Here is a 57,671-nt window from a genome sequence, read left to right as displayed (position 1 = left end):
TTATACTCTATTAAATATTTATAGAAATCATGGATTATTAAATATCTAGAGAGATTCTAGATTACTAGTTATCTACGGAGGGTTTAGACTATGGGACTAATTGCTAATTATAGCTGTTTAAGCGATGTAAATTTAAAAGAGCTTAAAGCCATGGGCTCAGAAGAAGAGGAAATTCTTGAAAGTGTTGAAGAGTGGAATGACGACGATGAGTTATTGCTTGATATCGACAAGATGTGGGATGTACTCCATTTTGTGCTAACTGGTGTGGGCACTGACCATAAAGACGATAAAAATCCTCTTAGCCAAGCGGTACTAGGCGTAATGGCTGTTGAGGATATATCAGACTATGTAGCATATACAGAACACAATCATTTAGCCAATATCGTGGCAGCTCTAGATCAATTTGATATTGAAAGTGCACTCGAATCTTTTGATATGACTGCTTGCAAAGAAGCAGAGCTTTACCCAAATATTTGGGACTATGATGAGGAGGAGGAAGAAATCAAAGATGAGATTCTCCACGATTTCGAGCAGATGAAGGTGTTCTATAAAAAAGTGCTTGAGGCGAAGGGGCATGTGCTTGTATCAATTTGCTAGGCCCCTTATAATCTGTTGGACATGGCTCTGGTTATAGATAAACTGATTATGGGACTGACGAAGATGAGGAATTGTAAATGGCAGTGTTAACAGAAAAGCAAATTAAATATGGCTTTGACTATTATTATAAGGATGAGAAACGAATAAAATCTGTAGTTGAGGTTTCTGAATATGATGGTGAAGACAGGCTGATGATTAATTGCACACAGCTAGATGAAGACTATTCTGCTAAAGATAAGAAACGCATTTTACAGGAGTGGTGTAGTTTTTTAGTTGAACATCCAGATATCTTTACAGAGCTCATGTTTTGTACAAGAATGCCACAGGAGTTATTTGATGCGGTCTGTGCCCAACGGAGACTCAAAAAATTACATATAAAATGGGGCGTTTATCCAGATATTTCAAAATTAGAGAACTTACAAGAGCTAGAATATCTACACATTGGGTCTGGAAGAAGTGTATCGAGCTTAGAGCCTATTTCAAGATTAGTAAATTTAGTAGCGCTGTCGATTGAAAACTTTCAACAAATTGATGATTATGCGCCATTAGCTAATCTAAAACATCTTGAAAGTCTCGCCTTAGAAGGTGATTTTGCATCGCCAAAAATTCTTAAGGTTCAATCATTAGGATTTTTACGGCATATGAAACAGTTGCGTTTTTTTAGCTTTTTAACGGCAAAGGTGATAGATAAAGACTACTCTCCCATTTTAGAACTTAATAATTTAGAACATCTTACGTTAAAATCTTGTAAAGAGGTTAAGCAGTTGTATCCTGAATTCGTTAAATTACCAAAATTAAAATATGGCACAGTTTTAGAACGACCAGAATTATATGAGAAATAAGGCTTGAGATATAAGTCATGAGCTATAACTTATAAGATATAAAAGGGAGTAATCATAATGGACAAAGCGCGTAAAAAGGAATTATTGAAAGGCTATAAAGCTAAAGAAAAACAGAATTTTAAAGATAGCTTACCTATGGACGAAGAGTTGTTTTGGAATCTCTTTGACTATGTAGATGAGAAATTAGAGACAAATGATGGTTGCGATCATAGTTTGACTTTCACTAGAGAATTCTTAGAAAAACAAAAGGTAGATGTGGAAAGCGTACTAGACTGGATTGTCAACGAAGGTGGTGGTTGTGACTGCGAGGTTCTCTATAATGTAGAAGAGAGATTTGAAGAGTAATATCTATGTAATTGGGAAGGTTTTCGTATACAGTTTGTTTTTGACTTAGCGCAAACTGTAAGCAGTCTAATGTAAATTTATTTGTGATTTTGGTAACCAAGTAATCTTTGGTAAAAAATCATAGTATACTAGAAATGTTAAATACTTCTGGCGATATTAGCAATTTTGTCTAAGAAACGCCGACGTTTTTCGTCCGAACTGTTTTCTGTGCCCGCCAACTGGGTATGTGTAACAGGTTTAATGCCACAGGATTTCAGAACCTGATTTTTTAATACCTTGCCATAGTCCTGAATAAACGGCGTCAAAAAGACGGGAGTGTTATGTGTGGTGATAATCCAGGCTGATTTCCCTTGTAAATGACCTATAAGGCCTCTTTTACCATAGGAATAGGCAAAGCCCGCTGTAAATACGCGATCGATAAAGCCTTTAAGTACAGCCGGCATACCGCCCCACCAAATAGGGTAGATAAAGATGATATGGTCCGCCCAAGTAATCAAATTACGATACTTTTCCATGTCCGGCACAGTGCTTAAATCTCGACGTTTGTGCATGTCATCGAATCGCAATACGGGATCGAATGGCTCCTCATATAGATCCAAAGTGTTCACATTGTGCTCTTTTGAAAGATTCTGTTGCACTACTTTCAGAATAGCGCTATTAAAACTCTGATGATTAGGATAGGTGTAAATGATTAAAATGTTCATGGCTAGTTCCTTTCTAATTAATTATCGTTGCTTGAGAGAATCTGTATAATAAAATGGTATCTATATTAAGTTAAAGTCTAGTGAAGAGCATCTATTTTGAAAGTAAATGATGATAGAATTTACTAAGGATGTATTGTTAATTCCTTCTATTTGCAGGTGTTACCATAAAAGTTTATAGTATAGGCATGTGATGGATATAGTCACATGTCTATTTTTTATAAGGAGGACGCTATGCAACACGTTCAAACCCGCAGTACTACGTCCGCGTTAGTACTCACAGCCGTATTGATTGCCCTCGCAACACTGTTTACCATGTACACGAAAATTCCAGTACCTGGCATTCGCGGCTATTTCAATGTTGGAGATGTCGTTATTATGACGTCAGCTCTATTATTAGGTCGAAAATACGGCGCCTATATTGGTGCTATCGGTCCAGCGTTAGCTGATTTATTCCTCGGCTACGCAGTCTTTGTACCAATCACCTTCGTGGTGAAAGGCATTGAAGGCTATCTTGTCGGTACTGTCTATAACAATAAGACAACTACCTCTGCCTTGGTGGCAACCATCGTAGGTGGCATTATCATCGTAGCGGGCTACTTTATTGCGGAATACTTCGTCTTCGATCCAGGTGTAGCCATTGCTAGTATTGTGACTAATACCATTCAAGCCGTTATGAGCGTTATTATTAGCATGATTCTCTATGCTATCTTGCGTAAACGATTGGGATAGGATTAGTGCTTCACAATTCATATACAAATTATGATATAATTTGTATATGAGGAGGTGCTTTTATGGGGTTATTACGTGAAAGTATCCGGCCATCGTCGGATTTAAGAAATAAATATAATGAAATCTCTACAGTTTTGAAAACAGGGGATGAAGCTTGTATTATGACGGTAAATGGTCGTGGTGATACGGTATGTATGGGATATGAAACCTATAATAAATTGAAAGCACAGATAGAATTATTAGAGGCTATTGCTTTGGCAGAGGAAGATGAACGAAAAGGTAGAATGGGTCCTATTGAGGATACTTTTGTCAGCATAGAACAGTTGTTATCTGAGGCGGAATAGTTATGGAAGACACTGCTTATCGTATCATTATTATGGCGCAGGCCGATCAGGCATTGCATCATATTGTTCTGCATGTAAAGCAATCTTTTTCCAATGAAACTGCCAAGTCTGTTTATCAAGAGATTAAGGATAGAATTTTTTTATTAGCGGATAATCCTTATATGGGCATGATTCCAAGACATACTGTTTTACGTAATAAAAACTATCGTATGTTGATTATTAATAAAAATATTATTCTATATCGTGTCTTTGATGATGAAAAAGAAGTGCGCATATATAATATATTTAGTCAACGGCAAGATTATTTACAACTTCTGCAAGGATTGTAGATGTTTAGTTGATTTGGTATAGATGAATAAAGGGAGACTCCGTTGTGAGTCTCCCTTTTGTAGTTATTTCCTTTGGAGCATTGATAGTGCTGATTTGTCGTAATAACGACAAATAGCCCTTCGTTACCAACTGGTAGCTGAAAACGAAAGGCCATTTCTACATGTTTTATAATGTTTTGGGATGAGCCTGACGGAACCACTCGTTGGCTATCTCTTTATTACATTATAAAGGGGTTGACATATATAGTCAATTCGAACTAGATAAGTAAATATGACATCATTGTAAATTAATTGGAACTTGGACTGAATGGACATATTTTATTTGTTTTGTTAATATAAAACTCAATAATAATTTTATGTTGTGTGTTATGATTGGTGAAGTTTTATGGTTAGAGTTTTATATTTATTTTTATTGCTAGTTGTTTTGAGTCCTATTAATGCTTTTGCTGATTATCAGAGGGATACGTTTGATATACAACGCTCTCTTAATGAGCAGATACATTCTCAGTTAAAGGTTCCGGCTGAAGTCCTTAGAACGAAGAATGATAAAGATTATAGTTTTACATTAATGATAAGAACGGATTCTCAAGGACGTATTACTTCTGTTGAGTTAGATTCAAATGAGAATATATCTAATGATGAGATATATTCAAAATTAGTACAGTCTGCAAAAGATACAGTTTGGAATATAGGGTATATTGATGTTAAAGAAGATCTTGTTATTTATGTTCCTTTTCATTTTATAATATCCTCTAAGGACGATGTAAATTGACAGCCTCTAGAATTCAGACTATACTATAAGTACAAAAGAGCCAGTTAACGTGTTCTAGGCGTTAGGCTCATCAAAGAATGTTGAATTTGATAAACCTAACGTGTCTAAGTATTGCAGTACTTAGTCTTAAACGTTAGGTTTATCTTATTTTGTAACTATTTATTAGTTACTTTTTAAGAATTAACACTACGAGGGTAGCGAATAAAATCATTAATGATAATGCTTCGTATACAGTTATAATGTCACCTCCCTCGAAAAGACGGAGATGAACCTAACTCACGTTAATGGCTCTTTCGTTATTAGTATATAGCGGATTTTGAATATTGAAAAATACGAATTAATTTCGTACAACTTTTACACAATTATAAGGATAGCAATACGTATTATATGGTATAATACTTTCATTATGTAGTGAGAAAAGGAGATCTAAATGGCAAATTTACCTAACTGCCCTAAGTGCGGCGATGAGTACACATACGAAGATGGTCATATGTTTATCTGCCCTATGTGTGGCAATGAATGGACAGCGGCTGACGCACAAGCTGCAGCTGAAGCAGGTATCATTCGCGATGCTAACGGCAACGAGCTAGCTGATGGCGATACAGTTGTTGTTGTAAAAGACCTCAAAGTAAAAGGCGCTGGCATCTTGAAACAAGGTACGCGCGTAAAAAATATTCGCCTCATCACTGGTGCTAGTGATGGCCACGATATCGATTGCAAAATCGATGGTTTCGGTGCGATGGCATTGAAATCCGAAATGGTTAAGAAAATCTAACTATAAAAAAATCCCTACTGATTATGCATCGGTAGGGATTTTTTCGTGGTATAATCAACGTATACTGCGTGTAGCGTGAGAGTATTTAGTCGAGAGGAAATTATGTTAAAACGTGTTGTGTTACTAGCCTTATTGGCTTTTACGATGGGAACTGTTAGTTCTTTAGCGGCTGATTTAAAGCCTACAGATAAGCGTACCTATGAATTACAGCAACAAATCTCTTATAATGTCATCATTCCTAGTGAGGCTTTCAAAACGAGTGCTGACGGTACCTTAATTGTTCCAGTGGAGATTAAGACCGATGATAAGGGGAATATTGTGGCCGTTGAAGCGGGGCCTAATAATTGGAAATTAGATCGAGAGGCTTACCCCATCTTTGAAGAGGCTGCCAAAGAGGCGGCTTGGAATACAAAGCATGTCGATACAGAGGAAGAGTTGGTGATAACCATTCCAGTTAGTATTGTTATGCTATCCGGTGATAAGCCTAAGAAAAAATAAAGGAGCACTTATGGAATCTACAAAAGATTTAGAGAAATATACTTACGACCTATTGGTGGAGCGTGGTGTTACGTTAGAGGATATTGCAGAGCTCGTTTTATACGTTCAAAAACCGTATATGCCGAATTTAAAGATTGAAGAGTGTCGTGAGCATGTGGCATCCGTGCTTTCAAAACGAGAGGTACACAATGCGATAATTACGGGCATTGAGCTCGACAAGTTAACGGAACAAAATAAACTGTCTCAGCCTTTGCAACGCATCGTGGCTAATGATGAAAGCCTCTATGGCATCGATGAAATCTTGGCCTTTTCCATCGTTAATCTGTATGGTTCTATTGGCTTTACGAATTATGGCTATTTAGATAAGGTGAAGCCGGGTATTATTAAGAAGCTAGATAGTGAAGAGGGCGGTCACTGTAATACATTCCTCGACGATCTTGTTGGTGCCGTGGCAGCCGCAGCAGCAAGTAAATTAGCCCATAATAAACCCGATCGAGTGCGCCATGCATTGGCCGAGGAAAAAGAATAAATGACTGCTATTGATGTTATCAAAAATTAAGAGTATAACTAGTAGTGTAGTGAATAATTAATGTGTTCTTTGTAGACTATATACAGGAGGAACTATGCAAAAGGTTCTAGTTGTTATCGATATGCAAAATGATTTTGTAGATGGTGCCCTTGGTTCGACGCAAGCGCAGATGATTGTAGATAATGTGCGCAAAAAAATTGAAATCTTTGACGGGCCTATTATTTTCACCCGCGACACGCATGGTATAGATTATCTTGAGCACCAAGAGGGAAAAATGTTACCCGTACCGCACTGCGTAAAAAACACAGAGGGCTGGCATATTGTGAAAGGTTTAATCGAAGCTGCAGAAGGGCGTCCTATCATGAGCCCTGTATCCTTTATCGATAAGCCAAATTTCGGATCCTTTGAACTATTATCTCGTTTGGAAGGCATGAATTCGGTGAACCCTATTGAGTCTATCACGCTCGTTGGTTTATGTACTGATATTTGCGTTGTTTCTAATGCGATTATACTGAAAGCAGGTTTGCCAGAAATCCCTGTTTACGTAGATTCTAGCTGCTGTGCTGGCGTTACGGAAGAATCCCATCAAGCAGCATTAACAACAATGAAAATGTGTCAGTGCATCATTGACTAATCGAGCTTGTTGTAGCTGTATTAGTTTGAAGGTCAATCGTGTATAACGAACCTTTAGTGTGGATGCATTCGAATCGTATATTGATTAACTTATGTAAAGGCTATGGGTTATCCTATAGCCTTTTTCTATGGGGACTTACATTGACGATTTTCTATATAGAGTGTACAATAAATAAAGAATGATAATTCATATCAATAATAAATAACCGATGCAGGTGCATCGAAACGCTTTCACTAGAACGATGCGTACTGATACATATCGTTCCATGCCCTAAATTTAAGGAGGACTACTATGAAACCTTTCGAACTCGCACCATTACCATACGCTTATGATTATCTTGAGCCTGTTATCGACACAGAAACAATGAAATTACATCATGACAAGCATCATCAAGCGTATGTTAATAATTTAAATGCTGCTATCGCGAAATACCCTGATCTAGCCTATGGCTGTGTAGACTGCATCCTTGGCGACATCGCTAATGTGCCAGAGGACATCCGCCAAGCAGTTATCAATAACGGTGGCGGTCATAAGAACCATACTATGTTCTGGGAAATTATGACAAAACCTGATACGTCTAAATTGCAAGGCCCTTTGAAAGAGGCTATCGACGCTGAACTTGGCGGTTATGATGCTTTCGTTGAAAGCTTCTCCACTGCGGCAGCTACACGCTTTGGTTCTGGCTGGGCTTGGCTTGTAGTAAATCAAGAAGGCAATCTTGAAGTTACATCCTCTGCGAATCAAGACAATCCTTTATTAGAAGGTAAAAAAGCCATTCTTTGCTTAGACGTTTGGGAACATGCATACTACTTGCACTACCAAAACCGTCGCCCAGACTATATTAAGGAATTCTTCCGGGTCATTAACTGGGATAAAGTTTCTGAAAACTACGAAAAAGCATTGAAACCTCATCATGATTAAGTGATATACTTGTTAGAAACAGAAACAGAAACAGAAACAGAAACAGAAACAGAAACAGAAACAGAAACGGTATCTAAATTAGGAATAGAAGCATAAAACTAATTTACTATATAACGGATAGTTGGTTAATCTCCTCTCAAGGGGCGATGTATCATCTATCCGTTATTTTTTATAGTCACTTAGTTGCTGGATGGAACAACCTCCATCATCTTGAGATATCCATATGTGATTTTTTAAATATCCTCATGCGTTTTCTTAAGATATCCCTATGTGTTTTATAGAAATTTTAGGAACTACTTTCAAAAGTATAGCCATGGATACAGATTTAATAATCGATATCGTTTATTATAGAGTCATAGGTTATGAATATAGACCTGTTACATGATATTAGAACAGCCTTATATACGTATCGTATAGGCTTATAATTAGTATATGAATAGAGTTTTTGACACGAGGGGATCAAAATGGAAAAGAAATTAGATTTATCCAAATCTGTATATGATTTGGTAACAGAATATCCTGAAGTAGTAGATATTATGAAAGAATTAGGGTTCAGCGAAATCACAAATAAGGTGATGTTGAACTCTGTTGGTAAAATCATGACTATCCCGAAAGGGGCTAAGATGAAAGGCGTATCCATGATCGATATCGTAGGCGCTTTCATGAAAGCTGGTTTTACTTTGACTGGTGACATGCCAAACTTATCTAGCGATGACACTCAAGGTGCGAGCATGCCTCCTAGCGGCGTAGCTGCTGTAAATTCTGCATCTACTGCACCTACTGCACCTACTGCAGCTGCTACAGCTGTAAAGGCTGAGTCTGTAGAAACATCTGCTAATGCTGTAGCATCTAAGACTCAGGAAAACTCCGAAAATAAAACTGACGATTCCGTTCACGATACAGTGCAAGATAGCGAGCGCGTAGAGCAATTAAAAAGCTTCTTGAAACGTTTAGGTACAGGTGAGGAGCTTGGTGCGGTTCGTGAAGATTTTGTTAGTCAATTTGCTCATGTAGAGGCTAGTGAAATCATGAAAGCTGAGCAAGGTCTCATGCGTGAAGGTACGCCATTGGCTGAGGTTCAACAATTATGTGACCTTCACTCTGCACTGTTCCATGGCTCCACTATCCATGAACAAATGGATGCGGAACACGCTAAGGTAGAGGCTGTACTAGAAGCACAAGAAAAAAGCCAAAGCGTAGTAACTTTAGTGGAAACGGTAGGTCATCCGCTTAACCGCTTAACAGAAGAAAACAAAGCTCTCGATGCTTTGATTGAAGCTACAAAGGTTAAAGTGGCTAGCAAAACGGCTACTGTAGATGATGTAAACGAAGTACGCCAAGTATCTATTCACTACGCTAAGAAGGGCGACCTTTTATATCCTCATTTGAAAGTAGCTTACGATATCTCTGGTCCATCCTTGGTTATGTGGACTGTTGATGGCGATATTCGCGATGGCTTTGGTCGTCTAGCTCGTGCTGAGTCTATTGATGATGCTTGGTACGAAGAGTTTGATGGTCTTCTTACACGTGCTCAAGAGATGATCTACAAAGAGCAAAATATCTTGTTCCCAATCTGTGCAGAGAACTTTAGTACTGAAGAATGGTACCAAATTTACAAAGATACTGAACAATATGAAGAAATCTTCGGCGTAGAACGCGTTGCTTGGACAGAGGCTGAGTCTGCACTAGCTGCTAAAGCAGCACCGACAAGTGGTGATAGCAATACTATCGCTTTAATCGGTGGTAGTTTAACGCTAGAACAATTAGACGCTATGCTTAATACAATGCCGATGGAAATCACTTTCGTTGACCATGTAGATATTAACCGTTATTTCAATGATGGTGAAAAGGTATTCAAACGCCCTACAACAGCTATCGGTAGAGATGTGTTCTCTTGCCATCCTCCAAAGGTAGAGCCAATTGTACGTGGTATCATCGAGTCCTTCCGCAATGGTGAACGTGATAACGTGGCAGTTTGGCTTGAAAAGGTAGGTCGTCCATTCTATGTAAACTACATGGCGGTACGCGATCAAAACAATAACTACCTTGGCACATTAGAACTAGTACAAGATATGCAATTTGCTAAGGAATACTTCGCAAGAATTAAATAAAATCCTATGTAATGCCAATCGTGCAATACGGCGAAATTAGAATACAAACATATGTAAACTGCAATATCGATATGTTGTATAAACTAATAGTATTAACTAATAACAGAAAGAGGCTGCTCTAACATTGAATGATGCTAGAGCAGCCTTTTTAGCATGCACTATAGTATACATCCTATGGATGTACATGTTGAATTATACTATTAGTCGTTCGGAGGTACGTGTTGAAGTATACTATTTGTGGCTATTTTAATGTTTTCTAGGCTCGTTGCTAAATTGAGCCGAACAAAGGTAGCGTAGCTTTTACCACCGAACCACTCGCCAAAGCTAGGGGCGATACCACATTGATTTTCGAATATATTATGCATGTTTTCAGCTTTCACATAGGCGCCAAAATCAATCCACGCTAAATAGGTGCCATCCATAGGGCTGATGCGGAGTTCAGGCAGCGAGTGCAGGAGTTGGCTGCACATATACTCATAGTTTTCTTTTACTACCGCAAGCAAATCAGCAAGCCATTTTTCAGCCTCTGGATGGGTGTAGGCCGCTGTAATAGCTGTTTCGGCAATGACGTCCGAATCAGTATGGTATACAAGCCCTTTGAAGGCATTGTATTGGATTCGTAGCTCCTCGTTAGGGATGATGACCTCTGCGTGGTGCAAACTAGCCATATTAAACGATTTTGACAGAGAAGACATGGCGATGATGTTATTTGCGTAGGCTCCGTTAGATATGGTTAAGGCAGAGGTAAAAGGAAGAGGGCCCGCAACGAGGTCTTGATGAATTTCATCGCTAATGATGAGTACCCCGTGACGCTTACAAATGCTAAATAGTTGATCCATCTCGCTTTCAGTCCACACATGACCTACGGGATTGTGAGGATTGCAGTGGATGAATAATTTGATTTCGTGCTTGATGATAGCCGCTTCAAAGGCCTCATAATCAACAGAATAGCGATTATCTTCGTCGCGACTCATAGGAACGGCGATGATTTGACGCTGTGCATCGCTGGCGCTCGTGTCGAATGCACCATATACGGGCGTGAGGACTGCGATGGCATCATTTGTTTTTGTGAAAGCTCCAATACACCACATAATGCCTGTAATGACATTTGGCGCGCTGGTGAGCCAGTCTTTTGAAAGTATACAGTTGTGGCGCCGCTTATACCAATCTATCACTGCTTCAAGATACTTGGGATTTGTCATTGTGTAGCCTAAAGGATTGGCTTTCACATAGTTACAAATAGCCTCTTGAACACATTGAGGAGGCATAAAGTCCATATCGGCCACCCATAGAGGCAATAAGTCAGTGCGATTAAATTTTAAATGCTGGCCGTCCCATTTGCGGGAGTACGACCCACGGCGATCGATATAATAAGTTGATGTAAATTCGGCTGGATTCATAATTGGCCTCATATAAAGAATATTTTTTTGAAATATTCAATTCATTAGAATATTGAATTCATAGGAATATTACTTGTGGAGCTGTTCTTTTAATAGCTGTTTTTCTTCTTCAAGCCAAGATAGGAACTATTTCACTATTTATGTATCTCTTATTAGTATACATGTTAACGGGATTATGTAAAAGTTGACACTAGTTTTGGTAAACATCATTAATGACTTCTTCGATCGTACCCTTAAAGGTAAATAGTAAACGATTAAAATGGGTACCTCTTTTTCTATGCAATCCTTGCATGAATAGGGCCTATATCCGTATACACAACCTATGAGATTTGCTTGACGGTTTCGACTTTCACAATTTAGAATATACTATAGAATAGTGTGTGTCTGACCAGTGACCACACGTCTATCGAATGGTTACAAAAGATAAATGTTAGCAGCATGTGGCGGCATACCTATGTGAGAGGGCTCATCGGAATGTTTAGGTGCATGCAACGCTGTATAAGTATAGTACTGGATCCTTGTTAGGAGGCATGTGCCATGAGTAACGAATTAAAACCACTACATTTTGATGCGGATTATACGATGGAGGAGGCGCTCGCTGAGGCGAAACGTTGTCTCAATTGTCCAAGACCATTGTGCCAAATGGGTTGTCCTATTGAAAACGAAATTCCTCGTTTCATCCAAGCCATCGCACACGGTAACTTTGGTTTAGCCAACGATATTTTGGCAGAACGGACCAACTTGCCATCCATTTGTGGTCGCGTATGTCCACGTGAAAATCAATGTGAAGGCAATTGTATTATGAACAAGGCGAAAAAACCGCCTATCAATATCGGTAAATTGGAACGCTTTGCTGCTGACTTTGAAAGCATCAATGAACTTCGCAAACCTAAGAAAATCCAACAAAATCTTGGTAATGTAGCTGTAGTAGGTTCTGGTCCTGCAGGTTTGTCCGTCGCAGGCGATATGGCTAAACTTGGTTATAATGTAACTGTATTTGAAGGCCAATCTGAACCAGGTGGCGTACTCTTATTCGGTATTCCAGAATTCCGTTTGTCTAAATCTGTTGTACGTCGTGAAATCGCTCGTCTTGAAGGTTTAGGGGTTAAATTCGTATGTAATATATTTATCGGTCAAGATAAAACATTGGATGATCTTTTTGCTGAAGGCTTTGATTCCATCTTTATCGGTACTGGTACTCATATTCCTCAAGAAGTACGTATGGAAAACGATGAAGTACACGGCGTATTCCAAGCGATGTACTTGTTGACGAATGTACAATTAGTAGAGAACGGCGATCTTGATGAGTCTCTAATTCCTGTGAAAAAAGGTGATCGTGTCATTATCATCGGTGGTGGTAACGTAGCGATGGATGCGGCTCGTACATGTGTACGTTTAGGCGCCGAATCCGTAACTGTAGCGTATCGTCGTAGTCAAGAACAAATGCCAGCATTGTTGTCTGAATACGAAGAAGCACGTGCTGAAGGTGTTCAATTCCAATGGTTCGCTTCTCCAGTAGCTGTAGAAGGCAAAGATAAAGTAGAAGGCTTCAAATACGAAGTCATGGCGCTTAACGACGATGGTGCAGGTATCCATGGCACAGGTAACTTCCAAGTTATGCCTGTAGATAAAATTATCATCGCTGCTGGTCATAAACCAAATGCTCGTCTCATCGGTGAAGGTAATAACCTACAAGTAGACGATAAAGGCTACATCATTACTGCAGAGGATCCATATGGTATGACTAACCGTAAAGGCGTATTCGCTGGCGGTGACGTAGTACATAAACCTGCTACTGTAGTACTCGCTATGCGTGAAGCTAAAAAAGCTGTTGACGGCATGGTTAAATACATGGAAATCAAAAAAGCGCAAGATAGCATTACTGAATAATCTTATAGAGATAATCTAAGGGGTCTATACTTAGTATAGGCCCTTTTTACTATAAGGATTTGAATATTTTTTTACTATAAGGTCTTAATCCTTATATTGTTTTAGCAGTGTTTTATTATTGTTTTCAGATTAAGGTAAAAGTGGAGCGGAAATGCATATATGTACCTATTATGATGTAGGCTAATATAGGATGATATTAGAATTCAAATTTGCCTTTCCTGTATAGATAATGTATAGAAGTCACGATAAATGCTTATAAACACTGAGTTTGTTGCGTGCAATACCTGTATTTTTAGCCTTAACTCTTCCTAGATATACTAAAATTCCACGAATTGATGAAATCGGACATAACTTAATAGACGTAGAAAAAAGCCTTAATAGAACTACTGTGGATGTTAGTTTTTATTAAGGCTTTTACGTTATCGCTTTTCAACTGCTACTAGTCAGCGCCAACAGTTAATCGTTATAGTTAGGTCATAAGCATGTGTTGAGTGTGAAAGTAGATAGAGGTTGGTATGAATCCTATCCTATGTTGTCGTGATATACAGGTTCGACAAGAAGTTCACAAGCTAGGAGTATTAATTTTACTTTGGCGCAGACAATTGGGCATGACACAGTATCAATTAGCAGATAAATCAGGTCTAGCTCAATCTTATATAAGTGATCTTGAAAGTGGTGCCATCGACCCTAGATGGTCTACGATTTATAGAGTCGTCAATGGACTAGGGCAGTTGAGTATTCAAGACTTTCTCAATGGTCCACAAGCTATTAGAAGCCTAAAGATTCATTGATGATAATGATTTCCATGGTTTGCATATTGCGCATCTTTTTATAAGATTAGAGTTCAATGAAAGCTATATATCTTCTTTGGTATAAGAACGAATAGAGGTGAGGTATTATAATTTATTAGATTAATTATAGGAATGAAATCCAAATTACATATCTATATGATAAAACTTTGGAATGAAATCCAACTTTATGGTAATATTATTGTAAAGTTGGAATGGAATCCAAGTTTTGCAGGTGGTCGATATGATGACTGACAATAACAGTAATTGGGTTCCATCTATGAGCACGTACATAGATGAGGAGGCCCTTATGAAGTTGATTCAGCGCCATGGGTATATAGAGTTTTTGCGACGGAATCGTGAACGGTCTATTATTAAAGTCGTTTCTGGCATACGTCGTTGCGGTAAATCGACATTGTTTCGTCTGTTTAAGGATGAACTACTAGCAGAGGGAGTAAAACCGGAACAGATTATATCTATAAATTTTGAGGAGTTAGAATACGAACCTTTACGAGAGTATCATGTGCTGTATCAATATATATTAAATCAAATGCAGCCTAATCAAATGAACTATATTTTTCTTGACGAGATTCAACATGTCGATCAATTTCATCGTGTTGTAGATAGCTTATTTGTAAAAGAGAACACGGATATTTACATTACAGGTTCAAATGCATATTTTATGTCTTCTGATATTGCTACACTATTGACTGGTCGATATGTAGAAATTCAGATGTTACCATTGTCCTTTGCTGAATTTTACTATAGTAAATATGAAGAACAGCAGTACTCCTTGATTCCTGCCTACGAGGCGTATCTTCGTGAAAGCTCGTTCCCTTATACACAACAATTGGGTGGCGAAGATTTTGATATTCAAGAATATCTTCGAGGGCTCTTTAATACCTTGTTATTACATGATGTAGTAGCTCGATTAAAAATTAATGATGTTACGATTTTACAAGATATTGTGCGATATATTATGGCGAATGTGGGGAGCTTGCTTTCACCAAATAAAATAGCTAAATCTCTTGTTAGTGCTGGCCGAAAGATTGATAATAAAACGGTAGAACGATATTTACAAGGATTACAAGATAGTTTGTTACTATACAAGGTGAACCGCTATGATGTACGAGGTAAAGAATTACTACGCATTAATGCAAAATATTATAGTGTTGATGCAACCTTGAGGAATTTGATTGTTGGTAGTACAGGCCGCGATACAGGTCATATATTAGAAAATATTGTTTTTCTAGAGCTCATACGTCGCGGATATACTGTATATGTAGGTCAGCTGGCTAAGGGTGAGATTGATTTTGTCGCAGAAAAAGCTGGCATTATTGAATATTATCAGGTTAGTGAAACTGTGCTCGATCCAAATACGTTAAATCGTGAACTCGCGCCTCTGGAGGCTATCAATGATCAATATCCTAAGTTTTTGCTTACCTTAGATGAACTAAATAAAAATGCAAATTATGACGGAATTCAAAAACGAAATGTTCTAGAATGGTTGTTAGAGACCCGTTAACTTGCTATAATAATAGTATTGATATGGCGTAATGCCAATGTTAAGGAGGCAAAAATCGTGGATTTAATTCAAAATTTGAAAAACCAAGTAAAACCATTAGGTAAAAAAGTCGTATTGCCAGAGTACCAAGACGAACGCGTTTTGGTAGCTACTGAAACTATTTTAAAAGAAGGTTTCTGTACACCTGTATTAGTAGGTAACCCAGCTGAAATCGCTGAAGCTGCTAAAGCTGCTGGCGTATCCATCGAAGGTGCTGAAATTATCGATCCAGCTAACTACCCTCGTTACAAAGAAATGGTTGATACATTCGTAGAATTGCGCGCTAAAAAAGGTATGACTCCTGAAAAAGCTGACGCAACTATGAAAGGCGACTGCTTGTTCTTCGGCGCTATGCTTGTTCGTCTTGGCGAAGTAGACGGCATGGTTGCTGGTTCCGCTTGCCCAACTGCAAACGTATTGCGTGCTGCATTACAAGTTGTAGGCACTAAACCAGGCCTTAAAACTGTATCTTCCACAATGGTTATGTTCACAAATAAAAAAGAATATGGTGATGATGGCGTACTCATCTTCTCCGACTGTGGCGTATTGCCTAACCCAACTAGCGAACAATTAGCTGATATCGCAGAATCCACTGTAGAAAAAGCTCGCAAAGTTGTTGGTATGGCTGATCCTCGCGTATCCATGTTGTCCTTCTCCACTAAAGGTTCCGCTTCCACTCCAGAAGTAGACAAAGTAGTAGAAGCTGTTAACATTTTGAAAGAACGTAATGTAGACTTCAAATTCGACGGCGAATTACAATTGGACGCTTCCATCGTTCCTTCCGTAGCAGAAAGAAAAGCTCCTGGCTCTGAGGTAGCTGGTAAAGCTAACATCTTGATCTTCCCTGATCTTCAATCTGCTAACATTGGTTACAAATTGGTTCAACGTTTCGCTGATGCTGAAGCTATTGGTCCATTGATTCAAGGTTTGGCGGCTCCTATCCATGACCTTTCCCGCGGTTGCTCCGCTCAAGACATTGTAGAGGTTGCTGCAATCACTGCTGTTGAAAGCATCTAATTTCCACAATAACTTCATTTGAACGATTCAATGAAATATAAAAAGCTGATTTTTCGGAATCAGCTTTTTTGCTTTATACAGATATTGTTTGATATCTATTGTAAATATATCTTTTGTAAATATATCTTTTGTAAATATATTGGTGAAAGCATGTAGTGTTTGTCAGATAATTTAGAATATAGATTGTCAGAAAAATATAGTAGTTGTTTAAAATTATATAGAAGGTGTATGATTAAGTTGATAGTATTTGATTAATATATTTAATCAATATATTTAATCAATGTATTGAGTGCATGCACTTGATCTGTACAAGTGTAATTGTGTTTAGAGTCGTGAAAAGGAGAGGGCTATGATTTCTGTATTCGACACAAATCCCGTTGTTTTTGAAAGTAATAATCGTACTTTAACAATTAGTTACAATGGTGTACTTTGCAAAGATGCAAATGGACAGGTTATAACTGACATTGATTTTGAAGATGTAAATGAACTATATCTTACAAGATATCTAAATTCAAACAGTAACTATACGATTATGTTTAGAGACCACAATTGGAAAAATATGGAAGGCCAAGATTTAGATACGGACCGTACAGAATCTAATGCTGGTCACAACATTCGTGAAACAAAAGCAATTATTGCCGCGTTTGCGCGTCATAAATTGACAGCGGACTTTCCTGCAAACTTGGATACTCTTCCATTACCATTGGATTATTCCATTATGGGGAAACGAGAAATTACCATTAAGAACGGCGTTATCTCTAATGGCAAGGTAGATATTCCTATTAATGAAATCCGCCGCGTAGTATGTGCATCTAATGGCACGATTAGTAAGCTTTTAGTATACAAGGAAGAAAAGCCTAGCTCATTCCTTAAAAAGATGTTTGATTCTCCTGATATGAAAATCACTTTGAATGCTATTACGTTGCCATTATTGGAAGCCATTGTAACGCGCAATACAGGACATGGCATTGACTTCAGTCGTGGTAATGGCTTTGATCAAAAAGATTCCAACTATATCATCATTCGCTATCTTGACTCTGGATTCTTCCTTGAGAAAGACGGCACAGCACCTACAGAATGGCAAAAAACAGCTGCTGAAACAACGGCAAAATTTAATTACGATGTGAAAACATTATTGGGATAGTATCGGTTAATAATATCTATTGTATTAATGTTTTTAGGAGACATATCATGACTGTATATGATTACTCTTTACTCAATAAAGCTGGTGAAGAGCAAAGCTTAAAAGACTTTGAAGGTAAAGTGCTTGTTATTGTTAATACTGCTAGTAAATGTGGTTTTACTCATCAATATGATGGGTTAGAGGCGCTTTATAAGAAATATAAAGACCAAGGTCTAGAAATTATTGCTGTTCCATCAAACCAATTTGGGGAAGAAGAACCTGGCTCTAATAACGAAATCCAATCCTTTTGCAAATTGAATTATGGTGTTACTTTTACTGTGATGGGGAAATCTGATGTGCGTGATGAAAGTGCCTTAGACCTATTCAAATATATGATTAAAGAACAACCATTTAAAGGGTTCCCACCTAGTGATAAGACAGAAATGCTTACAGACTATCTCAATGGCATTGATCCTAACTATTTAAAAGACGATGAGGTAAAGTGGAATTTTACTAAGTTTGTTATAGATCGTAAAGGTAATGTAGTAGGGCGCTTCGAGCCTGTTGTGAAACCGATGGAAATGGAAGCTTTTATTAAAACATTATTATAATTTTTATAGATGGCTAAATGTTGAGGGGATACGTAATATTTATTTTATAATACCCCCTTGTTTCTTAAAATCGCTCGTTTAGTCGAGTCCTTAGTAGGGTAAAGAATAAGAACCGCTAGTTAGTAAACTAGCGGTTCTTTTGCGTATATAGTAATGTAGGATGTTTATGTGAATAGAAATAGTGAATTTTCTAGAAAATCGGTTCGCATCTATGTAGGTCTTGGGTTTATATAGGATTCAGAGGATCATCTTGAAAGATAAATCCTGTCATCGATAGGGAGCCTGAGTTGTAGGTTTGGTTAAATACTGTTGGATGTAAGCCTTCGCTAGCGCCCATAATGTATAACAATGGCACATAGTGATCTGGTGTAGGCACAGCATAGCTTGCTTGGGGATGATTGGAGTAATTAATGACAGTATTTACATCGTTTTCTAATACAGCGTTACTAATATATTGGTCAAACTCAATCGTAGCAGGGGAGCCCAATGGATTTTCCCATTCCAAGCGGCTTAAATTGTGAACGATATTACCACTGCCTATGATGAGATACCCTTCATCACGTAATACTTGAAGTTTTGTACCTAGTTGATACATTTCTTTAGGGCTTAAGTATTTATTAATGGATAATTGCACCACTGGTATGGACGCATCAGGGAACATGTGAACCAAAACGGTCCACGTGCCGTGATCGATGCCCCAAGTGTCATTTATAGAAACGGAATTATCCAGTAATTTTTGTACCTCTTTCGTTAAATTGCTGTCACCCTTTGCAGGATATACAACTTCGTAGAGTTCTTGAGGAAATCCATACATATCATAAATTTGTTTTGGATTCTCTGCGCTTTGAATGTAGGTACCATCTGCATACCAGTGAGCAGAAATGGCTAAGATAGCTTTTGGTTTACCGTAATTATTGATTATGTTTTTGCCTATAGTTTGAAATGCGTTGGTTGTTTCTGTATGTTCTAAAGCCATCATAGGACTTCCATGACCTACGAATAATGTTGGCATGCGTTTCATAATAGATGACCTCCTTAAATTTTGTTAATTGTAACTCATCTTTTGCGATGGTTGGGACTCTTTTAATGGTGCCTTCACGTCGTTCCTGTTACTTGATATCCTCATTATATAGATGTGCCACTATTTTGAATAGTAGAATTATTTTAGATGGGTACTATCAAAAGTGATAGAATTATGATATTTACTGACCAAAAATTTTTCAAAAAATTTTGTACCCTAAAAAATGATACTATAAAATGCTTGCAATACGATAAATTTGTGATATGATTTGAACTACATTAGAAAAACATATTTCTAATCTTGAAATGGAAATAGTAGTATAGCTATACATAGTTGAGCTTAGCTATAGAGGTTTAGCTTTGTTATAACGAGCTACTTAAGCAATATAGAAAAGGAGAATTACAATGGCAGAGCAACTCGTAAATGTTCATGATTTAGTGGGCCGCTGTCCTTTTGCAACGAGTCAAAAGTTATTAGCCGGCAAATGGTCTTTATTGATCATGCACGAATTAGCCGAAGGACCTGTGCGTTTCCGTGAATTAGAGCGCCGCTTATACCCAATTACACAAGCAACACTTACTAGAGCGTTACGCCAATTAGAGGATGATGGCCTTGTACACCGTGAAGTATACGGTACGATTCCACCAAAGGTTGAATATAGCCTTACCGAAGTAGGGGCAGGTTTTAAAACAGTTCTAGTGTCCCTTGAAACTTGGGGTAACCAATATATTGACTATATGAAATCTTCCGGTCGCATTTAAAGAGAATTGTTCTAAACTATATCGCTACTTTCATGCCCTGTCTTTATAAAAATATGGTATAATAAACAATACGAATGATATAAATTCTCAATAAACTAGAGGTATTGATAATAATGTTAGATGTTACTTTTTTAGCTCATAGTGGCTTTGTCGTAGATGATGGCAAGCGTTGCTATGTATTTGATTATTATAAAGATCCTAATAATATAGTTTGGCAATTAGCTAAACGAGGTCGTGAGCTTTGGTTCTTTGTGAGCCACACTCATGGGGACCACTTCAATCCGTCTATTACGGAGTTTGATGGTCCTCAAACTCGTTATATTTGCCATCAAGATGTACCATTAGAGGGCAAGGTGAAGAAATGTATTACCCTGCGCCCTGGCCAAGATGCTACGCTTGATGATGTAGGCATCCATATGTATGGTAGCACCGATGAAGGCGGTTCGTTCTACGTAAAGACAAATACGGCTAACATCGACTCTGATTCTATCTTCCATGCCGGTGACCTTAATTGGTGGCATTGGCTTGGTGATACACCAGAAAATAATGCAGATGCAAAGCGTATGGCTTGGCGTGAGTTTAAGGAGCTGGAAGGCTTGTCTGTAGATGTGGCGATGTTCCCTGTCGATAATCGTCTCGAAGCCGCTATGGAGTGGGGCAGCATTGAGTTTTTACGCCGCGTAGACGTGAAAAAAGCCTTTATTCCGATGCATCTAAATGGTCCATTATGGACTCCGTCCGTGTATTTTGAGGCCCTCTTTGGAGATGTGCCGATTTGGGCGCCTCAAAAAGATGGCGACGAATGCACATTCTAAATCTACTTTCACAGTTTGTAGTTTGTGAAAGTCCGTGACACTAGAGGTCACTACGTTATATGGGGAGAGTCTATATACGTAATTCAGTAAGTTAGGATCAAGTGATGATGAAAACTAAACCAGTGGCAACCACCCTGTTGGTTGTCATGGCTATTATATTTTTAATTGCATATCCACAACGACAGGATACGTTCTGGGCGTTTATCATGCACGTATCTGGAGCGGCCATGATTGGTGGCTTGGCGGACTGGTATGCGGTAACGGCACTCTTTACGAAGCCTTTGGGGATTCCCTTTAAGACAGCCATCTTGCCGCGTAGCAAGGAGCGCCTCATTCAAATAGGTCGTACCATGCTCAGTGAAGAGTTGCTGCGTGTGCCGCAGATGTATTATGCCATCAAAAAAGAACGCGTTATGGTTCGTATCATTGAATACGGCATGAGTGATGTAGGACAAGGTCAGATTAAAGAAATCTTGTATGGTGTAGGTAATCAAGTCTTATCCCATATGGATATTGAGCCTATGCGTCAAGAAATCAACAAGGCTGTTTATAAAGGTGTTACGAACTGGAAGGCGACGCCTCTCGTTATCTTGTTTGGCCGCTGCATGTTAGAACGCCAAACAGCAAGTATTTTCTGGCTCTACTTTAACCGTACCTGTCAGCGTGTTATCGCATCGAATCAGGTGTACCCTTATTTGTATCGCGTCATGCTAGACATTATGAAAACCTATACGAAGGATTCCTTCTTCCGCGAACTGGCTATTGCCTTTGGTGGGGATGGGCTTTCACCAGAACGATTGGTGGAAACGGTGCAGAAAAAGGCTGTTCAATTCCTCAAGGAAAATGAGTCCATCGATTCTGCGCTAGGTCGTTACGTATGGGGCCAAGCGATTCGATTCTTTAATAATTTGGAAACTAATAAGGAATGGCAAGCATTTATCGAGGAACATAAAGACCAATGGATTAGAACGGTTCTCGAAGAATGGGAAGGTAAGCTCATCGACGGCGATACTGTGGACTGGAATCGTCTCATGGACATCGTTATGGACCGTTTCAACGTGCTCGGTACGGAAATCTTGTTAAATCCAGAGAAACAAGGGCCATTTGAACGGTTCTTCTTGTTGCGCAGCATTCCGTGGTTACAAAAATTAAACCCACTCATCGATAGAGTCGTAGGGCAGGAATTGTCTCGTTATTCACCAGACGAAATCACCCAAATCGTGCGTGGTAAAATGTATTACGACCTCCAAATGGTTCGTATTAACGGCTCTCTCGTAGGGGCTATCCTAGGCGGCATCTTCTACGGCTTGACCATTTTTGTAGAGGGGGTGCTCAAATGATTAGCTATTTGAAATCCCTCACCTTGCGGCAGCGCGCAAATGGTATTCTTGGTTTGACTGCTCTATTGTACTGTTTTGCTTTCGTAGGTCAATTTTTCTTTGGTTCTGAAAGCTGGTATCAGCCGCTTTACTGGGCTGTGCAGTCTGCCCTTATCGGTAGCGTAGCCGACTGGTTTGCCGTAACTGCTTTGTTCCGTAAGCCACTCGGTTTCCCATACCATACGGCGCTCATTCCAAGAAATAAAGATCGCCTTATCAATGGTGTTATCAAGCTGGTTGAGACAAAGATGCTGACCAAGGATCGTTGCAAGGTATTGTTAAATAATGTGGAATTTGTTCCATTGTTTGAAAAATTCTTGCTATCACCGGAAGGGCAACGGGCAGCGCGTCTTGTAATCCATCAAGGGTTGCATCTATTATGGAAATCTCAAACGAGCGAAGAATGGGCACAGTGGGGGGCGAAACGCATTCGCGGTTTGCTAGAAAAACACTCCCTCGTACCTGTGTTAAAACACGTATTGCTCGATTTATGTGAACATAATCGCTATGAAAGCATGGTTGTACAGGTATTGAACGTAATTCAAGAACGTATCAACCATCCAGCTATGGTGACATGGCTTACAGCGGTTGTAGCAGAAGAGGCTCATAAGAAAAAGAGAAAAGGCTTCTGGTCTGATTTCCTCATCTCCATGTCTGAAGCGACTGATGTGGTGAACTACCATGAGTTGGCACAGGCTATCGTTCAAGAGGCTTATGCTATGCTTGAAAACTGGAAGCGACCAAATAGTCCTGAACGGACTGCATGGCTTCGCCAATGGGTAGATCCAATTCGCAATATTGAAGATAATCGCGAAGTTTGTAATGCCCTCGATGAAGCATGGGAGCGTTGGATTCGCGAACAAGACTGGGAATCTGTCATTGAAAACCATTTATGCCCGTATGTAGAAGAACTATTGCTCGTAGGGGATGAAAATGGGGAAACACCAGCTCAAGTATTAGTTAATATCGCCCTTGAATTGTGGACCGTATACGGTCAATCTGAAGACCTTAGAAACCGTATTGAGGTTACATTACACGATATAGGTGTCTATGTCCTTGAACAAGGCTACGACCTCATTGAAACCATCATACGCCAAGTGCTCGGCGGCCTTAGCACAGAGAAGTTTATTTACTTCATCGAATCTAAGGTAGAGGACGACCTCAGCTGGATCCGTATTAACGGTGCTATCGTTGGTGCTGTAGCAGGTCTGCTCGTATGGACATTCCTAGAATACATGTATATGCCGTTCTGGCAACAATTTGTAGGATAAAATTAGATAACAGCAAAGGGACTGACCATTGGTCAGTCCCTTTAGTTTATTCTTCACTTTGATTGTACGGTAATCGCACGGTAAACGTAGTTTTTACTTGAGGTTCGCTAGTGGCTGTTACTTTGCCGTGGTGCAAGCTAATAACTTTGTTTACAAAGTACAGGCCGAGGCCGATACCGTGATTTGATTTTTTATTACGGGATTGTTCCGTTTGATACATGCGGTCCCAAATGTGCTCTAGGTTTTCTTGCTCGATACCAATACCATTATCTGACACGGTAATAACGAGCTCATGGCCTACGAGTTTTGCGGAAATATCGATGGTAGTATTTGTGAACTTAATAGCATTATCCACTAAGTTTGTAATAGCTCGACGCAAGGATACTTCGTGAGCCGTCATGCGTAAATTTGGCTCAATTTGAGATGTTATGGAGATTTGCTTTTCTGTGTTTTCTGCACAAAGCCGAGTATAGTCATGAACCATATTCGTCAGCATCCCTGATACATCTACAGGGGCAAAGGTAAGATCTTGGGCATTCTCCAAGCGAGCCACATCAAGTAATTGGCTTACGAGATTTGTCATAAACTTAGCTTGTTCTAAGATATGTGTCAAACCTTCCCTCAAATCGTCTTCGGTACGTCCATATTTTAAAGCAAATTCACTTTCTGCTTTAATAACCGCAATCGGTGTGCGCAACTCGTGTGAAACGTCAGAACTAAACTGTCTTTCACGGTTTGAAGAATCTTCAAGACCTGAAATCATGCGATTGAATGTGGTCGTTAGTTCATAGATTTCATCCTTCGCAGTGCGATCAGGAATGTCGATACGGCGGCTCAAGTCGTTGTTCTTACCGATAACTTTAGCTGTTTTGGTCAAGGTTCGGACTGGTTTAAGCCCTTTCTTGATAAATAGATAACCACCTAGTGAGGAGATCAGTAAGAATATAACATCTCCTAATAGTAAGCTGTATAAAAGGTTTTCAGTCTTTTTAGACGCTGTTTTTACCTTTGTAACGGCACGCAAAATACCACGATAATTCGGTTCGTTAACCGGTGTATCGTAGTAGTAGAAGGTGTCATCACCAACAGCGATTTCTCCAACCTGTCCTAAGGAAAGGACTGTTTGATTAGGGAAACCATCCGGTAAGGCGCCTTTAATAATATAACCGTCTTGGGTGGATACGAAGAAGAATGTATTATCTTGATAGGGTTTAAACTTTCGAATATCCGTAGCCATAATCATCGCTTGCTGCTGCAAACGTTCTCGTACTTCCTTGTTATCGGACTCATGTGTATATGCATAAATCCATGCGGAAGCAACCATCAAAATGATGAGCAAAAAGATGGTATACCAAGACATAATTTTAAAGGTTAGGGGCAGCCGATTGAATAAATCGGTGGCTGCCCCGGACATGGTGTCCAAATCCCGGTGGGGATCGTTAGTTTTCAGTTTTGAGGACATACCCTACTCCACGAACCGTTTGAATGAGTTTTACATTCTCATCGGTATCAATTTTTTTGCGTAAATCTTTAATGTATACGTCGATGAGGTTAGAGTAGCTTTCATAATCGTATTCCCAAACGTGGTCAAGAATTTGTTGACGGGACAATACGATATTTTCGTTACTTGCTAAATAGAATAAGAGGTCGAATTCTTTTGCTGTCAATGTAATCGTTTCGCCATCGCGTTTAACTGTACGTTGTGGAACATTGATAGTAAGAGGACCAACATGGATGTCGTTTTGTGCATGACGCGCGTTACGGCGAGCCAATGCATAAATACGAGCTGTTAATTCTTCAAGATCAAAAGGTTTTACGAGATAGTCGTCAGCGCCAGTATTAAGGCCTGTTACTTTATCTTGTAAGGAATCTTTTGCTGTTAGTAGCAATACAGGTGTTGTATTGCCATCGTTACGCATTTGTGCAAGAGCGCTAATGCCGTCGAGGATCGGCATCATAATGTCCATTACGATAACGTCATAGCTAGATGTGTTAACATAATCAATCGCTTGTTGACCGTTGAAGCATGTATCAACAGTCATATTCTCAGCACGCAAATATTTAGCTGTAATGCCATTCAGCATTTCTTCGTCTTCTACAAGTAAAATTTTCATTCTCTGTTCTCCTTATGTATGAGTTAAATATATAGCTCTCCAACTACTATAATATAGTCATTATATATATAAGCTTTCTTTTATTGTGAAAGCCACAACACCATATATGGTGACTATATATATAATATTATATAACTTATTTATCTATTATCATACCTTATACAATGGGAATGAGCAAAAGATGAACGTCTATGCGAGTTTATAAGCCTCTTCTTCATGTTTTGGAGCCCTAAAAATGGTGAAATACTGAAAGTTAATGAATTCTACTAATGAATAAAGATGAACTATATCGAAGATTGCCGTATGCGCATAGATGACTAAGATTTTATTGATTTTGGATGATGTGAAAGAAATCACTAAAAAAACTTGTGATAATTATTATCACAGAGATAAATACTTGTTATGGGTGAAAAAAAACGATGACTTTCGATAGTTAAATTCGAGGTAGTTTTAGTAGGAATTTAACGGATATTAATTATTATGAACAGTTGAGATAAAGTAAAAAGCTAGTATTTATGGGAATCGCATATGTGTTAGGAGAAATAAAAATATACAAAAATTTCGGAACCGAACTACTTTCGTAATATCCTTAAGTTCTTGTGAAAATTATTCATATTACAATTTTTTTTTCTCATAATTTTACCTAAAAAACATTAAGTGAAATAAATTATCAATTAGATTAATCAAAATTAATTATGCATAATAGGGTTTAGACATGACTAAAAATGCTCTCTATAATTATAGGTAAGAAATAAGAAAAATCGCATAAGTATGAGGTTTTTCTTGAAAGAAAAATGATTAGGTTATCAAAAATTTTTATAAGTTTTTGAAATGAGATAGTCTAACAAGTTTTCTTATTAATAGGTAGTTATGAGGAGGTCATTATGGAACAGTTTGATGTTCTAGTAGTAGGTAGCGGTGGCGCTGGTCAACGCGCGGCTCTTGAAGTTGGTCGTCGCAAAGGCTTAAAAGTAGCTCTTATTACTAAAATTTTCCCAACCCGTTCAGCAACAGCAATGGCACAAGGCGGTGTCAATGCATGTTTGAACAACGTAGCAGCTGAAGATACTATTGAAACGCATACTTTCGATACAGTAAAAGGTTCTGACTATCTTGGTGACCAAGATGCGATCGAATTCTTCTGCTCTCGTTGTCCAGAAGGCGTACTTGAAATGGACCACATGGGTGCTCCATTCTCTCGTACAGAGCAAAACAAAATTGCTCAACGTAACTTCGGTGGTCAATCTTATCCACGTACTTGCTACTCTGCGGATAAAACTGGTCACATAATTTTGCACACTACTTATGAACAATGCTTGAAAGAAGGCGTACACTTCTTACAAGAATGGTACCTTTTAGATCTTGTTAAAGACGCAAACGGTCACGTTGGTGGCGCAGTTGTGTGGAACATGAAAGAAGGTAAAGTAGAGCAAATTAAAGCAAAAGCAATTATCTTGTCTACTGGTGGTGCAGGTCGTATTTTCTGGACTCGTACTACAAACCCATTCCTTTCTACAGGCGATGGTATGGCAGCAGCATTCCGCGCTGGTAATGCATTGAAAGATATGGAAATGATCCAATTCCATCCAACTGGTCTTGGTCGTACTGGTATCTTGATGTCTGAAGCGGTTCGTGGTGAAGGTGGTTACCTTCTTAATGCTGAAGGCGAACGTTTCATGAAAAAATATGCGCCTAACAAAATGGAATTGGCATCCCGTGACGTTGTAGCGAAAGCAATCGAAGATGAAATCGCTGCAGGTCGTGGTTTCGGTTCTGGTCTTAACGCATACGTAGTAGCTGACCTTCGTCACTTAGGTCCTGAAGTTATCATCGAAAAACTTCATGGTATCCGTGACTTGGCTATGACTTTCGAACATTGCGATCCATTAGTACAACCAGTACCTATTCGTCCAACATGTCACTATACAATGGGCGGTATCGACGTAGTTGACTACAAAACTTGTGCATGTGAAGTGCCTGGTTTGTTCTCCTCCGGCGAAGCTTCTTGTATCTCCATCCACGGTGCTAACCGCTTAGGTGGTAACTCCTTGGCTGACGGCGTAGTATTCGGTAAAGTATCCGGTGCTGGTGCAGCTGACTATGCTGAAACACATGAACAACCTAACGTAGATGCAGAATTGGCTGCAGCTGCTAAAGCTTGGGAAGCTAAATTCACTGAAGTAACTACTCGTGAAGGCGGCCGTCCTGTAGTTGAAATCCGCGATGCATTGGCTGATGCAATGTGGAATAAAGTAGGTATCTTCCGTAACGAGCAAGGTATCACTGAAGCTTTAAAAGAAATCGACCAATTGATGGAAGATTACAAAACTTGTTATGTAGGTGACCCTGAACGTACTTACAACATGGCATTCGTAAACTATTGTGAAATCGGTTCCATGTTAACAGTAGCGAAAGCTATTGCTATGGGCGCTTTACACCGTCGTGAATCTCGTGGTGCTCATATCCGTGAAGACCATCCAAAACGTAATGATGAAAGATACTTAAAACACTCTTTAATCAAATTGGGTGCAAATGGCGAGTACGAATTAACAGAACGCGACGTAGTGTTCACTAAATACGAACCACAAGAAAGGAAGTACTAAGATGAGACAAATCACCTATCATATCCACCGTTACCAACAAGGTCGCGCGTTTGTACAGACTTTCAAATTCGACTATGAAGCTGACCGTACAATTCTTTGGGGCCTTCAAAAAATTAAAGACACTCAAGATCCAACATTAACATTCTTGGCAGCTTGTCGTTCCGCAGTTTGCGGCGCTTGCTCCGTTCGCGTAAATGGCGAAGCAATGCTTGGTTGCGAAGCTAAAATCGACGAATTAACAGAACGTTATGGTACTGATGAATTAACAATTGCACCTATCGGCAACTTCCGCGTTATCCGTGACTTAGTTGTTGACTGGGAAGCAAAAGTTGATCGTTTGAAATTGGTTGCTCCTTGGATCTTCCTTAAAGCTGAATTCAACGAAGGTGACAAAATTGTTCGCCAAACTCCAGCTGATTTCAAAAAATTCGTTGCTGGTACAGAATGTATCCTTTGCGGTTGCTGTGCATCTGAATGTAACAAATTGACTGCTCGCGAAGACGACTTCTTAGAACCATATGTATTCACAAAAGCTAACCGTTTCGTATTGGATAGCCGTGATGATGCACCTATGGCTCACATTCAACCTGCATTCGACAATGGTCTTTGGAAATGCGTTCACTGCATGAACTGTATCTCCCGTTGTCCTAAACACTTAAAACCTGCTGTGGATATTTCTAACTTGCGTAAAGAAGCTACTAAAGCTGGTCTTACTAACAGCAAAGGCGTTCGCCATGCGGTTGCTTTCAAAGACGACCTCTACAAAACTGGTCGCTTGAAAGAAGTATCTATGAGCTTGAAATCTGATGGCGTTGTTGATTCCGCTAAACAAGCATTCTATGCTTTACGTTTGTGGAAACACAGCAAAATCAATCCATTTGAACTTGTAGTACCTCAAAAACCTGTAAACGGTATTGATGGTGTTCGCAGACTTATGAAAGCAGCTGAGGAGGTAAGCAAATAATGAAATACGCATTTTTCCCAGGTTGCGTTCTTGAAAGCGCTGCCAAAGAAGATTACTTAGCAACAGTTGCTGTAGCTAAAAAATTAGGCATCGAGTTGGAAGAGCTTGACGGCTGGACTTGCTGCGGCGCGTCCCACGTTCAAGATATCGCTCCAGAAATTACACTTGCTACAAACGCACGTAACATTGCATTAGCAGAAGAAAAAGGTTTGAACCTTTTAACTGTATGTAACACTTGTACTTTGATGCTTCGTGAAGCTAAAAACGAGCTTGATAAAAACGAAAAAGAAAAGAACGAAGTTAATAAAAAATTAGCTCAAATCGGTAAACAATACCGCGGTACAACTGATATTACTCATTTCTTATGGGTATTGATCCGCGATTACGGTTTGGACAAATTGAAAGCTAAAGTTGTTAAACCTTTAACTGGTTTACGTGTAGCTGAATACTATGGTTGCCATATTCTTCGTCCTCAAACTGAATTGGGCTTCGAAGATTATCAAATGCCTACATCCTTAGCAGATTTGATTTCTGCTATCGGTGCTACACCAATCGACTTCTCCCGTAAGCTCGATTGCTGCGGTTTCCATGCTGTATACCCTGCGCATGATTCCGTAATGCAAATGACTGGCTCCATCAACAAAGATGCAGCTACAGAAGGCGCAGATTGCGTAGTAACTCCTTGCCCACTTTGCCAAATGCAACTTGATATGTTCCAAAAAGAAGCTAAAGAAGTTGTTGGCGGTGGCAAAGATATGCCAATCTTGCACATGTCCCAATTAGTGGGTCTTGCTCTTGGCATCTCCCCTGATGAAATGGGTATGCCTAAACGTCACTTAACTGACACTGCAGCAGTGACTAAATTCGTAGGTTAATTCGTTTGATTAGGACGTGACCTCAGTTGGTCCTAGCATTGTCCTATATCTAAACCTATTATCATAATTACCAGAAGAACCCCCTAGCTTAGGCTAGGGGGTTTTTCTATTAAATACTAGTTTTATAAATAAATTTAATTTTGATATCAATTGAGAATTATAGTATAATGAGCATATTGATTGTATACACTTATATGAGCAATGACTTATATAATAGCGTCAGTTCATAAATCATAATAATGTTAGGCTTGTAATGTAGAACTTATACGATTGGGAGATTCGTTGTATATAGAACGTCTACTTTGATTGAGCGATTATATAAAAGGGATTTTTAATATTATTAAGTGCTATACACAGGGAGGATATAATGAATGATATGCTATTAGAATATATCGATCGAATGATTGATCAAGAGAAAGACCATCGTGTTTTTCCTGTAGAATTTAATAACCAAAAATATTATGTAAAACAAGATATTAGTAATAATCGCTCTAGTTGGATTAAGCCAGCCCCTAGAGCTTCTTTTGATTATGAGTTTTATAAAATTTCCTTTGTGAATACACAGTTGCCTGTAGCACCTACGATTGCAGGCTTTAGAGAACATTACTTTGTTACCGAAGCGTGTGGTAATACTTTAACTTATTATAGTCAATTGCCTGCGCAACATCCTGATGACAATAGTTTGGATGATATGGTAACACATATCTTTTATATATTTGGGAAGACCTTAGGTCAGTTACATGACTATGGTTTATCTCATGGGCGTCCTGCCATGCGTGATATTACCTATGATCCAGAAACAGATAAGATTACCTTACTAGATTGGGAAAATGGCCGTCGTTGGCCTGAATTAACACCGCAAGGTTTGGATTTACTTATCTTTGTTCACAGTTACTTGCGTGAGGACAACCTACCGATTTCTTATCTATACGCCATGATGAATGGTTATAGTTCAGCCCGTACAGCACGTGATACGGTATTGCATGTAAAAGAAATCTTACGCAAACACGAATGTCTTTTTAAGTTCTGTCGTATGCTAAATCCGTTCCATTTTGTAGATACAGAAGCAGCTGTTAAAGCTTATGACTTCATGTTGGCCTTGAAAACCGAATAGTGTCGAATTTAAGCGTTTTAACATACCGGTACTATTGCTAATGGTGCTCTATAGTGGTTATAGACCTTTACGGTTCCTATTTATATATTTGTATAACTAGGAATTGGTAAAGGTCTTTTTGTATTTATAAAAGTCGTATTGTTTTAATACTGCAATAAGTACAGAGTTGAAGCTGTAATTCCCAAACTTTCACAATGATTACCTTAATTACTATAGCGGGGGTTGTCGAGAGGGACCCTCAGGAATATAAGAGGGTGAAAGGAGGTGATACGATGGCTAACATTAAACGCACTAAATTGGTGTTGCGTTTTAACATCGGTACCGAAGATGCGCCGAAGTACAAAGACGTAACCTATACACGTGTTGCAGAAGAAGCGTCCGACGATAATGTGAAAACCGTTGGTAATGCGCTGGCAGCCTTGTATGACCACAGCTTGTCCGACGTGGTCCGCGTCAATGAAGTATCTTTAGGACATTAATTGTAGATTATCTACATATTCTTGTTTTAGGTGCTCCAAACACATCCTAAATTGCTGATTTCATACATCCTTACATAGTCGTAAAAGGGTGTAGCAATCGCAAGTCCACACATTCCCATCCTTATTGATATGAATCGTAGATAGATATATTTAATCTGAGTGTAATTTGTGTAATTACAGAATTGCAGAGTTACAGAGCTATAGAGCTACAAAGATCATCCTATTCTATCTAAATTCGAGAACTTGTTTATGAAACGTGAAAGGAGGCGCCCACATGGCGGAAAAACGCGTTGTATATCTTACATTTTCTACGGTCGGTGGTAAAAGCACATCAGTCACAATTAGTGCTCCTCGTGCTGGAATTACTTTACAAGATGCTAAAACAGCGGCTAATGCGCTAGTAGCTAACAAAGTAATCCTTGGTTCTGGTGATGCAGAACTTGCTGCATTTACTACGGCTCGTGAAGTAACAACTCAAACTACTGAATTGCAATAATCGTATACAGTTAAATGGTAAAAAGGCTTTCACCTTGTGGTGAGGGCCTTTTTATTATGGTAAAATATAAGGTATACCGAACAGGTATGGTAATAATGAAAATATTATGCCCAAAAAACTGGACATAATGGAACCCATATGGGATTTAAAAGGGGTAAAAACGTGGAATATATTATTTCGTTTATGGAAACTTATGGCTATGCAGCCATGTTTATTGCTATGGTTTTGGAAAATGCTAACATTCCAATTCCTAGTGAAATCGTCCTTGGTTTTGCCGGGTATTTGATCGCTCAAGGCGTGTTTGATATGCATACGACGATGGTCGTAGGTACTTTGGCAGGTATCGTTGGCTCCGTATTATCCTACTGGATGGGTGAATATGGTGGTCGTCCTCTATTATTAAAATACGGTAAATATGTATTCTTTAATGAACATAAATTTGAATTAGCAGAAAAGATGTTCAATAAATACGGCGGTGCGGCCGTATTCTTTGGTCGCCTTTTACCTGGTGTTCGTACCTTCATTTCTTTCCCAGCAGGTATGGCGCGTTATCCAATGTGGCACTTCATTATTTGGACAGTTCTTGGTACGATTCCTTGGACGATTTTGCTCGTTTACCTTGGCAAGATACTTGGTGAAAATTGGCAAGATCTTATCGAATACAATCATGAATTCTTGATTGTTATGGTTGTTGTGTTTGTTATTATAGCTGCAGTACTGGGCTTTAAATACTATCGCAATCGTCGATAAGGAGGGGCCTTATGAAACTCTCTCGCTTAACACCAGTCATGTTTATTGTGTGGCTCGTGTTCTACATGTTCGGCAATAATATGTTGCCTATTACCGATCCTGTTGAATCTAATTACGCGTTAACCGCGAAGGAAATGGTTCTTTCTGGTGATTGGCTTTCTCCTCAAATTTATGGTACCTATTGGTACGACAAACCGATTATGATTTATTGGCTTATCGCCCTTAGTTTTAAACTTTTTGGTATCGCCGATTGGGTGGTTCGTCTACCAAGTGCTATCTTTGGCGCTTTGTCAGTAGCGACTATGTATCAATCGATGCGCACTATAAGCGGTAAATGGGCGCTTGGGCTCATCGGTGGTTCTGTTCTGGGTACATCTCTCATGTTCTGGATCGTAGCTCATGGCATTATTACGGATATGGTTTTACTATATACGACATTGATGGTCATGATTTACTCCTACAAGGGGATGGTGGAACAGAAACCATATGCCATGATTGTAGCCTATGTATTTGCCGGGCTAGGTGTACTCACTAAAGGTCCTGTAGCACTTGTCTTGCCGGGGATGATATTACTTGTCTTTGCAGGCATCAACCGCTCTTGGTCCATGGTGAAAGCCATCTTTGATTGGCGTGGTATTTTAGCATTTTGTGCAGTCTGTTTCCCGTGGTATGCGTACATGTACAGCGTTCACGGCCAAGATTTCATCGATGGTTTCTTAGGTCTTCACAATGTAACACGTGCCACACAATCCGAGCATCCAGAAGATAATGTTTGGTGGTATTATCTGGCTATTTTCCTCGGCGCTTCTATGCCGTGGACAGGGGCCGTTATTTACGGTATTATCGATGGTTTAAAACAACGTCATACAGGTTTTATCTATAATATGACCTGGGGTGTAGGTATTGTTTTATTCTATACCTTGATGGCTACTAAATATCCTTTATATACCTTTGTTAGCCTCGTTCCGTTTAGTGCTATTGGTGCCATGGGCGTTATGAAGCTTATTCGTAAAGGTAAGTCTAGAGCTTTAAAATGGATTATTGTGGGGCCGACGTTGCTGTTGTGGATTGCCTATGTAGCGGGTACGTTCTTCGCTCCGTGGGGCTTCTATTTCTTGCTCTACGTAGTGGTGGCTATAGCAGTACTACTTATGCTTCACGCATGGTTTACAAGAAGAGGCTATCGTTTAGTCACTATTATCGTCCTTGGTACGATGGTGATATCCTCTATCGTTGTTGTAGAAGGCTTAGAGCCATTTATTAAACAACGTAGTAATATTGATGTAGTACCAGTAGTAGATTCTTATGATGGCGATGTATATTACTATAACGGCTATAGTACAGCAACTGTATACTACACAGGTCATAAGATTATTAAAATCAATGGTGATGAAAGTCGCTGGGATGATCGAGATAAATTAAGAAAACGCAGTGCTGAATGGGCAAAAAAATATCTTATGGAACAAGTCAATGAAGAAGAGTTTAACAAGATTATCGCGTCTGGTAAACCTGTGATGTTAATCGTTCCAAAAGGCGAAATTAAGCACTTCCGTCAATCCTCTATTTACCCAAATGTATCAGAATTTAGCGAAGCCGGTACATCAGAGGTATATGTATTGAATAAAAAGACTATATTCAAGTAAGTCTAACAAGTAAATAACGACTGCAAATAGGTAGCATCCTTTGGGTGCTACCTATTTTTAATATATAGATGTTTTTCGCACCCAAATAATAATACCTACAATATTACTATGTTTTGTTGACAGAATTAATACATATTGATATAGTAGGGTATAAATAAGTTTGGAAACGAGGTATTCTAAAACCATATTTCATCTAGGTTTTAGAAAAGTGCGAAAAAAGACATGTGTCAAAAACGCCCCTTGTTATGAGGTAGAAAGAGGGGAAGTTATGAAGAAGACTTGGTATCTAATCATCGGAGTGGTTCTCTTGGTTATTGGCTGCATCGCCTATGGTTATCATGAACACCATAAACCAAAGACGGCACAAGACTTAAAGACTGTACGCGTAGCCTATTTACCAATTACTCATGCATTACCAGTATTTGCTGCAAAAGAGCTAGAAACGGCAGATGGTCCTGTTCATGTAGAGCTTGTTAAATATGGGTCTTGGCCAGAGCTTATGGATGCGTTAAATACTGGTAAGGTAGATGCCGCAGCTGTTCTTGTTGAACTTGGTGTAAAGGCTCGTGAACAAGGCATTGATGTCCGTGCTGCTGCACTTGGTCATACAGAGGGTAATATTATCATCGTCAATAAGGATATTAACTCCGTTCAAGACTTAAAAGGCAAATCTTTTGCGATCCCTCATAAACAATCAACTCAAAAAATTCTCGTGGATTGCATGCTTGAAGAAGCGGGTCTTTCTGAAAAAGATGTGCAAATCGTAGAAATGAGCCCTCCAGAAATGCCTTCTGCTCTATCGGTAGGACAAATTGCTGGGTATAGTGTAGCCGAACCATTTGGCTCTCTAGCCCTTGAAATGGGAACTGGGAAGGTCTTCGAAGATCCTGACCATCTCTGGCATGATAATATTTGCTGTGCTCTTGTGTTTAATGGTCAATTCGTCGATGAACATCATGACTTGGCAAAAGCTTTCACAAAAGCCTATCTCGATGCAGGTACATATTTAGACGAGCATCCAAAGGCACAAGAGGAGATTTCCTCAAAGTACATGAAGTTTAATGACCAAGTTATTGAACGTTCCCTCAAAGTGATTGGGTTTAAAGATTTAGCCCTTACAGAGGACCGTTATAATGCGCTTGTGCATCACATGACACATATTGATTTAATCAAAAAAGTGCCGAGTTATTCAGAGTTTGTAGATACATCGTTGTTACCATAGGAGGGGGACCATGAAGAAATATACATATGTGCCAGGTTCATTTATCGCAGTTTGGCTAATTTGGGAGTTAATCGTTCGCCTCGGCGGTTTTAATGAAGCGCTATTGCCAACGCCGTATAAGGTGTTGGTCGGCTTTGGAGAACTCATCGGAGACGGCGTTCTCTTTAAGGATATCGCAGATAGTTTAGTACGGTTCTTCATTGGTTACATCATTTCCGTTGTGGCCGGCGTATTCTTCGGCCTTATCTTGGGGTGGTACAAGGGAATCTGGAACTACATCAATCCAATCGTTCAAGTCATTCGACCGATTTCTCCTGTGGCGTGGTTGCCGTTCATCGTTCTATTCTTCGGTATCGGTCAAGCACCAGCTATCGTTATCATCTTTATCGCAGCGTTCTTCCCGGTGCTGTTATCTACGGTGTCTGCCATCCAAAATATCGATCCTGTATATATCAAGGTGGCGCGCAACTTTGGTATTAGACAGCCAGAGTTGTTATTTAAAATCGTGTTGCCCGCCGTATTTCCTGGCATTGCATCTGGTCTTCACATCGCCCTTGGTACAGCGTGGATCTTCCTTGTAACAGGTGAAATGGTAGGATCTCAAACGGGCCTTGGTTTCCTTATCATCGATATGAGAAATAACTTGCGTAACGATCTTTTGATGGTAGCCATTTTAACCATCGGTTTCGTTGGGCTTTTACTCGATTGGGGCGTATCCCTCATCGAAAAATGGATTTACAAACGTTGGGGTATTGAGAAATAGGAGGTGGCCTCATGGGTTACATTTCGGTGCGCAATGCACACAAGGAATTTATGAAAGATGGGGAACCACTCACCATTCTTGAAGATATCAACTTAGACATTGAAAAGGGCGAGTTTATTTGCCTCTTAGGCCCTTCTGGTTCCGGTAAAAGTACGCTATTAAACGCTATGGCGGGCTTTGAGCTCGTTACATCTGGTTCCATCACTATCGATGGTGAAGAGGTAAAAGCCCCTCAACTCAGATATGTAACAGTATTCCAAAACTATGGTTTGTTGCCGTGGCGTACGGTGGAAAGCAATATTGAGTTAGGCCTTGAAAGTAAAAAGGTGCCTAAAGAAGAGCGTCCCGCTATCATCGATAAATACGTTAAAATGGTAGGCCTTGATCATGCTCGCAATCGCTATCCTGCAGAACTATCTGGGGGCATGCAACAACGTGTATCCATTGCCCGTGCACTAGCGGTGGATCCAGATATTATCTTTATGGACGAACCACTAGGCGCTCTTGATGCGTTGACACGCATCAACTTGCAAGACGAAATCTCTCGTATCTGCCGTGAAGAAGGTAAAACAGTTGTATTCGTTACGCACGACATTGAAGAAGCCGTAGTTCTTGCAGACCGCGTTGTAGTACTATCTGCAAATCCAGGTCGAGTACAAACTATAATCCCTGTAAACATCATCGACAGAACAGACCGTACATCGGCTAACTTTGTTAATATACGGAACCACATCTTCGAACAATTCCAACTAGCAAAAGAAGACAAAATCGAGTTCTATATTTAGTTATATATGCCTTAAAATATTCATAAAGAAAGATATGATTTTTTTGGGGGATAATAGACAAAATTCTAAAATAATGTATACTATAAGTAGCTGAAGGATTGTAAGAATTCACTGTAAGCACAAAAAAACTCCCTCAAGAACGGCGAAATACTTGAGGGAGTTTTTTATTGCTTATTTTTATATTTCTTATGCAATTCGTGTAATTATCATGTATAGTAGATATATATCGGTAATAACGTATAAAATTTAAATTGGAGGCTGTATGTCTTTATTTGAGTTAGAGAAGACTTTGTCTTTTGATGAATATATAGGGTCCTTTGATACAGAGCGTGTAGAGAAGGTGCGCTGTTTTGTAGATTGGCTCTCCCAGTATTCGGGGAGTCTTGTCCATAATCCTTGGGGTGAGGTAAATCTTGATTTAGAGATTGTCACAAAGGGCTTTGATGCAGCACAGGTGCGCCGAGATAATTTAGTAGCTTATTTGTTGCCGCGCTTAGGTCGAGCTAAGGTCTTTGTGGTGGCTGAGGCTGTAGGTTATCAAGGGGGACGCTTTACAGGTATTGCTATTACTTGTGAAAGGATGCTACTAGATAAGCACAAAACCATTCGTGCGAAGGATGTGACGCCTATTCGCTTAGAACGAACTAGTTCTCCTAGTAGTAATCTGTTGAAAGGAACACAGCAAAAGGACGGCTTTAACGAGCCTACTGATACAGTGGTGTGGAGTGCTATTATTGAAAAGGGCATCGATCCCTATGATACATTGCTATGGAATATATTCCCTTTCCACCCACATAAGGATGGAAATCCATTGACTAACCGTACACCTACGGATAGAGAACAACAAGTAGGTTGGGAATATACAAAACGCTTATTAGATTTACATCTTGAGTTAGGCGGTGTAGAACCTCTTATACTTGCCGTAGGACAAAAATCTGCTGATACGATGGGTAAATTTGGCCTATCTGCCATTGGTTTACGCCATCCTGCAAACGGTGGCGCCAATCTATATCGACAAGGGTTTTCTGAGGCGGTAGATACCTATTTAAAATAATAGGTGATTGAGATTATTAAAATAATAAGTAATTGAGATAGTTGAAATAATAAAAGATTGAGAGTTTTGGAGAGAAGTTTATGAAACGTTATTGTGATGCATGTCGTCATTATTGTGATGAGGCGGCTATGTTTTGCCCTACTTGTGGGCAATATACGGTGGCAACAGAGGTGGAGCGTATCGCACCAGAAGGCGATGTAATCTATCCTTTTGCACATTACCAAATGAGTTATAAGGATACGTTCCTTTATGTAATGGGAAAAAAATTCATGGATACCGATGGACGTGCTTCTCGTAGGGAGTTTTTCCAATTTATATTCTTGTGGAATGTAGTAATAATCTGTATATTAGCAGTGTTCTTCGCGTTGACTGCTATATTTAAAACAGGTCCTTATTTACTTGGTTTAGCATGGATGATTATCTCGATTTTAGGACTCGTTTCTTTTGTGCCTATGGTTGCACTCTGTGTCCGTCGTCTCCATGATACAGGAAAAGGTAGTGACACATTATTGCTATTCTTCGTTCCTTTTGTAGGCCCATTGATCTTATTAGGTTTATTGAGTAAAAAGGGGCAAGCGCAGGATAATCAATATGGCAGCGCTTTACAACATATCGTAATCGACAAGCGCTTAGCGTCTATTATGAAAGTATCTCCTACTAGTAGCTCTTTAACAACGAAAGTTCTTATTGCTGTAATCGTAAGTGCTCTTTGCGTTTGTGGTCTTTCCATGCGTTATATGGTGCCTTCTGATAAGACCATATCCATGGGGTGGTTCGCGAATGCTGTAGTAGGTGAAGGTAGTGAAGAAGCTGCGGAAGCATCGGTAAAAGAATATTTTAATGCCGTTAATAACAAAGATTATGACAAGGCTTTCACCTATGTTATCGATCAAGCTAAGGATAACCCAACAGAGAAACAAAAGTGGATTGAGTCTATGAAGAATGGTCCTAAGGTAGACGTTGTCTCTTTAGGTGTTTCTCAAGTGAGCCGCGTAGGTAATTTGAAACGTATTACCTTCGAGGCGAACTTGCAAATGACAAAACCTGGTGAAGGTGCCGTTGAAGCGACACATACGAAACGTTATATTTCTCTCATTGAAGAAAATGGGGCATGGCATATCGAGGGCTTTTACAAAAAAGATCCTAATGATAAATAATTTTTCAATCATATAATCTATAGAATTTGCTAGATTTGTGCGATTTTAAAGCACTTAATAACCGTGTAAAGCTCGTGTAATAGCGTTAACATAAGGGTTCCCTCTTTTGTTAGCGCTATTTTTATGTTACAATAGGAGTAACGTATGAAAGCGAGGCTTTCATCAAAATCGATCGGATTATATTGCAAGACCCATTGGATAGGGACGAAGAGAACGTACCCGTCGCGGCTGACATATCTAATGAGGGCAATATACTCATTTGCTATGGCAAATGGTCACAACAACACTAGGAACGGCAAAAATTGATAGCGCATCTTTGCGCCTATTTGACGAGACGCTAGTATTTTAGCGCCTTTTTCTTTGTGTGGCCTCCGTAGCATAGATCAATTCAAGTGATAGGTGAGAAAAGAAACTATGTTAAATAAAATAATGAACAAAATTTTAGGAGGAACTGTGAATACAACAGATAATCAGGTTACTGCACAAGTGAAAGCAGAACCGACAGTAGCAAGAAAGGCTACCCGTACAGCTGCGGCTGAAGGCGAACAAAAACAGACTCGCCGCCGCACTAATACACGCCGTCCTGCTGGCGAAGGTCGTACTCGTCAACAAGCAACTGGCGAAGGCGAAGGCACAACACGCCAACGCCGTACAAATACTCGTACAAATGCAAATGGTGGTCGTACTAATACGACACGCCGTACAAATACTCGTCGCAATGCCGAGCAAGGTGAAGGTCAAGAACGTACAGAACGTAAACCACGCCAAACTCGTGCACCACGCGGTGAACGTAGTGAAAATACGCGCAACACGCGTACTAATAATACTGGTCGCAATGGCCAAAATGGTCAAAACCGTAACAACAACCGTCCAAATAACCGTTCCACGAACCGCAATCATCAAGAGGAACAAGTGGAATTAGTAGGTCGTACACCAAATGGCGCTAACAAGGGTAAATTCCAAATCATCCCTCTTGGCGGTCTTGGTGAAATCGGTAAAAACATGACCATCTTCCAATATGAGGACGAAATCATTGTTCTCGACTCTGGTCTTGCGTTCCCTAGTGAAGATATGCTTGGCGTAGATATCGTTATTCCTGATATGAGCTATATCATCGAGAATAAGGATCGCGTGAAAGCTGTCGTAATTACTCATGGTCATGAGGACCATATCGGCTCCTTGGCATACCTTATGAAAGAAATTAACTGTCCAGTATATGCAACAAACCTCGTTTGTGGCTTGATTGAAGGCAAGTTTAAAGAACATAAGGTATCTCCAAAATGTCTCCGCACGATTGCTGCAGGTGATGAAGTTCAAATTGGCTCTGTAAATGTTGGTTTCATCCAAACAAACCACTCCATCCCTGACTCCTGCGCTGTGTACTTCGATACACCAATCGGTACTGTACTTCATACAGGGGACTTTAAAATCGACCAAACGCCAGTTGATGGCCGTTTGATGGATATGCACAAATTTGCTGAGCTCGGTAACAAAGGCGTATTAGCCTTGATGTCCGACTCTACAAACGTTGAAAAACCAGGTACTACAGGTTCTGAAAGCTCTGTAGGTCCTGCTATTAAACAAGCTGTTGGCGAAGCAAAAGGCCGCGTTGTTTTGGCAACATTCGCATCTAACGTATCTCGTATTCAACAAGCTGTTGATGCGGCAGTTATGTTCAACCGTAAGGTTGTCGTTATGGGCCGCAGCATGGTAAATGTTACAGAAATCGCACAAGAACGCGGTTACTTGAACATTCCACCAAATACAATCATCGACGTAGATGTAATGCACAACTACACAGATGACCAAATTATGATCTTAACAACTGGTTCACAAGGTGAACCGATGGCAGGCTTGTCCCGTATGGCTACAAGCAACCACCGCACTGTAGAGTTGGCGCCGAATGACACAGTTATCATCTCTGCTACACCAATTCCAGGTAACGAAGGTGCTGTAGGTAGAACTATCGATAACTTGCTTCGTTTAGGTTGTAATGTAGTCTATGGTAAAGACCGTGGCATTCACGTATCTGGCCATGCGAGCCAAGAAGAGCTTAAAACTATGCTCAACCTTGTTCGCCCAGAATACTTCATTCCAGTTCATGGTGAGTACCGTATGTTGCGCCGTCATGGTGAACTTGGCGTTGCTATGGGCGTAGATCCTAAGAAAGTCCTCATCGGCGACAATGGTCAAATCTTTGAATTTGATAAAGATGGTGGCCGTAAAGGTGGCCGTGTACAAGCTGGCGCTATCTTCGTTGATGGCCTTGGCGTTGGCGACGTAGGTAACATCGTTATTCGGGACCGTCAACAATTGGCACAAGAAGGTATGGTTATCGTTGTAATGGCGATGGATAAAGCTTCTGGTACAATCGTAGCTGGTCCAGACCTCGTATCTCGTGGCTTCGTATACGTACGCGATGCAGAAGAGCTCATGCTTGCTGCAGAGCGTCGAGTAGAACAAGTTCTTGATGATTGCGAAGCTCAACGTATTAAAGATTGGACTACGATTAAGCAAAACGTACGTGACGCGTTGGGTAAATTCTTCTACGATAAAACTCGCCGTCGTCCTATGATCTTGCCGATTATTCAAGACGTATAATCACATACAATACACAAAAGTACCGCATCGTATGATGTGGTACTTTTGACATTTAAAAAATAGGCTTAAAAAGCTACTATAAATAGCTATGCTATCGCATTTAGCTACTATATGGGGTATTTGAAGTTACCCTTTTAAACTGTTATAATTAAAAGATACCAATTAATCTATCTTCTTATATATAGAATGGAGATTTATGAAACAAACAAATACAAGAGCGATGGTAGAAACTGCATTTGTATCAACCATTGTTGTAATGTTAACTATAGTAGGGTCTACAGTGCCCTTCCTTAGTTTGCTAGCCACCTTAGTTGCACCATCTGGGATTGCACTGATTGGTATCCGGTGGGGTAGTAAATATAGTTGCGCCGCATCAGTGGTAGCATTTGTACTCGTCTCCCTTTTAGTAGGCCCATTAATGGCAATGGCGACAATCTTGGCATATTCCTTGCCAAGTATCTTCCTTGGTGAAGCTTTCAGAGCGAATTGGTCTTTTGGGAAGCTCATCGTTATACCGGCTATTGCGTTAACTGTAACGAGCCTTATGGGGATTTTTATTTCTGCAGGTCTTACATCCTTTGATTTGAGTCAAATTAATCAAATGATTGATGTAGATTTAAAGAATGCTATCATTGAGTCTGTTAAGCAACAGCCTATGACACAAGAACAAATGGATGCATATATTAATCGTTTAGATTTTACGATTCAACAAGCAAAGCGAATGCTTTTAGCGTATTGGTTTGCGGCCAATGCAGTCGTAGTTTATATGTTAGCTAAGCTAGTATCTTATATTGGTGGACGTACAAATAGCGTAATGCGTACGTTGCCGACTATGGATACATGGCGCATGCCGATTTGGGGTGCTGGCGTATTAGCAGTAGGTATTATTCTTGCTTATGGTGAGCAGTATCTAGGCTATACAAACACTATTATTTCAGATGTAGGTCTTAACTTAGCTTTATTTGGTGGTATGGTATGTGGTTTAAATGGTATTACATGCTTACTATCCATCATGAAGTCTTATAATTTAGCGGGCTTTTTCAGATTTATTATTATAGCTCTCTTATATGTGATGAGTCCGATAGCACTCGTTATATACGGTATTTTTGATATGTTTTTAGATATGCGAGCACGTTTCCAAAAACGTAGCTTGTAATAGAAAGGAGGCCGTTATGAAATCCTTTCAACGGAAATGGCAAGGTTTAGAAATTACCATTATCACCGTTATCGCAGTATTGTTATTATTGTTGGCCTATTTAAACTGGGCTGTGGCAATTTTAGCACTAATTATCGTGGTAGCGGCGTATTTGATTAATTACAACACCATTCATAACCGCCGTCGCTTGGCAAGGGAGCAGCTTGGGGCGATGATGAAAAACGTCACACAAGCATCTAACTTTGCTTTACAAAACTTGCCAATGGGCATTGCTCTTGTTAATAAACAAGGCACTTTAGTATGGAATAACAGTGTCTTTGCAGACTGGATTAAAGTAGACTGGAATAAACTTCAAAAAATGTCTGCTCTTTTACCAGGCTTCCGCATTGATAAAATCTGGGGTAAATCCGGATATATGACGGAGCAGTACGAAGACAAGTACTTCCAAATTATTTACAAATTCATTGATCCTCGTGATACACGACCAGATCTTCATAGTGAAGATGAACTGGCTGACCATGCAGTGATGGCGCTATACTTCAAAAATATTACAGAAGTAGAAAAGGCGCGTATCAAGGCTGAAGAGGATCAGCCTGTATGGGGCATGATTCAAATCGATAATCTCGAAGAATTGACAAAAGGTCTTAGTGACCGCGAATATACAAGCGTTTGGTCCGATATTAACAATATCATCGTGGATGAAATCGACGGCCATGAAGGCTTCGTTCGTAACTTCCAAGATGATATGTACACCTTTGCCATCTCTCGTGGCGCTCTTCGCGCGATGGAGGAAAAAGGTTTTAAAATCCTTGAGAAAATCCGTAAATTGCCTTCTCCGCGTCAGGTGCCAGCTACGATTTCTATCGGTATTAGTGAGAACGTAGGCTCTGTAAAAGATGTGTCTAGTCGTGCTCGCGCAGCCTTAGATATCGCATTAGGTCGCGGTGGTGACCAAGTGTGTATTATGGATGGTGAAAGCACCCGCTTCTTCGGTGGTAATACAGCAGGTGTTGAGAAGAACACACGTGTTCGTGCTCGTGTCGTATCTCAAGCCTTGCATGAGCTCATGATCGACTCCGATAAGATTCTTGTTATGGGTCATCAACGGGAAGACTATGATGCATTAGGTGGCATCATCGGTGTCACCTCTATTGCTCGAGCACTTGGTAAAGACGTACGTGTTGTACTTTCAAAAGAATCGAGTGCTATCGATAAAATGGTGGCCGTTCTCAATGAATCTGAGTTCTGGCAAGAGCATTTTATCACCCTAGAAGGCGCAAAGGTATGGGTAGATGCGAATACGCTCACTATCGTGTGTGATACGCATCGTCAAGAACTGGTAGCAGCCCCAGAGGCGCTTGAAATTTCTGAACGACGCATCGTTATCGACCATCACCGTCGCGCAGCGGACTTTGTAGAAAATCCATTACTTACGTATTTGGAACCTACTGCATCGTCCACATCTGAGCTCGTTACAGAGCTCGTACAATATGCAGGTGTTCCTGTGAAGCTTTCAAAAGCGGAAGCTACAGGCATCTATGCAGGTATCGTTCTAGATACGAAGAACTTTGTTCAACAAACTGGTGCGCGTACCTTTGAAGCGGCTGCATTCTTGCGCCGTGCAGGGGCGGATATCGAAAAGGTGAAACAATTATTTATTGAAACCTTCGATTCTGTTCAATTGCGTGCTAAAATAGTATTTGAAGCCAATCGCACCGAAGGGATTGCTATTTCCGTAGCACCTGAAGGTTTGAAAGATATGATGGCATTAGCTGCACAAAGTGCGGATATGCTCATCAGTAATGAAGATATTGAAGCAGCCTTTGTATTGTATTCCTTGAATGACGGCGGTATCGGCGTTAGCGCTCGATCCAAAGGCAAGGTAAACGTACAAGTTGTAATGGAAGCCTTGGGTGGCGGTGGTCACAGAACTGTGGCTGGTGCTCAATTACAAGGTATGACCGTAGAGGAAGCGAAGCAGGCTATCTTGGAGCGTGCTCTAGAAGCCCTTCATTCCGCTGAACAAGAGGAGGAACAACAATGAAAGTAGTATTGTTAGAAGACGTTAAAAAGGTTGGTAAAAAAGGCGAAATCGTTGAAGTTAGCGACGCATATGGTCGTAATGTATTGATTAAAAAAGGTCTTGGCCTTGAAGGTACAACAACGAACGTAAATAACGCAAAACAAAAACAAGACTCCATTGCTCACCACAAAGTAGTAGCGAACGATGAAGCTAAAATCTTGGCAGCTCAATTGACTAAGGTTGAAGTAACTGTAAAAGTTCGCATGGGCGAAGAAGGTCGCGTATTCGGTTCTGTTACTGCAAAAGACATTTCCGATGCAGCTAAAGCTCAGTACAAAGTAGATATCGATAAAAAGAAAATCGAAATCAAAGAACCATTGAAAACATTAGGCGTACATGACGTTTTAGTTCGTGTTCATCCTGAGATTACAAGTACTATCAAGGTTAATGTAGTAGCTGAATAATAGTGTTCACCATGCTCTTTGAGTATGGTGAATTCTTTTATCCATAGTGGTTGTGTGAAGGGGATTATCATGGATGTACGCATTCCACCGCATAATCTAGATGCGGAAAAGGCCGTTTTGGGGGCCTTATTAACCAATGGATCGAACTCGGGCGCTGTTGTTGATACAGTGACAAGTATTCTAAAATCTGAAGACTTTTACCGCGATGCGCATCGTATTATTTATGATGCTATTTTAGAAATCGTGCATGCCAATAAGACGGCAGACTTTATCACTGTTGGTGAAGAGCTAGATCGTCGCAAGCGACTCGATGCGGTAGGTGGTCTTGCTTATATTACATCTCTTGCTAATGAATCGGTGTCCTACAATGTGGAGGAACATGCGAAGATCATCAGTGAGAAAGCTCAGTTGCGCCGCCTTATCGATGCAGGGAATAAAATCGTAGGCATGACGTACGCTGGTGAAGATGAACCAACGACTATCCTCAACAAGGCAGAGCAAATGGTGCTAGACGTAAGTGGTCAAACTCAATCTGAATCTTCCTTTGCTCCAATTAGTGAGATCGTATTATCTAACTTAGATAAATTAAACGCATTGCAACAGCATGCTGGTGCCATTACAGGGGTTCCAACAGGCTTTAAAGATGTAGATCATGTCTTTAATGGTCTACAAAAATCTGACCTCATCCTCGTAGCAGCCCGTCCTGCGATGGGTAAAACGGCTTTCACCTTGAACATCGCCCAAAACGTAACGATGATGTACGACAAGACGGTAGCCTTCTTCTCCCTAGAAATGGGCAAGGAGCAGCTCGTTGCTCGTATTCTGTCCTCCGTGGCAGGTGTGAGCTCTGAAAAACTGCGCCGTGCATACAACATGGACCCTACTGACTGGGAAAAGGTTATTGCCGCAGCGGACCGCATGAGTAAAGCCAAGCTCTTTATCGATGATACGCCGGGCCTTACTGTGCAAGATATGCGCTCTAAATTGCGCCGTCTAAAGGTGGAACATGGTCTTGATCTCGTTATCGTCGACTATATTCAGTTGATGCAAGGCCGCAACTCCGGCAAGGGCAGCGAGAACCGTCAACAAGAGGTATCTGAAATCTCTCGTAATCTTAAATTGATCGCTCGTGAGTTTAACGTGCCGCTCATTGCTTTATCTCAGTTGTCTCGTGGTGTTGAAAGCAGACCAGATAAACGGCCCGTACTATCTGACCTTCGTGAATCTGGTTCCCTCGAACAAGATGCGGATATCGTTATCTTCTTGTATCGCGATAAATATTACGATGAAAACTCTGAAAAAGGGGACAATGCAGAAGTCCTCATTCGTAAACACCGTAATGGTTCCGTTGGTACCGTGGAACTCCAATTCGTTGGGGAATTAACACAATTTAGAGACGTGGAATTCCGAGACATGGGACCGGAACAATAATGAAAACTATCGTGGGGGTGTGCCTATATTGATGGGGCCCCGTGACATAGCTACATTTTAATTAAAAAAGAAAGGACTATACTTCTTTGCTCCTCGTGACCTGATGTCGCTGCATAAGTATAGTCCTTTCTTTTTATCACTGTAGATATGAAGGTGTCCCATCAATATAGTGGCACTAGATAGTTTTCAGTGTATTGTTTGGGGAACTGGGAATAGAAGTTTTGGGTTAGGTTATACACGTACTTAAGAGTACCTATTATTAGATTTGATGTCTAATAGTAGGTACTTTTTTTATGTCCAAAATTTGCCACTATAACAACAAACATATGTTTGAAAATACTCTATATTTTTGTTATACTAATCATAGAAATTCTTCTTTTATATTTCTTGTAGAGTCTAGTAGTTTAGCGGTTTGAGGAGGTGTTTGTATGGGCTCAGCTGATACGGATCGAATGTATATGTGCATTGATTTGAAGAGTTTTTACGCGTCTGTGGAGTGCGCTGATTTGGGGCTGGATCCGTTTACAACGCCTTTGGTGGTGGCCGATGGGTCTCGTGGCAAAGGGGCTATTACATTGGCCATTTCACCGGCTTTAAAAAAGTTAGGTGTTAAGAATCGCAGTCGTCTTTTTGAGATCCCTCCGCACATTGAGTATTTGACGGTGAAGCCGCATATGAAGCGGTATATGCAGGTATCTGCTGAGATTTACGGGGTTTTGCTCAAGTATGTGGCGCCTGAGGATGTGCATGTGTACTCTATCGACGAGTATTTTATCGATATTACGCCTTACTTGCCGCTCTACAAGAAAACGCCCCGTGAGCTGGCGCAGATGCTATTAGATGCGGTGCTAGAGGCGACCAAGATTTATGCTACCGTTGGGATCGGCACGAATTTATTCCTCGCCAAGGTTGCTCTCGATATCTTGGCAAAACATGCGCCTGATTTTATAGGGTATCTTGATGAAAGCCTCTTTAAAGAGAAAATCTGGTATCATCAGCCCTTGACCGACATTTGGCAGATTGGTAATGGCATAGCCAATCGTTTGCACAAGTATGGCGCGTATGATTTGCATGGTATCACCATGGTTCCAGAAGCTAAGCTGTATAAGGAGTTTGGCGTTAATGCCGAGCTCATCATTGATCATGCTTGGGGCCGTGAGCCGTGTACGATTGCAGATATCCATGCGTATCGTCCCATTAAGCATTCTATCTCGCATAGCCAGATTTTGTTGCGTAACTATACGTACGAAGAGGCATACGTGCCTATGCGGGAAATGGTGGAGTCCTTGGTACTAGAGCTTTTACAAATTAAAGGGGTTACGAACCATATTCACGTCCATATCGGCTATGCAGATGAAATGGTGCGCTCCACAGGAGGCTCTAAGAAGCTTAAACAATATACAGATTCCCTGCAGACGTTGACGGCGGCTGTTATTAAATTATATGAGCAGCATTGCCATAAAAATGAGCTCATCCGTCGTATTGGAATAAGCTTTGAGGATTTAGTAAATCGTTCCGCAATCCCTCAAGAGGAGGATTTATTTAGCGCCCTTACGACAGATACAGAGGAAAAGGAGCGACAAGTACAAGAGGCAATGCTATCCATCAAGGAACAGTTCGGTAAAAATTCTATTCTGCGCGCCTCTAGTTTGCAAGAGGAAGGGACCATGCGCTTTAGAAATACCTTGGTAGGTGGCCATAATGGGGAATAAATAGTGTAATGGATACAATGGCAATTGAACGAAGAACAGCAATTGAAAATACATTAGTCGCATAAGGGGAGGTATACATTAATGAAACATCGTATGTCTCGTTTACAACGGGCGAAACAATTTATGCCCTTTGCGGCATTGAAGGGATTTGAGACTCTATTGGCAGCGGTAGCAAAGCCAAAGGAAGTTCAAATAGAGCTATCAGAGGATCAAATAGATGAGTTAAATAAAATTTTACAAACTATACATTGTGGAGAATGGGTACGAATTGTTTACTACAATAAACAAAGATATACAGAGCTTATAGGGGCTGTTGATATGATTAGTGCGCAAATGCAAATTATATCTGTCCAAGGCATAGATATTCCCTTTAGATATATCAAGGAATTGAATCTGTATGATATGACAATATAAAGAGTTGTCTTTATATATGGTTTAAGGGCTAGAGTTAAGGTGTGATTCGGTATACAATGATGAAAAGAGTTGTAATTTAATTATATTCTCGTATAAAACACCCTATATGGTTAGCTGTTATATGACTATATATACTCTTTGTATTGTTTTATGAGAAAGGCGGTGTCTGTAATGCATGAGGTTATATCATTACTTATCAATCGCTATGATTTTTTTCTCCAGTTGCTATGGGAGCATATAGAAATTTCAGTATTAGCTTCTGTTATTGCTACCATCATCGGTGGATTATTGGGTGTGTTTATATACGAATATAAACGGCTAGCTGTGCCCGTTATGGTAGTGGTTAATTTCCTATATACGATTCCATCTATATCGATGTTAGGCCTTTTGTTGTATGTATCGGGTGTTGGTAATACGACCGCTATCATTGCATTGGTTATCTATGCCTTATTACCGATGGTACGAAATACATTTACTGGTCTTAACCAGATTGATCGAGCCATGTGTGAAGCGGGAATTGCGTTAGGGCTTACGCGGATTCAACGTTTGTGGAATATAGAGATTCCCTTGGCCATGCCCACTATTATGGCTGGTATACGGACTATGCTCGTTATGACCATTGCCTTGACGGGTATTGCATCTTTCATTGGTGCTGGTGGTTTAGGCGTGGCGATTTATAGGGGGATTACAACGAATCAAAGTGCTTTGACGATTGCAGGCAGCCTACTGATTGCACTATTAGCCATTACCGTTGATGCTCTCTTTTCTTTAGGTGAAAGAGTAACGCGTATTAGCCCTCATATGAAGCGCTATACGATTATATTTGTTTCGATTATGACGATAATTGCAATGGGTATAGGTGGCTGGGCTATGTATTGCCGTCATGTGAAGACCGATGTTATTCATATTGCAACGAAACCTATGACGGAACAGCTTATTTTGGGGAATATCTTAAAAGAATTAATCGAGAAGAAGACTGATTTAACCGTAGAGGTTACAGAAGGTGTAGGTGGTGGTACATCAAATATTCAACCAGCTATGCTTTCTGGCCAATTTGATATATATCCTGAATATACTGGTACGGCGTGGTCTGCTGTGCTAAAACGCACGGATACGTATGATGAAAGTCTATTTAATGAGCTTTCACAGGCCTATAAAGAGAAATATAATTTTGAGTGGGTCGGCATGTACGGTTTTAATAATACCTATGGCATAGGGGTGCGTAATGAAATTGCTCAGAGTTATGGCGTAAAAACGTATTCTGATCTTGCTCGTATAGCACCATCCCTAACATTAGGAGGGGAATATGATTTCTTTGGACGTGAAGATGGCTATGCTGGATTACAACGCGTGTATGGCATGAGATTTAAAGCTACTAAAGATATGGATATAGGGCTAAAATATACGGCTATTGGTCGTGATGAGGTGGATGCAATGCCGATATTCACGACTGATGGTCAATTAAGTATCGCACCGATTACGGTGTTACAAGATGATAAACATTTATATCCATCTTATATGTCTGGTAATGTGGTGCGTAGCGAAGTATTGATTGCTCATCCTGAACTGCGCCCTGTATTAGAAGGTTTGAATCATACGATTACAGATCAAGAGATGGCGAAGATGAATTACGCCGTTGAAACGGAACATCAACTGCCAGCTGATGTAGCACATAAATTCCTGGTAGAACGAAATTTGATATAAGGTGAATATAGTTAGAACTAAAGTAAATAAAATTTGATATATATTGAATATGATTTTGTATTGACATTTAATCTCCTTTGATGTAATATAAACATATGAACAGATATTCATATAAAAAGAATATCTGATGAAAAATGTTTAGGAACATATATAACAAGATATGAAACAAGATATGTCTAATAAGTATTAGAAAAATATTACCTATTAACTTACAATATAGGATAGAAGCTTTCACTATTATCAAAAAGGAGATATTATGGAAGAAACATTATTGTTGAAGGATTTGAACTGTCCGAACTGCGCAGCAAAAATTGAAGATCGCATCCGTAAAATGGATGTTGTAGAGACTGCAAATTTCACAATTGCTACACATCAATTAAAATTAACCGGCTCTTGGGAAGACCGCGAAGCTCTTAAACGTGACATTCAAGACATTTGTGATGCCATTGAAGAGGGTGTAACAGTAGCCGATTACGAGCGTAAATCTAAAGCGGCTATGGATGACCACGATCACGATCACGGCAGTGATGCAGTAACAATTGCAGTTATCGTAGCAGGCTTGTTATTCATGGCCTACGAAGGGTTGACTACAGTTGTGCCGTCCATCGGCTTGCCAGAGTCTATCGAAACTCCAATTTACTATATTGCCTATATTCTTCTTGCGTTCCCTGTATTGCGTATCGCAGGTCGCAATATCTTAAAAGGCCAAGTGTTCGACGAGAACTTCTTGATGTCTATCGCTACATTGGGCGCTATTGCTATCGATGCATTACCTGAGGCCGTAGGCGTTATCTTGTTTTACCGTATTGGTGAGTTCTTCGAAGAAAAAGCAACTGATCGTAGTCGTACAGAAATCATGAACGCTGTTGATATGCGTCCTCAAGAGGTGCGTGTTGTTGATACATGCGGCGGTGGTGAAATCGTAGTTATGGCTCCTGAAAAGGTTGAGGTAGGCAGTACTATCGAAGTTCGCCCTGGCGATTTAATTCCTTTAGACGGTACAGTTCTTGAAGGTGAAACTCGCGTTAACACAGCGCCTGTAACAGGTGAACCTGTTCCTGTTCGTGCTGTACCTGGTACTCAACTTATGTCTGGTTGCATCAATGAATCTGGTCGCATTACGATGCGTGTAGATAAGGTTCTTGAAGAATCCATGGTTACTAAAATTCTTGATGCCGTGGAAAATGCAGCATCTTCTAAACCTAAAATCGACCGCTTCATTACGCGTTTTGCTCGCGTATACACTCCAATCGTTGTATTCCTTGCTCTTGCTGTTGCCATTATTCCATCCCTTATTACAGGTGAATGGCATAAATGGATTTACACAGCCTTAACATTCCTCGTTATTTCTTGCCCATGTGCATTGGTGCTTAGCGTGCCACTTGCATTCTTCTCCGGTATCGGCAATGCGTCTAAACACGGTATCTTGCTTAAAGGTGGTCGCGTTATCGAGGCGTTGGCTAATGTGAAAGCCGTAGCTCTTGATAAAACTGGTACTATCACATCTGGTGAATTTAAAGTACAAAACGTAGAAACTGTAGGCTCTCATGTGAGCAATACTCAATTGTTGTCCATGGCGGCAGCTATCGAAGCCGTTTCTACTCATCCAATCGCAACAAGCATCGTGTCTGAAGCAAAGGCACAAGGCATTACTGTAGAGGCATCCGACTTTGTTCAAGAGTTGGCAGGCGAAGGTATGGTAGGTATGACTGATGGCCAACAAGTTCTTGTTGGTAACCGTCGTCTTATGGAACGCTATGCGGTCCAAGGCTATCCAACAGAAGCTGCTGAATATGGCACAGAAGTTCTTGTGGCAGAAGGTAATACATACTTAGGTCGTATTATCATCGCTGATGAAGCTCGTCCAGACTCTGCTGAAGCGATTGCTGATCTTAATGGTCAAGACATTAAAACTGTTATGCTTACAGGTGATGCTGAAGCAAGTGCAAATTACATCGCTAAAGAAACTGGTGTAAGTGCTGTTCGCGCTCAATTGTTGCCACAAGATAAATTATCTGTAGTACAAGATATTCGCTCTGAATATGGTCCAACTATGTTCGTAGGGGACGGTATCAACGATGCTCCAGTACTTGCTGGTGCTGATGTTGGTGGCGCCATGGGTAGCGGTGCTGATGCGGCTATCGAAGCGGCAGACGTTGTATTCATGCGTCCGTCCTTGACTGCTATTGCACATATCCTTGACTTGTCCAAAGCGACATTGCGTGTAGCATGGCAAAACGTAGTATTCGCTATTGCTGTAAAAATCCTTATCATGGCGCTTGGCCTCATGGGCTATGCATCCATGTGGTGGGCAGTATTTGGTGATACTGGCGTATCCATCCTTTGTATCTTGAACTCTGTTCGTATCTTGCGCCGCAATTAGGTGAAAGCAGAGTTTATAGCTCTGTAGAGGAACGAAATAAATTACATTATCCTGATCTGAATAATTAGGGCCGCTATAAATAACCTCTAGGTTAGTAACTAACTAACTTAGAGGTTATTTTATTGTGTGGATTAAATATTTACGATACTTTTACTATATACATTTGTACATCATAAATAGACATAAAACTGTATATGTATGTTCTAGATACACAAAACTTTCACAATTGAATTGAATAATAGCTATAAAATAGTATATAATTTATTAGATGATTACTATATATTCGTTGGAAGGAGGGATAGCATGATCACGGTGTACAAACACATAGAAGAAGAGTTAGTTGCAGATTGCACTGTATCAGATGCCACAAAAGGTTCTTGGGTAAATTTGGTGAACCCAGACCCCGATGAGTTATCCCTTATCAATATTTTGACAGAAATTCCAACGGACGTTTTAAAGACCGCCCTCGATATGGAAGAACGTTCTCACGTGGAGTTAGAGGACAATTATATCTTCGTTGTTATCAACATTCCCGTTGTTCGCGGTAACGATATGTACGATACAGTGCCGCTTGGTATCTTCTTGACGCCAGACTTCTTTATTACGGTCTGCCTCGAAGAATCTGAAGTGTTGTATCCGTTTATTTCCAATCAGATTTCTACGTTCTATACGTTTAAAAAGACCCGTTTCTTATTCCAAATCTTGTACCGCACAGCGACTATGTTCTTGCGTTACTTGCAACAAATCAACCGTCGTACAGACGACATTGAAGTTCAATTGCGTCATACCACAAAAAATAAAGACTTCTTCCAATTGTTGGAATTACAGAAATCCATGACATACTTTACCTCTGCATTGCGTACGAATGGTACAGTTATGGAGCGTCTATTGCGCTTGCGTGGACATAGCTCTTATAGACATTTGCTCAAAATATACGAAGAGGATGAGGATTTACTAGAGGACGTTATCATCGAGAATAAACAGGCCATGGAAATGGTTGAAATGTACTCCAATATCTTGATGAACATGATGAACGCCTTCACGTCTATCATCTCTAACAACCTCAACATGGTCATGAAAATGTTGGCAACCTTAACGATTACAATGGCCGTGCCAACGATCATATTTAGCTTGTGGGGGACAAACGTACACTTGCCGTTCCAAGATGATCCAGATGGCTTTGTGAAAGTTGTCATTATTTCTGTTATTTGCTCTGCCATTGCCATCTTTGGTATGTGGAAAAAAGACTTGTTCTAATGATGATGAACAGTTGAATTTCAAATTCATATCAACTGTACAGGGGAACACTACATATATGGCGACCATAAGTACATATGGAAGCATTAAATACACATGAAAAAAGCTGGCTATGAGCCAGCTTTTTTGCTTGCTTAACTATTACGTTATTGCTTATTATTAGACCAATCTGATATAATAATACCGTTATGGAGAGGTGTCCGAGTGGTTTAAGGAGCTGGTCTTGAAAACCAGTGACTCCGCAAGGGGCCGTGGGTTCGAATCCCACCCTCTCCGCCACATTAGAAAGCCCTTTAGGTTATGGATATGTACCCCCTTTACTGGACAACCGGTAAAGGGGGTATTTTCATGAGATATAGTTATGAATTTAAAAGAATAATATGAGTTAATATGCCAAGTTCTTTCTGGTCAAGGTTTAAGGGCAGTAGCTATTGTAGCGGGTATTAACTCTGGACAACTGTATCAATGGGTTCATAAATACAAAACTTTGGGATACAATGGTCTTATTAATAAACCTAAAGGACGACCTTTATTAGCGGACTTACTAATTGCTAACTGCTGTGCTTTAATCGCAGAATATTCGCCTTCAATGCGATTTAATTCTCTTGCTACAGTAGAATGGTGAACACCGATTAAGCTAGCAATTCTGCGAACAGAGTACTATGAGCCGGAATGTGGAAGATTTATCAACCAAGATCCGATTGGATTGGCTGGTGGTAGTAACCTCTATTGGGCTTTACAAAAAAGTCAAATGTGGGCTGACCCATTAGGGTTAAGTTCTAAAAAATCGCCTGGAACATGTAATGATCCATGTGCAGGACAAGATCCTGCCGGTGAAGCGGCTGGCAAGGAAGTAAGGACTATTCAGGTGTAGATAATTGGAAAAATGTTGTCCTAGAAAAAGGGACAATATTGTTTACACTGTATCCACATGGGCCGGCAGGTATGGCTTCTGCCCCTGGGAATTATTTTGTTCGAGGATACGCTGTACGTTCTGCAAGAGGAAATACCAGAGCATTTAACGATTCTGTACAGGTGAGACATAGTGGAAATGCTACTGCCGCACGTGACATGAGAAAACAATTACATATATTTGTAGTAGAAGAAGATATTTGCGTAGGAAAATCAAAAGCAAATAAAAAATATGGCGATGGGGGAGCAACCCAATATTATATTCGAGATATGGATAAACCGAAATTAACAAGTACTGGCAAACTTCGATCTTTCAGGAGGTAAAATTACATATGAATCAAATTAAATTATTTATACAACAAAAAAACATTGTCATCAATAATCTCTCCTTAAACTTTAATGATATTAAAGACATTAAAGAAAAAACTAAATCAATAAATTTTAAAAATATACAAGAAGGTATTTATTTATTTCAAGAAAATATTTATTACCTTGGAGAAGAAGGAAAAATATTTATTGACATATACAAAAAGGAAATTGATATCTTATTTAATGACTATTTTTATTTAACTAAAAACATCTTAGAATCAAAAATTATTCAAAATTTTCTTAATTTATATCCTCCTTTAAAATCATATTGTGTACTAAAAAGTGCTCCAGTACTCGAATTTAAAGGACCTGAATTGGCATGGAATTCCCTTTTGTTCATCTATGACTCCAAACAGGCGTCAATAAGGCTGAATATTTCATTCTAAAATTCTAAGAAAAATATGGTATTTAACAATTAGCTATGACGCTTATTATCGTGGTAATGGACGCATCTTTCTATCTACGGTACTGCATAACTTTGGGGGAAACTACAAATACCTTACTTGACTACTCTATAGATGATGAAGATTATATTTTTTATCAAAAATCTATTGGCAAAAAATTAAGAAATTTCGGCTTTGCAGATAACCGAGAAATCCTTATTGATGAACTGGGAAGAATTTATTTTATTCCTGATTCTGGAGATTTATATTATTTGGGAGGTAAATTTTATGAGGGATTATATAATTTAATATTTAGAACTGGAAATTCATTTATCGTAGAGGAGGATGGGGAACTTTTTGTAGAATCAGAAGTAGGTATTTCACCAGGAAATATGAATATTAGAGATACTGAGTAAACATAGGTTTTCCCAAGCTCTAACGCCCCGTAAGGTCGTCTCCCCCCCTTTCAGACGGCCTCGACGGCCAACCCCCGCTGCGGATTACCGAGTTCAAACGCGATATATTGGGATGCTTAATCCATACCCTCGTCCGTGCCGCCAACCACCACAGCATCATCTGCTTCGACTACAACGGCAACCGTACCGCCATGACTTGTCCCTCTCACAAACCTCAGAGCGTTCAAAAGGAATGGTTGACATATCTGACTCAAGAGGATATTTTTTTCAAAGACAAAGAAACAACTATTTGCCATGAAAATAGTAGTTATTAGGAAGAATTAATGCTTAATTCTATAAAGAATATGACTAAGGTTTAACTTAAGAAAGTGCGAATTGTTAAGTCAAGATCCTACAGTAGGTAGCAAGGTTATATGAGGTAATTAAAATGAAAAAGCTTTTTTAAATCTAGAAGTAATTGATGGTTATCCTCCAGTATCTATGGAAAGCATTTGGGCAGAAGTGACTGAAGAAGGCTATCTTAAAGTTAATAATATTCCTTTTTATAGCAAAGAAATCTCTATGCAATAAACATACCAATTCAAGTAGATATAGAAGAAATATATCTTTTCTTAGATGAGTTTGTGGAAACTGACGATTTAGATTATGACACAGGGT

54 protein-coding genes, 1 tRNA gene and 1 pseudogene are annotated in these 57,671 nt (G+C 39.8%); 50 read left to right on the top strand and 6 right to left on the bottom strand.

The genetic code is table 11. The features are described 5' to 3' along the window. Positions 1-90 precede the first annotated feature (90 nt). From KH364_RS06295 to KH364_RS06285, 3 genes are all read left to right on the top strand, one after another. Positions 91-597: a DUF1877 family protein gene (locus KH364_RS06295; RefSeq protein ID WP_024066754.1), complete on the top strand. Its 507-nt coding sequence runs from the start codon at positions 91-93 to the stop codon at positions 595-597. Positions 598-674: 77 nt separating this feature from the next. Next, positions 675-1,439 (top strand): leucine-rich repeat domain-containing protein, encoded by a 765-nt coding sequence (locus tag KH364_RS06290; RefSeq protein WP_273299004.1) that lies wholly within the window; start codon positions 675-677, stop codon positions 1,437-1,439. A 57-nt stretch (positions 1,440-1,496) separates the two neighbouring features. Continuing rightward, entirely contained in the window at positions 1,497-1,784 is a 288-nt protein-coding gene (locus tag KH364_RS06285; protein WP_273299003.1) for a DUF2695 domain-containing protein, read from the top strand. Between the two features lie 137 nt (positions 1,785-1,921). Here KH364_RS06285 and KH364_RS06280 read toward each other — a convergent pair whose 3' ends face one another. Then, on the bottom strand, positions 1,922-2,488 hold the full coding sequence (locus KH364_RS06280; protein WP_273299002.1) for an NAD(P)H-dependent oxidoreductase: 567 nt from the start codon (positions 2,486-2,488) through the stop codon (positions 1,922-1,924). 231 nt (positions 2,489-2,719) lie between these two features. Between KH364_RS06280 and KH364_RS06275 the strand changes: the two genes are divergently transcribed. From KH364_RS06275 to KH364_RS06230, 10 genes are all read left to right on the top strand, one after another. Then, on the top strand, positions 2,720-3,217 hold the full coding sequence (locus KH364_RS06275; protein WP_273299001.1) for an ECF transporter S component: 498 nt from the start codon (positions 2,720-2,722) through the stop codon (positions 3,215-3,217). A 62-nt stretch (positions 3,218-3,279) separates the two neighbouring features. Further along, complete coding sequence (locus KH364_RS06270) at positions 3,280-3,561, top strand: type II toxin-antitoxin system Phd/YefM family antitoxin (protein WP_273299000.1); 282 nt, start codon at positions 3,280-3,282, stop codon at positions 3,559-3,561. A 2-nt stretch (positions 3,562-3,563) separates the two neighbouring features. After that, entirely contained in the window at positions 3,564-3,890 is a 327-nt protein-coding gene (locus KH364_RS06265) for a type II toxin-antitoxin system RelE/ParE family toxin (RefSeq protein WP_273298999.1), read from the top strand. A gap of 385 nt (positions 3,891-4,275) precedes the next feature. Next, positions 4,276-4,662: a hypothetical protein gene (locus KH364_RS06260; protein ID WP_060923752.1), complete on the top strand. Its 387-nt coding sequence runs from the start codon at positions 4,276-4,278 to the stop codon at positions 4,660-4,662. A 430-nt stretch (positions 4,663-5,092) separates the two neighbouring features. Continuing rightward, on the top strand, positions 5,093-5,437 hold the full coding sequence (locus tag KH364_RS06255) for a zinc ribbon domain-containing protein YjdM (RefSeq protein ID WP_060923753.1): 345 nt from the start codon (positions 5,093-5,095) through the stop codon (positions 5,435-5,437). 102 nt (positions 5,438-5,539) lie between these two features. Beyond that, on the top strand, positions 5,540-5,935 hold the full coding sequence (locus KH364_RS06250; RefSeq protein ID WP_273298998.1) for a hypothetical protein: 396 nt from the start codon (positions 5,540-5,542) through the stop codon (positions 5,933-5,935). Positions 5,936-5,945: 10 nt separating this feature from the next. Further along, a complete protein-coding gene (locus tag KH364_RS06245) occupies positions 5,946-6,464 on the top strand; it encodes a phosphatidylglycerophosphatase A (protein ID WP_273298997.1) in 519 nt (172 codons plus the stop codon). A 94-nt stretch (positions 6,465-6,558) separates the two neighbouring features. Beyond that, positions 6,559-7,098: an isochorismatase family cysteine hydrolase gene (locus KH364_RS06240; protein ID WP_273298996.1), complete on the top strand. Its 540-nt coding sequence runs from the start codon at positions 6,559-6,561 to the stop codon at positions 7,096-7,098. Between the two features lie 291 nt (positions 7,099-7,389). After that, complete coding sequence (locus KH364_RS06235) at positions 7,390-8,019, top strand: superoxide dismutase (RefSeq protein WP_273298995.1); 630 nt, start codon at positions 7,390-7,392, stop codon at positions 8,017-8,019. Between the two features lie 464 nt (positions 8,020-8,483). Next, the gene (locus KH364_RS06230) at positions 8,484-10,130 is read left to right on the top strand and encodes a DUF438 domain-containing protein (protein WP_273298994.1); all 1,647 of its coding nucleotides are present in this window, start codon (positions 8,484-8,486) and stop codon (positions 10,128-10,130) included. Positions 10,131-10,330: 200 nt separating this feature from the next. Here the strand turns inward: KH364_RS06230 and KH364_RS06225 are convergent, their stop codons facing one another. Further along, positions 10,331-11,530, bottom strand: coding sequence for an aminotransferase class I/II-fold pyridoxal phosphate-dependent enzyme (locus KH364_RS06225; protein ID WP_273298993.1), 1,200 nt, complete (start codon positions 11,528-11,530; stop codon positions 10,331-10,333). A gap of 537 nt (positions 11,531-12,067) precedes the next feature. Between KH364_RS06225 and KH364_RS06220 the strand changes: the two genes are divergently transcribed. The 6 genes from KH364_RS06220 to KH364_RS06195 all read left to right on the top strand — a co-directional run bounded on the left by KH364_RS06220 (position 12,068) and on the right by KH364_RS06195 (position 18,523). Next, positions 12,068-13,420: an NAD(P)-dependent oxidoreductase gene (locus KH364_RS06220; RefSeq protein ID WP_009352305.1), complete on the top strand. Its 1,353-nt coding sequence runs from the start codon at positions 12,068-12,070 to the stop codon at positions 13,418-13,420. 515 nt (positions 13,421-13,935) lie between these two features. Beyond that, positions 13,936-14,211, top strand: coding sequence for a helix-turn-helix domain-containing protein (locus tag KH364_RS06215; protein WP_273298992.1), 276 nt, complete (start codon positions 13,936-13,938; stop codon positions 14,209-14,211). 307 nt (positions 14,212-14,518) lie between these two features. Further along, complete coding sequence (locus KH364_RS06210; protein ID WP_273298991.1) at positions 14,519-15,733, top strand: ATP-binding protein; 1,215 nt, start codon at positions 14,519-14,521, stop codon at positions 15,731-15,733. Between the two features lie 57 nt (positions 15,734-15,790). Further along, positions 15,791-16,789, top strand: a complete 999-nt coding sequence (pta, locus tag KH364_RS06205; RefSeq protein WP_273298990.1) for a phosphate acetyltransferase — start codon at positions 15,791-15,793, stop codon at positions 16,787-16,789. A 349-nt stretch (positions 16,790-17,138) separates the two neighbouring features. Continuing rightward, entirely contained in the window at positions 17,139-17,933 is a 795-nt protein-coding gene (locus KH364_RS06200) for a hypothetical protein (protein ID WP_273298989.1), read from the top strand. Positions 17,934-17,980: 47 nt separating this feature from the next. Then, entirely contained in the window at positions 17,981-18,523 is a 543-nt protein-coding gene (locus KH364_RS06195) for a glutathione peroxidase (protein ID WP_273298988.1), read from the top strand. A gap of 226 nt (positions 18,524-18,749) precedes the next feature. Here the strand turns inward: KH364_RS06195 and ygiD are convergent, their stop codons facing one another. Next, positions 18,750-19,544 carry a 4,5-DOPA dioxygenase extradiol gene (ygiD, locus tag KH364_RS06190; RefSeq protein WP_273298987.1) on the bottom strand — a complete coding sequence of 265 codons (795 nt, stop codon included), beginning with the start codon at positions 19,542-19,544 and terminating at the stop codon, positions 18,750-18,752. Between the two features lie 404 nt (positions 19,545-19,948). On the opposite strand from ygiD, the gene KH364_RS06185 reads away from it, so the two are divergent. The 4 genes from KH364_RS06185 to KH364_RS06170 all read left to right on the top strand — a co-directional run bounded on the left by KH364_RS06185 (position 19,949) and on the right by KH364_RS06170 (position 23,770). Beyond that, positions 19,949-20,305, top strand: a complete 357-nt coding sequence (locus tag KH364_RS06185; RefSeq protein WP_273298986.1) for a helix-turn-helix domain-containing protein — start codon at positions 19,949-19,951, stop codon at positions 20,303-20,305. Between the two features lie 113 nt (positions 20,306-20,418). After that, a complete protein-coding gene (locus tag KH364_RS06180) occupies positions 20,419-21,120 on the top strand; it encodes an MBL fold metallo-hydrolase (RefSeq protein ID WP_273298985.1) in 702 nt (233 codons plus the stop codon). A 104-nt stretch (positions 21,121-21,224) separates the two neighbouring features. After that, positions 21,225-22,460 (top strand): DUF445 family protein, encoded by a 1,236-nt coding sequence (locus KH364_RS06175; RefSeq protein WP_273298984.1) that lies wholly within the window; start codon positions 21,225-21,227, stop codon positions 22,458-22,460. Beyond that, positions 22,457-23,770: a DUF445 domain-containing protein gene (locus tag KH364_RS06170; protein ID WP_273298983.1), complete on the top strand. Its 1,314-nt coding sequence runs from the start codon at positions 22,457-22,459 to the stop codon at positions 23,768-23,770. Before KH364_RS06175 ends, KH364_RS06170 begins: the two co-directional genes overlap by 4 nt. 46 nt (positions 23,771-23,816) lie before the next feature. Here the strand turns inward: KH364_RS06170 and KH364_RS06165 are convergent, their stop codons facing one another. Both KH364_RS06165 and KH364_RS06160 read right to left on the bottom strand, forming a co-directional pair. Further along, positions 23,817-25,232, bottom strand: coding sequence for a HAMP domain-containing sensor histidine kinase (locus tag KH364_RS06165; protein ID WP_273298982.1), 1,416 nt, complete (start codon positions 25,230-25,232; stop codon positions 23,817-23,819). Then, entirely contained in the window at positions 25,210-25,884 is a 675-nt protein-coding gene (locus KH364_RS06160; protein ID WP_004698139.1) for a response regulator transcription factor, read from the bottom strand. The genes KH364_RS06165 and KH364_RS06160 overlap by 23 nt, the downstream gene beginning before the upstream one ends. A gap of 884 nt (positions 25,885-26,768) precedes the next feature. On the opposite strand from KH364_RS06160, the gene KH364_RS06155 reads away from it, so the two are divergent. The 24 genes from KH364_RS06155 (at position 26,769) to KH364_RS06040 (ending at position 55,213) form a co-directional block, all read left to right on the top strand. Next, a complete protein-coding gene (locus tag KH364_RS06155; protein ID WP_009352437.1) occupies positions 26,769-28,487 on the top strand; it encodes an FAD-binding protein in 1,719 nt (572 codons plus the stop codon). Position 28,488: 1 nt separating this feature from the next. Then, positions 28,489-29,451, top strand: a complete 963-nt coding sequence (locus KH364_RS06150; protein WP_273298981.1) for a succinate dehydrogenase/fumarate reductase iron-sulfur subunit — start codon at positions 28,489-28,491, stop codon at positions 29,449-29,451. Beyond that, positions 29,451-30,326, top strand: coding sequence for a CoB--CoM heterodisulfide reductase iron-sulfur subunit B family protein (locus tag KH364_RS06145; RefSeq protein WP_009352218.1), 876 nt, complete (start codon positions 29,451-29,453; stop codon positions 30,324-30,326). The genes KH364_RS06150 and KH364_RS06145 overlap by 1 nt, the downstream gene beginning before the upstream one ends. 367 nt (positions 30,327-30,693) lie before the next feature. Next, positions 30,694-31,440: a hypothetical protein gene (locus KH364_RS06140; RefSeq protein WP_273298980.1), complete on the top strand. Its 747-nt coding sequence runs from the start codon at positions 30,694-30,696 to the stop codon at positions 31,438-31,440. Positions 31,441-31,712: 272 nt separating this feature from the next. Then, positions 31,713-31,919: a DUF1659 domain-containing protein gene (locus KH364_RS06135; RefSeq protein ID WP_009352393.1), complete on the top strand. Its 207-nt coding sequence runs from the start codon at positions 31,713-31,715 to the stop codon at positions 31,917-31,919. A 274-nt stretch (positions 31,920-32,193) separates the two neighbouring features. After that, positions 32,194-32,415 carry a DUF2922 domain-containing protein gene (locus tag KH364_RS06130; protein ID WP_009352278.1) on the top strand — a complete coding sequence of 74 codons (222 nt, stop codon included), beginning with the start codon at positions 32,194-32,196 and terminating at the stop codon, positions 32,413-32,415. Between the two features lie 162 nt (positions 32,416-32,577). Beyond that, positions 32,578-33,165 carry a DedA family protein gene (locus KH364_RS06125; protein ID WP_009352227.1) on the top strand — a complete coding sequence of 196 codons (588 nt, stop codon included), beginning with the start codon at positions 32,578-32,580 and terminating at the stop codon, positions 33,163-33,165. A gap of 11 nt (positions 33,166-33,176) precedes the next feature. Then, a complete protein-coding gene (locus KH364_RS06120) occupies positions 33,177-34,808 on the top strand; it encodes a glycosyltransferase family 39 protein (RefSeq protein WP_273298979.1) in 1,632 nt (543 codons plus the stop codon). A 268-nt stretch (positions 34,809-35,076) separates the two neighbouring features. Next, complete coding sequence (locus KH364_RS06115; protein ID WP_273298978.1) at positions 35,077-36,030, top strand: ABC transporter substrate-binding protein; 954 nt, start codon at positions 35,077-35,079, stop codon at positions 36,028-36,030. A gap of 10 nt (positions 36,031-36,040) precedes the next feature. Further along, entirely contained in the window at positions 36,041-36,793 is a 753-nt protein-coding gene (locus KH364_RS06110) for an ABC transporter permease (RefSeq protein ID WP_273298977.1), read from the top strand. Positions 36,794-36,804: 11 nt separating this feature from the next. Then, entirely contained in the window at positions 36,805-37,578 is a 774-nt protein-coding gene (locus tag KH364_RS06105; protein WP_024043691.1) for an ABC transporter ATP-binding protein, read from the top strand. Between the two features lie 262 nt (positions 37,579-37,840). Beyond that, positions 37,841-38,632 carry a uracil-DNA glycosylase gene (locus KH364_RS06100; protein WP_273298976.1) on the top strand — a complete coding sequence of 264 codons (792 nt, stop codon included), beginning with the start codon at positions 37,841-37,843 and terminating at the stop codon, positions 38,630-38,632. Between the two features lie 80 nt (positions 38,633-38,712). Continuing rightward, on the top strand, positions 38,713-39,789 hold the full coding sequence (locus KH364_RS06095; RefSeq protein ID WP_273298975.1) for a DUF805 domain-containing protein: 1,077 nt from the start codon (positions 38,713-38,715) through the stop codon (positions 39,787-39,789). A gap of 414 nt (positions 39,790-40,203) precedes the next feature. Continuing rightward, positions 40,204-42,390 carry a ribonuclease J gene (locus tag KH364_RS06090; protein ID WP_273298974.1) on the top strand — a complete coding sequence of 729 codons (2,187 nt, stop codon included), beginning with the start codon at positions 40,204-40,206 and terminating at the stop codon, positions 42,388-42,390. 196 nt (positions 42,391-42,586) lie between these two features. Next, positions 42,587-43,546: a DUF2232 domain-containing protein gene (locus KH364_RS06085; RefSeq protein ID WP_105097451.1), complete on the top strand. Its 960-nt coding sequence runs from the start codon at positions 42,587-42,589 to the stop codon at positions 43,544-43,546. Between the two features lie 16 nt (positions 43,547-43,562). Continuing rightward, positions 43,563-45,590, top strand: a complete 2,028-nt coding sequence (locus KH364_RS06080; RefSeq protein WP_273298973.1) for a DHH family phosphoesterase — start codon at positions 43,563-43,565, stop codon at positions 45,588-45,590. Further along, positions 45,587-46,033, top strand: a complete 447-nt coding sequence (gene rplI, locus KH364_RS06075) for a 50S ribosomal protein L9 (protein WP_009352526.1) — start codon at positions 45,587-45,589, stop codon at positions 46,031-46,033. The genes KH364_RS06080 and rplI overlap by 4 nt, the downstream gene beginning before the upstream one ends. A 69-nt stretch (positions 46,034-46,102) precedes the next feature. Next, positions 46,103-47,464: a replicative DNA helicase gene (gene dnaB, locus KH364_RS06070; protein ID WP_273298972.1), complete on the top strand. Its 1,362-nt coding sequence runs from the start codon at positions 46,103-46,105 to the stop codon at positions 47,462-47,464. 428 nt (positions 47,465-47,892) lie between these two features. Then, positions 47,893-49,176: a DNA repair protein gene (locus KH364_RS06065; RefSeq protein WP_273298971.1), complete on the top strand. Its 1,284-nt coding sequence runs from the start codon at positions 47,893-47,895 to the stop codon at positions 49,174-49,176. Between the two features lie 81 nt (positions 49,177-49,257). Beyond that, the gene (locus KH364_RS06060) at positions 49,258-49,590 is read left to right on the top strand and encodes a YolD-like family protein (RefSeq protein WP_009352244.1); all 333 of its coding nucleotides are present in this window, start codon (positions 49,258-49,260) and stop codon (positions 49,588-49,590) included. Positions 49,591-49,761: 171 nt separating this feature from the next. Continuing rightward, the gene (locus tag KH364_RS06055; protein WP_273298970.1) at positions 49,762-51,294 is read left to right on the top strand and encodes a glycine betaine ABC transporter substrate-binding protein; all 1,533 of its coding nucleotides are present in this window, start codon (positions 49,762-49,764) and stop codon (positions 51,292-51,294) included. A 256-nt stretch (positions 51,295-51,550) separates the two neighbouring features. Continuing rightward, positions 51,551-53,677: a heavy metal translocating P-type ATPase gene (locus KH364_RS06050; protein WP_273298969.1), complete on the top strand. Its 2,127-nt coding sequence runs from the start codon at positions 51,551-51,553 to the stop codon at positions 53,675-53,677. 303 nt (positions 53,678-53,980) lie between these two features. Further along, entirely contained in the window at positions 53,981-54,934 is a 954-nt protein-coding gene (locus tag KH364_RS06045) for a magnesium transporter CorA family protein (RefSeq protein ID WP_273298968.1), read from the top strand. A gap of 190 nt (positions 54,935-55,124) precedes the next feature. Then, positions 55,125-55,213, top strand: a tRNA-Ser gene (locus KH364_RS06040). 192 nt (positions 55,214-55,405) lie between these two features. Here the strand turns inward: KH364_RS06040 and KH364_RS06035 are convergent. After that, a pseudogene (locus tag KH364_RS06035) lies at positions 55,406-55,586 on the bottom strand (hypothetical protein); the annotation flags it as partial. A gap of 293 nt (positions 55,587-55,879) precedes the next feature. On the opposite strand from KH364_RS06035, the gene KH364_RS06030 reads away from it, so the two are divergent. From KH364_RS06030 to KH364_RS06020, 3 genes are read left to right on the top strand one after another with little or no spacing between them, the layout of a single operon-like run. Then, complete coding sequence (locus KH364_RS06030; protein WP_195186219.1) at positions 55,880-56,170, top strand: hypothetical protein; 291 nt, start codon at positions 55,880-55,882, stop codon at positions 56,168-56,170. Between the two features lie 8 nt (positions 56,171-56,178). After that, the gene (locus tag KH364_RS06025; protein WP_273298967.1) at positions 56,179-56,601 is read left to right on the top strand and encodes a hypothetical protein; all 423 of its coding nucleotides are present in this window, start codon (positions 56,179-56,181) and stop codon (positions 56,599-56,601) included. A gap of 56 nt (positions 56,602-56,657) precedes the next feature. After that, complete coding sequence (locus KH364_RS06020) at positions 56,658-57,014, top strand: hypothetical protein (protein WP_218017066.1); 357 nt, start codon at positions 56,658-56,660, stop codon at positions 57,012-57,014. The last annotated feature ends 657 nt before the right edge of the window (positions 57,015-57,671 follow it).

The organism is Veillonella sp. oral taxon 158 (assembly GCF_018376515.1).
Lineage (GTDB): Bacteria > Bacillota > Negativicutes > Veillonellales > Veillonellaceae > Veillonella > Veillonella rogosae.
The sequence above is the reverse complement of the archived record's forward strand: the minus strand, read 5'-3'. Positions and strand labels throughout refer to the sequence as shown.

Coding starts and splice junctions, on each gene's coding strand:
- KH364_RS06295 (WP_024066754.1), top strand. CDS start 91: ATGGGACTAATTGCTAATTATAGCTGTTTAAGCGATGTAAATTTAAAA.
- KH364_RS06290 (WP_273299004.1), top strand. CDS start 675: ATGGCAGTGTTAACAGAAAAGCAAATTAAATATGGCTTTGACTATTAT.
- KH364_RS06285 (WP_273299003.1), top strand. CDS start 1,497: ATGGACAAAGCGCGTAAAAAGGAATTATTGAAAGGCTATAAAGCTAAA.
- KH364_RS06280 (WP_273299002.1), bottom strand. CDS start 2,488: ATGAACATTTTAATCATTTACACCTATCCTAATCATCAGAGTTTTAAT.
- KH364_RS06275 (WP_273299001.1), top strand. CDS start 2,720: ATGCAACACGTTCAAACCCGCAGTACTACGTCCGCGTTAGTACTCACA.
- KH364_RS06270 (WP_273299000.1), top strand. CDS start 3,280: ATGGGGTTATTACGTGAAAGTATCCGGCCATCGTCGGATTTAAGAAAT.
- KH364_RS06265 (WP_273298999.1), top strand. CDS start 3,564: ATGGAAGACACTGCTTATCGTATCATTATTATGGCGCAGGCCGATCAG.
- KH364_RS06260 (WP_060923752.1), top strand. CDS start 4,276: ATGGTTAGAGTTTTATATTTATTTTTATTGCTAGTTGTTTTGAGTCCT.
- KH364_RS06255 (WP_060923753.1), top strand. CDS start 5,093: ATGGCAAATTTACCTAACTGCCCTAAGTGCGGCGATGAGTACACATAC.
- KH364_RS06250 (WP_273298998.1), top strand. CDS start 5,540: ATGTTAAAACGTGTTGTGTTACTAGCCTTATTGGCTTTTACGATGGGA.
- KH364_RS06245 (WP_273298997.1), top strand. CDS start 5,946: ATGGAATCTACAAAAGATTTAGAGAAATATACTTACGACCTATTGGTG.
- KH364_RS06240 (WP_273298996.1), top strand. CDS start 6,559: ATGCAAAAGGTTCTAGTTGTTATCGATATGCAAAATGATTTTGTAGAT.
- KH364_RS06235 (WP_273298995.1), top strand. CDS start 7,390: ATGAAACCTTTCGAACTCGCACCATTACCATACGCTTATGATTATCTT.
- KH364_RS06230 (WP_273298994.1), top strand. CDS start 8,484: ATGGAAAAGAAATTAGATTTATCCAAATCTGTATATGATTTGGTAACA.
- KH364_RS06225 (WP_273298993.1), bottom strand. CDS start 11,530: ATGAATCCAGCCGAATTTACATCAACTTATTATATCGATCGCCGTGGG.
- KH364_RS06220 (WP_009352305.1), top strand. CDS start 12,068: ATGAGTAACGAATTAAAACCACTACATTTTGATGCGGATTATACGATG.
- KH364_RS06215 (WP_273298992.1), top strand. CDS start 13,936: ATGAATCCTATCCTATGTTGTCGTGATATACAGGTTCGACAAGAAGTT.
- KH364_RS06210 (WP_273298991.1), top strand. CDS start 14,519: ATGAAGTTGATTCAGCGCCATGGGTATATAGAGTTTTTGCGACGGAAT.
- KH364_RS06200 (WP_273298989.1), top strand. CDS start 17,139: ATGATTTCTGTATTCGACACAAATCCCGTTGTTTTTGAAAGTAATAAT.
- KH364_RS06195 (WP_273298988.1), top strand. CDS start 17,981: ATGACTGTATATGATTACTCTTTACTCAATAAAGCTGGTGAAGAGCAA.
- ygiD (WP_273298987.1), bottom strand. CDS start 19,544: ATGAAACGCATGCCAACATTATTCGTAGGTCATGGAAGTCCTATGATG.
- KH364_RS06185 (WP_273298986.1), top strand. CDS start 19,949: ATGGCAGAGCAACTCGTAAATGTTCATGATTTAGTGGGCCGCTGTCCT.
- KH364_RS06180 (WP_273298985.1), top strand. CDS start 20,419: ATGTTAGATGTTACTTTTTTAGCTCATAGTGGCTTTGTCGTAGATGAT.
- KH364_RS06175 (WP_273298984.1), top strand. CDS start 21,225: ATGATGAAAACTAAACCAGTGGCAACCACCCTGTTGGTTGTCATGGCT.
- KH364_RS06170 (WP_273298983.1), top strand. CDS start 22,457: ATGATTAGCTATTTGAAATCCCTCACCTTGCGGCAGCGCGCAAATGGT.
- KH364_RS06165 (WP_273298982.1), bottom strand. CDS start 25,232: ATGTCCTCAAAACTGAAAACTAACGATCCCCACCGGGATTTGGACACC.
- KH364_RS06160 (WP_004698139.1), bottom strand. CDS start 25,884: ATGAAAATTTTACTTGTAGAAGACGAAGAAATGCTGAATGGCATTACA.
- KH364_RS06155 (WP_009352437.1), top strand. CDS start 26,769: ATGGAACAGTTTGATGTTCTAGTAGTAGGTAGCGGTGGCGCTGGTCAA.
- KH364_RS06150 (WP_273298981.1), top strand. CDS start 28,489: ATGAGACAAATCACCTATCATATCCACCGTTACCAACAAGGTCGCGCG.
- KH364_RS06145 (WP_009352218.1), top strand. CDS start 29,451: ATGAAATACGCATTTTTCCCAGGTTGCGTTCTTGAAAGCGCTGCCAAA.
- KH364_RS06140 (WP_273298980.1), top strand. CDS start 30,694: ATGAATGATATGCTATTAGAATATATCGATCGAATGATTGATCAAGAG.
- KH364_RS06135 (WP_009352393.1), top strand. CDS start 31,713: ATGGCTAACATTAAACGCACTAAATTGGTGTTGCGTTTTAACATCGGT.
- KH364_RS06130 (WP_009352278.1), top strand. CDS start 32,194: ATGGCGGAAAAACGCGTTGTATATCTTACATTTTCTACGGTCGGTGGT.
- KH364_RS06120 (WP_273298979.1), top strand. CDS start 33,177: ATGAAACTCTCTCGCTTAACACCAGTCATGTTTATTGTGTGGCTCGTG.
- KH364_RS06115 (WP_273298978.1), top strand. CDS start 35,077: ATGAAGAAGACTTGGTATCTAATCATCGGAGTGGTTCTCTTGGTTATT.
- KH364_RS06110 (WP_273298977.1), top strand. CDS start 36,041: ATGAAGAAATATACATATGTGCCAGGTTCATTTATCGCAGTTTGGCTA.
- KH364_RS06105 (WP_024043691.1), top strand. CDS start 36,805: ATGGGTTACATTTCGGTGCGCAATGCACACAAGGAATTTATGAAAGAT.
- KH364_RS06100 (WP_273298976.1), top strand. CDS start 37,841: ATGTCTTTATTTGAGTTAGAGAAGACTTTGTCTTTTGATGAATATATA.
- KH364_RS06095 (WP_273298975.1), top strand. CDS start 38,713: ATGAAACGTTATTGTGATGCATGTCGTCATTATTGTGATGAGGCGGCT.
- KH364_RS06090 (WP_273298974.1), top strand. CDS start 40,204: ATGTTAAATAAAATAATGAACAAAATTTTAGGAGGAACTGTGAATACA.
- KH364_RS06085 (WP_105097451.1), top strand. CDS start 42,587: ATGAAACAAACAAATACAAGAGCGATGGTAGAAACTGCATTTGTATCA.
- KH364_RS06080 (WP_273298973.1), top strand. CDS start 43,563: ATGAAATCCTTTCAACGGAAATGGCAAGGTTTAGAAATTACCATTATC.
- rplI (WP_009352526.1), top strand. CDS start 45,587: ATGAAAGTAGTATTGTTAGAAGACGTTAAAAAGGTTGGTAAAAAAGGC.
- dnaB (WP_273298972.1), top strand. CDS start 46,103: ATGGATGTACGCATTCCACCGCATAATCTAGATGCGGAAAAGGCCGTT.
- KH364_RS06065 (WP_273298971.1), top strand. CDS start 47,893: ATGGGCTCAGCTGATACGGATCGAATGTATATGTGCATTGATTTGAAG.
- KH364_RS06060 (WP_009352244.1), top strand. CDS start 49,258: ATGAAACATCGTATGTCTCGTTTACAACGGGCGAAACAATTTATGCCC.
- KH364_RS06055 (WP_273298970.1), top strand. CDS start 49,762: ATGCATGAGGTTATATCATTACTTATCAATCGCTATGATTTTTTTCTC.
- KH364_RS06050 (WP_273298969.1), top strand. CDS start 51,551: ATGGAAGAAACATTATTGTTGAAGGATTTGAACTGTCCGAACTGCGCA.
- KH364_RS06045 (WP_273298968.1), top strand. CDS start 53,981: ATGATCACGGTGTACAAACACATAGAAGAAGAGTTAGTTGCAGATTGC.
- KH364_RS06030 (WP_195186219.1), top strand. CDS start 55,880: ATGGCTTCTGCCCCTGGGAATTATTTTGTTCGAGGATACGCTGTACGT.
- KH364_RS06025 (WP_273298967.1), top strand. CDS start 56,179: ATGAATCAAATTAAATTATTTATACAACAAAAAAACATTGTCATCAAT.
- KH364_RS06020 (WP_218017066.1), top strand. CDS start 56,658: ATGGACGCATCTTTCTATCTACGGTACTGCATAACTTTGGGGGAAACT.